This is a genomic window from Thalassospira sp. ER-Se-21-Dark (assembly GCF_017922435.1).
Taxonomy (GTDB): domain Bacteria; phylum Pseudomonadota; class Alphaproteobacteria; order Rhodospirillales; family Thalassospiraceae; genus Thalassospira.
Genome location: NZ_VDEZ01000002.1, coordinates 342,591 through 399,035, shown reverse-complemented (window position 1 = coordinate 399,035; position 56,445 = coordinate 342,591). Strand labels below are relative to the sequence as shown.

The following is a 56,445-nucleotide window of genomic DNA, read 5'->3' as shown; positions in this document are numbered from 1 at the left end:
CGCCGAGACATGGCGATCCCTAGCCGACCGGGTTTTCCCCGCACCATTTCAAAACGTTCTCGGCATCTGCGGCCGGATCATCGACGGGATAGAACACCTTGGTGATCTTGCCATCATCAATGACCATGGTCAGACGCTTGAACAGGCGCATGCCATCGGCTTCAAAATCCGGCATCGCCATGGCTTCCTTGAAGCGATGGTCAGCATCCGACAGCAAAGCAAATGGCAGATGAAGGCGGTCGGCTGCTTCTTTTTGATAATCGGTTGTCTGGCTTGAAAGCCCGAACAGGTTTTCTACCCCGACCGCACGCAATTCCGAGGCGTGATCACGAAACGAACAGGATTGCGGCGTACAGCCCTTGGCGCCGGGAATTTCATCCCACCCTTCCGGGGATGGCACACCGGGTTCAGCCGTCCGCGGATAGGCGTAAACAACTATCCGTCCAGCCAGAACTGATAAATCAACCGTGCCGTCATTGGTCGCTGATAACGGCAATGCCGGTAAAATTTGTCCTGTCAGCCGCGCAATCACATGTGCTTCGCTTTCTGAACTCATCATGATCCTCCCAGGATATGGATAGCGGGCTTTTGTCACGAACAAAGTTCGGCCCTTTAGCTATAAAGATAAGTCTGAATTCAGCGCTTCAAAACAAGCATCGATTTCGTATTGTGAAAAACAGTCTGGTACGCACAGGCATTTGCCTACGCGATAAAGTTGTGCACACTAAGGCGATAATAAAAACGGATACGAGCAATGCCCCACAAAAAAGGTCTCCGGATCGGATTAACCATCCTTTCCGTTCTTGCTGCTGTAATGTCGATGCCGATAGTGATGTTTTCACCAATGATGTTTGACGCACCGGGATCAGATGAAAACGCGCTTACCCATTTCCTGTTTTTCAGCGTGCTGGCATTTCCTGTGCTGTGCCTGATGGGTGGCATTCTGCCCTGGATTTTCAAACGCCGCCCGAAATCGATCTGGCTTTACGGGCTCAGCGGCCTTGCCGTCGGGCTTCTTGTTGTCGCAATCGTGTTGCTTTCGGTTAAGTGCGGCGGTGACTTCGCCTGCTGATCAGACGATGCCTTCGTCCGCCGCAATCAGGGCCAACCCGTGTGCCACCGACAGGAACGGCTGGCCGATTTCGATGCGGCCCTTGCCAAAGCGGTCTTCGAACAGCTTGCGCACGGCGGGGACATAGGATGTGCCACCGGTCATGAAGACCTTTGAGACGTCACGTGCATCGACACCGGCCTGATCAAGGCAGTTCTTGGCGGCCAGTTCGATCTCGGCCATGTCGGGTGCAATCGAGGCTTCGAAATCGGCACGGGTCAGTTTTTCTTCGATCTCCACCCCGCCATGGGCGAATTGCAGGATGGTGCTGTCTTTTTCAGAAAGCTCTGCCTTGGCCTTCGACACCGACTGATAGAGGTGGAAGCCCATTTCATCTTCGATGATCGCAACCAGATCCTCGATATCATCGGGCTTGGTCGCGGACCTGATCAGACCTTTGATTTCGTTGATGGTTTTGGGCTGGTTCATCATGGCCAGTTCGTGCCAGCGCGAAAACGCCGTGTAATATTGCCGCGGAACCGGCAGGGTCGCGCCCATGGATTTATATTCGGAGCCAAAACCAAGACGTGGCCAGACGGCCTTCTGGATGATGCGATAATCAAACCGGTCGCCTGCAACACCAAGACCGGTGTGCGAAAGCGGCTGCACCCCCCGAATGCCCAGACCCGGCGTAAAGCGGATCAGCGAAAAGTCACTGGTACCACCGCCAAAGTCGGCGACCAGAACAGTTTCCGGTTTATCAAGCTCACGCCCGTAATAATAGGATGCGGCCAGCGGCTCAAACACCATGGCCTCGACATCAAAACCGGCCTGCTCATAGGCCGCACGCAAACGCATTTCAGCGAAGTCATTGTCCGGATTATTTCCGGCAAAAGCGACCGGGCGCCCGGAAATCACCCGCTGCCCCAGCCAGCCAAGGCTGTGCTGCGCGAAGTGATGGATCTGTGTCAGGAACGTACCAATCAGATCTTCGATGGAATAGTTGGTCCCGAAGATATCCGTGCCCTCAAAATCCTTGGCCGCCAGATAGGATTTCATCGACTGGATCAGGCGGCAATCGTGGCTTTCCTTAAGGTATTCCTCAATCGCGAACGGGCCGGAGCAGCTTTTGGTGTGGGTTGGCGCATTCGGCGCCTTCAGATCCTGATCTTCCCAGAAATACAGAATGGTCCGATAGGTATCGAAGCTTTTGGTGCCGACCTCGAACGTGGCGGATTGCACGTTTCCTGCACTGTCTGCCACGGCAAGAACAGAGTTCGTCGTTCCGAAATCAAGGGCAATAATTTCCGACATCAGGCAGGCTCCGGGATTTGGTGTTGGTCACAGGGGGCGGAGGATGTAGCGCAGTCCACCTGCCCCTGCAAGCCATTAAACGAAAAAAGGGAGTGCCGAGAATTACATCAAGGCACTCCCTTTTCGAATTTTGAGAACTGGTCGCTTATTTGTACCAGATTTTCCGGCTGAAATCGTGCACGGCGCGGACATAACGTACAGTACCGGACTGGGAACGCATCACGATGCTTTCAGTTTCGGCCCCATTGGCGAAGCGGCGCACGCCGCGCAGCATCGCGCCATCGGTCACACCGGTCGCCGCAAACATGACATTGCCCTTGGCAAGTTCGTTCAGCTTGTATTTACGGGTCAGGTCTTCGATGCCCCATTTTTTCGCGCGCGCGATTTCATCATCGTTGCGGAAAACAAGACGGCCCTGGAACTGACCACCGATGCAACGAAGGGCTGCTGCGGCCAGGACACCTTCCGGCGCGCCGCCAGTACCCATGTAAAGATCAATGCCCGAGGTTTTCTGAGAAGTCGCGATCACACCGGCAACATCACCATCCCCGATCAGCATGATGCGTGCTCCGGCTTCGCGGGTTTTGGCAATGATTTCCTGATGGCGCGGACGATCAAGAATACACACAACCAGATCTGCAACATCGCAACCCTTTGCCTTGGCAAGGCTTTTAAGGTTTTCGGCCGGGCTGGCGTCAAGGTCGACAACATCATCCGGAAGACCACCGCCAACGGCAATCTTTTCCATATAGGTGTCCGGTGCATTGAGGAACCCGCCCTTTTCGGCCATGGCAACGACAGCCAAAGAGTTCGGACCACCAGTCGCGCAAATGGTCGTGCCTTCAAGCGGATCAAGCGCGATATCGATTTCCGGGCCTTCGCCGGAGCCAACTTCTTCGCCGATAAACAGCATCGGGGCTTCGTCGCGTTCGCCTTCGCCAATCACGACCGTGCCTTTGATATCCATGCTGTTAAGCGCATTGCGCATGGCGTCCACGGCGGCCTGATCGGCTGCCTTTTCGTCGCCGCGTCCCATCAGGCCAGAGCACGCAAGTGCCGCCGCCTCAGTTACGCGAACCGTTTCAAGCGCAAGATTTCGATCCATATCTTCTTCCTCGTATTGCTGATGTGGGGTCTGGGGGCCCCATCTCATTGTTGTCTTTTTATTTTTATGCTCGGCCTTCTGTCCGACCTATACAACATCGCCCCGCATCATGGCAGATACGGGGCGAATATGTGTTGTTCATTTTGTTAAGATGCGAAGCTTTCAATCCGCATCAGAACCGGCGGCTGTGAATTGCTTTCGAACGCTGCAATATCATTCACCGCACCCGACATGGCGGACTCAGTCGTTTCGTGTGCCACGATAACCACCGGTACAACGCCGCCTTCGGTTTCGGCGCGGCCATGCTGGATCATGGACGCCATCGATACCCCATGCTTGGCAAGGGTTGCGGTCACCTCCGCCATGACACCCGGGCGGTCCCACACCATCAGGCGCAGGTAATAGGCGCCAACATGCTTTTCGAGCGACGCACGCACGTTTTTCTTAAGGCGATCTGCCGGCAGACCAAACACCGGTGCCGCACGACCAGCCGCGATATCGACGATATCAGCAACCACCGCCGATGCAGTCGGACGTTCGCCCGCCCCACGGCCCTGCAGGACCACTGGCCCGACATAGTCGCCTTCAAGGGCGACTGCGTTAAATACGCCCTCGACCTTGGAAATCTGGGTCGCACGATCCACCATCACCGGGGATACGCGCTGCTCAATGCCCTCGGCCGTCTGTTTGGCAATGCCAAGCAGCTTGATGCGATAACCAAGTTCTTCGGCAAGCTGAATATCAAGGGCCGAAACGCTGCGGATGCCTTCGACTGCAACCGCGTCAAAGTCGACTTCGACCCCAAAGGCGAGGCTCGCCAGGATTGCAAGCTTGTGCGCGGCATCAATGCCATCGACATCAAAGGTCGGATCGGCTTCGGCATAGCCAAGTTTCTGTGCCTCTGCCAGAACGTCGGCAAAGTCACGGCCCTGTTCACGCATGGTGGTCAAGATATAGTTGCACGTGCCATTCAAAATGCCGGTCACGCGCGAAATCTCGTTACCAGCCAGACCTTCACGCAGCGCCTTGATCACCGGGATACCGCCAGCAACCGCCGCCTCATAGGCGATGGTGACATTGTTCGCATCAGCAATCCGTGCAAGTTCCGCACCCTTAAGCGCAATCAGCGCCTTGTTGGCGGTCACAACGTGCTTGCCATTTTCAAGGGCAGCCTTGCAGGTGTCATAGGCAATGCCATCTGATCCGCCGATCAGTTCGACAAGGATGTCGATATCCTTGTCCGCGGCAAGATCACGGGCATCATCATACCAGGTCAGGCCTTCGGTGGAAAAACCACGATCGCGAGTTCGATCACGCGCCGATACCGCTGTGACGACAATCTGGCGACCCGAACGGTCTGTCAGAAGGTCGCGATGTTCACTCAGCAGTTTAACGGTTCCGGCACCGACCGTACCAAGGCCTGCCACACCGATTTTGACGACGTCTTTCACGATAACTCCTTGTCGCGTGGTTACATCTTTGGCTCCGCCCGTGATCAAAAAAGATCACTGCGCCCTGATAACAGAACGCCCGGGACATGTCCCGGGCGAAACACAGAATGCTTTATGAGATATCAGACGGATTTCTTCAACAGTTCACGTGCAGATTCTGCATCGGGGCACTTGGCAAAGAACTGTTTGATGTTGCGATTGGCCTGACGAATGCGGTGCTTGTTTTCCACAAGCGCGATACGCACATGGCGATCGCCATACTCGCCAAAGCCAAGACCCGGTGCCACGGCAACGCCTGCTTCCTGCAAAAGCAGCTTGGAAAAATCAAGCGATCCCAGTTCGGCAAAGGCATCGGGGATCGGTGCCCAGGCAAACATGGTTGCCGCCGGGCTTGGAATTTCCCAACCGGCACTTTGCGCCCCTTCGATGAAGATATCCCGGCGTTCGCGGTACAGGTTCCGGAATTCCTCGACACAATCCTGCGGGCCGTTGAGGGCCGCGGTTGCGGCGACCTGAACCGGGGTAAAGGCACCGTAATCAAGATACGACTTGATCCGCGTCAGTGCGTTGATCAGCTTTTTATTGCCGGTGGCAAACCCGATACGCCAGCCCGCCATCGAATAGGTTTTCGACAGCGAATAGAATTCAACGGCGATATCCTTTGCACCCTGGCACTGCAGGATCGACGGAGGCGGATTGCCATCAAAATAAATCTCGGAATAGGCAATATCCGACAGCACATAGATTTCATGCTTGCGGCAGAAATCGACAACTTCCTGATAGAACGCCAGATCCACAACAAGGGCGGTCGGGTTGGCCGGGAAGTTAAGAACAACTGCACTTGGTTTCGGGACCGAGTGCTTCACCGCGCGATGAAGCTGATCCATAAAGCTTTCGGTATTGAACGTCCCCTGATCATCGTGACCAATCGGGATATGGCGCAATGCCGCGCCTGCAATGATGAAGCCGAATGCATGGATCGGATAGGACGGGTTTGGCACCAAAAAGATGTCACCCGGGCTTGTGATCGCAGCAGCGAGGTTTGCCAAACCTTCCTTGGAACCAAGGGTCACAACGGTTTCGGTTTCGGGATCAATATCCACACCAAAACGACGGCCGTAATAGGCCGCCAATGCCTTGCGCAGGCCGGGAATGCCGCGCGACATCGAATAGCCATGGGTGCGCGGGTTCTGGACCGTTTCAACCAGCTTGTCGACGATATGCTGTGGGGTCGCCGGGTCAGGGTTGCCCATGCCGAAATCAATAATGTCCTCCCCCGCTCGCCGCGCCGCCGCCTTCATCGCATTTACTTCTGCGAATACATAAGGCGGTAGACGTTTTATGCGGTGGAAGTCCTGCGACATTATCCTGTTTCCTCGTCAAATCACTGAAATTCGAATTTTATGCGAAAAGCATATCCTCGATTTCTCGAAAGTTGCGTTTAGGCCCGATATTCAGGCCATTAATAGCGTACAATTCGAAGGATGTACCTTTTCTTGAAATCATACTCAACGAATTAATGCGCGGAAAATACGCATAAATGCGATTTACGGCGGGGAAAGGACCGGGTGACGTCAGGCCGACGGCAAAAACCCGACCTTTTCGGCACGCCCGAAGCTCCAAACACAGAAAAAACGCGGAAGGATTTCTCCCTCCGCGTTTTGCTGTTTGGTTCTGAACTATTCTGGTCGACGTGATCAGTAATCCAGATAAATCTCGACACGGCGGTTGCCGGCTTCGCCCGCCGGAACGCCTTCGTAGTAGCGCGGATCGGCCGAGCCATCCGCCCCCACAAAGATCGCATTCGGATTGACGCCAAGCTCAATCAGGCGCGACACGACGGCTGCCGCACGGCCTTCGGACACACGGCGGTTTACCGCCAGGTGCTGTTCAAGCGACATATTGCCGGTACGCATTGATGCATGACCAATCACCCGGATAAAGCCGCTGGTCTGCTGCCAGGTTGCGGCAACCTGTTCCAGCACGTTGTAATCAGCACCACCAAGGTTGGTCGAACCGTGCGCAAACTGGATCTGTGCGATCTGCACTTCACTGACAGCCGGGCCAGCCTGATCAATCGACTGCACGCCAAGACGCGATGCCAGGGCATCGTTGGTGACCGTCATGTCATAAGATGCGGAGTCGCCATACATCGGCTCCGCCCCGCCCAACTGGCTTTCATCGACGATCACCGACCCATTGTCGGAATACATGGAATAATCAAATTCCTGCGTCTGCACTGGCGCCGGTTCGTTGGCAAAGACGCCCTGACCTTCGGCCAGACGGCGCTGATACTGATCCATGACCGGATCACCAGACGATGCCGGAGTACCCGCGCTCGTCTGCTGTGCAGACTGTCCACTCTGCGCTGCCTGTGCTGCCTCATAGGCTGCAAGCTGCTGGGCACGGGCATCAGCCCCCTGTGCCGCAGTCGGTGCTGCAGGCGGGGCTTCCGGTGTCGGGACCGGGCCACTGGACGGGGATTTTGCATTCCATTCGTCGGCAATCTTGGAGCCGCTTGGCGCAGAGGTGACCGCGCTAGTGGTGGCAGTTGCCGCGGCAGTACTGCCGGTATCGGCCATTGAACTGCTGGAAACCGGTGTTGTCGGTGCCGGATTGATCGCGGGTTGCGATGCGGGCGCTGCAGGTGCGGCTTGCAGCGCGTTCACAGGCGGGTTGCTTTGACGGCGGCCACCCTGTTCATACTGGGCATTCTGGCGGTCTGCGGCCAGGCCGGCAACCAGTGCATCACGTTCTGCATCGCCGGTGACAACCGGTTTGGCGGGCGTGTCGGAAAGGTTCGGGTATTCGCCATCTTCACCCGGAATGGCTTCGTCGGATTTGACGGCGCGCTCTTCATCTTCGCCATCAAACATGTCTCCGACGGATTTGCCCCACTCGACCGGATTTATCGCATCGGGAACCGAAGAACAGGCGCCAAGTGTCAGCACCACAGCCAGGGCCGAGCCCGTCTGCAGCAATACCCGCAGCTTCCCCCTTGCAGTCTCCTGCCAAGCCCCCTGGCCGGTGGTCGATTTCAGAACGCCCATTTCTTTTCGCTGCTCCAAATTCAGTTGGACGACGTCTGCATTAAATCAATCCGCAAAAACGTCACCTTATAATTCTTGTACTACCCCTAAACGACGCGCTAGGCTAAGGCCATGATAAGCTTGGGATCAAGCAAAGTTTCAACCCGGAACGTCAATCGGATACCCGGAACATAGAACGTCAAAAGTCTTGCGATATTGCAAAGACGCAAAAATGTTCTGAAGTTACCTTGTATCCGCGGCGGTATCATAAGGGAATGCCCCATGAGCGATCAACAGGCCATCGAAACTGAAAACAAACATCCGGATCCCGAAAAGCTCTCTGCCGCTATGGCAGAGATTGCTGAGAAAAGTCAACGACTTGTGTCTGAATTCCTGGCAAAGCAGGCAGAAGATCCGGAAATATCCGACCCGGACCCGCTGAATATCGGCTCTGCCTTTGCCGAATTGACCACGCATATGATGCAAAACCCGGTCAAGCTGGTCGAAGCCCAGATGGAGCTTTGGCAGCAATATTATACCCTGTGGCACAACACTACCCTGCGTATGATGGGCGAAGAAGCCGAACCGGTTGTCTCCCCGCAAAAGGGGGATCGTCGATTCCGTGACGAGGCATGGGAAAACAATGAACTGTTTGATTTCATCAAGCAGTCATATCTCCTGTCATCCCAATGGATGCAAAACGTTGTCCACGATGTGGACGGGCTTGATGACAAAACCGCCCAGAAAGTCGAATTTTACACCCGCCAATTCGTCGATGCGATTTCACCGACCAACTTCCTGATGACCAATCCGGAAGTCATACGGACCACAATCGAATCTGGTGGCGAAAACCTGCTCAAGGGGTTGCAAAACCTTCTGGAAGATCTTGAACGCGGCAAGGGTAAACTGCAAATCCGCATGACCGATCTTGATGCCTTCAAGGTTGGCGAAAATGTCGCCACCACCGAAGGATCAGTGGTCGGCAAAACGCCGTTGATGGAACTTCTGCAATACAAGCCAAGCACCGACAAGGTTGCAAAACGCCCGCTTGTGATCGTTCCACCTTGGATCAACAAATATTACATTCTTGATCTGCGCCCGGAAAACTCCTTCATCAAATGGGCGGTTGATCAGGGCCACACGGTGTTTGTCCTGTCCTGGGTTAACCCGGACAGCGAACTTGCCGAAAAGTCATTTGAAGACTACGCCAAGGAAGGCGTTCTTGCCGCCCTTGACATGATCGAACAGGCCACCGGCGAGAAAGAAGTCAATGCCATCGGCTATTGCCTTGGCGGCACACTTCTGGCCTCGACATTGGCCTATATGGCGAAAACAGGGGATGACCGGGTTAAATCCGCGACCTTCCTGACCACGCTGACCGATTTTGAAAAGTCGGGCGAACTTTCGGTCTTTGTTGATGACGAACAGATCAAAAGCCTTGAACACAAGATGTCCAAAGAGGGCTACCTTGACGGGCGCGATATGTCGATGTCGTTTAACATGCTGCGCGCCAATGATCTGATCTGGTCGTTTGTTGTATCCAACTACATGCTGGGCAAGGATCCGTTCCCGTTTGATCTTCTGTACTGGAACTCCGATTCCACCCGCATGCCCAAGGCGATGCACAGCTTCTATTTGCGCAATATGTATAACAAGAACCTGTTGCGTGAACCGGGCGGCATCAAGATCTTTGGCGAACCGATTGATCTGCGTGACATCAAAATCCCGGTCTATTTCCTGTCAACCCGCGAAGACCATATCGCACCTTGGCAGGCAACCTATGCCGGTACGCAATTGATGTCGGGCCAGGTGAAATTCGTGCTGTCGGCATCGGGCCATATTGCCGGTGTGGTCAACCCGCCTGCGGCCAAGAAATATTGCTATTGGACGTACAATCGCAATCCGGCCAACCCGGATGACTGGATGGCCAAGGCCGCCCAGCATGAGGGATCCTGGTGGACCGATTGGCAAAACTGGGTCGGCCGTCGTGCCGGTGGCAAGGTCGATGCCCGCAAACCCGGCGATGGCAAGCTCAAGGTCATTGGTCCGGCACCGGGCAAATATGTCAAAGTGAGTTTGTCCTGATCTGATCGCAGACCACCCTGACACGTTTTCACGGTCTGCCATCACGGCAGACCGTTTTCTTTTATCCAAATAGATCCAAGGGAATAATGATGGCCCACACAATCGGCTTTCTTGGCGCTGGCCGCATGGCATCGGCGATGATCAAACGCCTGCTTTCAAAGGGGTATGACGTCAAGGTCTGGAACAGAAACAAAGCCAAACTTGAACCGCTTGTTATCCTTGGCGCGGTCGCCTGCGACACACCGGCAATGGCCGCCAAAGATGTCGATACCGTGATTTCATTTATGTCTGATGACGCAGCAGCACGATCTGTTTGGCTGGGCGATGATGGTGCGCTTGCCGCCATGCGAAAAGACAGCATTGCAATTGAATGCTCCACCCTGTCACACGCCTTTGTGCTTGAGCTTTCAAAAACAATCGAGGCTGCTGGTGTTCGATATGTTGATAGCCCGGTAACGGGCATTCCCGCCGATGTTGAAGCCGGCAACACCATCTTTTTGATCGGGGCCGCGCCTGAAACCCTTGATCGCATCACCCCGATCCTCAATGACACCGGCAAAAAGACCATTCATTTCGGCCCGATCGGGTCTGGGACGGTTTATAAGCTGATGCACAACTTGCTCGGCGCTGTTCATATTGCTGCCGCTGCCGAACTGGTCGCGGTCGCGCAGAAGGCTGGGCTTGATGGCCAAACCGTTACTGATACCTTTGCCATCGGTGCAAATGCCAGTGGTTCCGGCCTTATGACGGTTCCTGGCATGGTCAGCGGCAATCATCACGAAAACATCCACTTCACCAATGCCTTGCGCGCCAAGGATGCATCCTATGCCCTTGCGCTTGTCAAGGACCTTGGCATGTCGACACCCGTTGGCCAAAGTGCCTATGAAGTCTTTGAAAAGGCGACAAAATCCGGCCTTGGCGATCTGGCACAAAGTGCGGTGATTGAAACGCTGAAAGTCTAGTTTTCTTTGGCCGCCTGCTGCTGTTCCAAAAGCGGTTCATAGCGCGCGTCGGTCAATGTCTTGAGAAAGGCGACAATGGCATCGATGCGCTTTTCATCAAGGGCATCGCCCTGCTCAAGCTCTTTAAGTGAAATGGTTTCGGCCACTTCCGGTTCGCTCCACGGCTTACCGGTTTCCGGGTTGGTCTGATTGATCTCGGCCTTGCTGTTATATTTGTTGTAGAAGCGAACCACCGTCTCAAGATCGGCAAATACCCCGTTATGCATATAGGGCCCTGTCACCGCCACATTGCGCAGTGACGGGGTTTTGTATTTGCCGCGATAGGCCGGATCGTTGATGGCTGCGTTATCGAGCAACCCGTTATCGGTAAAACCGACATCCTTGTGAACCACATTGCGCGTTGCGACATTGCGCGGCACGCCGATATTGTGGAATTCGTAATTGGTGAAAGTTTCGCCCTCTGCCGTCGGGCTGGTTTTCAGCATGTGGCAGGTATTGCAATTGGTAAATTGCTGCGAAAAGAACAGGACGCGCCCCAATTCTTCCTCTGGCGTCATTTTGTATTCGCCGCGCAGGAACCGGTCATATTTGCTGTCAAACGGTGCGAACTCATCACCCTCTTCAAACGCGGCAATCGCCTTGGTCATCGCGCTATATGCTTCATCGGCGTCCGACCAGACATCATTGCCAAACAACGCCTTGAAGCCTGCAACATAATCGTCGTCTTCGCGCAATCGCGCAACCACACTGGCCTTGTCCGGCATACCCATTTCAATCGGGTTAAGTGGTGGCCCACCGGCCTGCTCAGCCAGATCCATCGCCCGTCCATCCCAGAACTGGCCACCGACCGCGACACCATCTTCGCGCACATGAAATGGCGGGGAGAATTTGGCATAGGTTGCGGTCGGCGCATTACGATCGCCAAGGCTTTCACCATCATCGCCCAATGAAAACGCCCCGCTTGCAACATCAACACGGGGATCACGGAACCCCGTTGACGGATCATGGCAGGTGGCGCAGGACATGGTGCGATTGGCTGAAAGGTTGGTATCGAAATAAAGTGCCTCGCCCAGGTCCGCTAGGCCTTCAAAGGGTGACTGCGCCTCTGTGGCCGTCGCAACTTCCGGCACACTCGCCGTGTTGCGATGCCCCGCATCGGCAAGCCGATGCAGCATCGCCGACGCATCTTCTGCCAAGGCAGGACTACCCGCAAAGCAGCCCATAAGGGCGAAAACAGAGGTTAGATGCAGTGACGAACGAAGATTGTGGGGCATCGAAAACACTTTGATTTGGTCGATTATCAGGTGAAGGTCACGCAATTTCTCAATCGCGAACGCTTTTCATTTACACCCACACAATTGCCCCTTGCCTTGATCAAAGTCAATGGCTGGCTGCCTTTGGCTTCCTTCACATTCGTTTATTCAAGCGCGCGCCGACCATAACCGGCATCACAGGACATCAGTCCAGCAACGCGCTTTACTGGTAGACCTTATGCCAGGTCCTCGGGGATCGATTTGACATATTCTTGCGCCAGATCGGCATAGCGATCGGCCGACACCTTGAAGAACTCAATTTCTTCCTGCGTCAGATCCCGTACCTTGCGTGCTGGTACGCCGGCCCAAAGCTCTCCTGCCGGAATGCGTTTTCCCGGTGCCAAAAGCGCATTGGCACCCAGCATCCCGCCCTTCTCAATCACACAACCATCCATCACGGTCGCACCCATGCCGACAAAGCTTCGATCTTCAAGCGTGCAGGCATGAATGATCGCCGAATGGCCGATGGTGACGTCATCGCCGATATAGGTGCCGAACTTGCCCTTGGCGACATGCACCATGGTCAGGTCCTGAATATTGGTGCGCGAACCAATACGGATTTCATGCACATCTCCACGAACAACACAGCCAAACCAGATGCCGGTCTCAGCCCCGATTTCAACATCACCAATGATCGTCGCATTGGGCGCAATGAAGGCGGTTTCATCAATGGTTGGCTTCACCCCGCGATAGGACAAACGCATGCTGTGGGACCTTTCACAAACTGGCATTCAATTAATTGCCGTCAGTTTAAAGTTGATACGCCCGACATGAAAGCCCGCTTTGGCAAAATTCGACCATTGCCCGAAAAGCTTCGCCGATAACCAAAAAGGCGGAACCAGATGGCTCCGCCTTTAACTTGTTGTTCGCCGGTTCGCTTACGGGAACAGCGGCTCGATCTCAAGGCCCATGGTTTCGGGCAAGCCCAGCATAACGTTCATGTTCTGAACCGCCTGACCGGATGCGCCTTTGACCAGATTGTCTTCCACCGCAACGATGATCACACGTCCCGGCACACGATCCTTAACCACCCCCATCAGGACATAGTTTGACCCACGCACATGGCGGGTCTGCGGCGTGACACCGAATGGCAGAACACGCACAAACGGCTCATCGGCGAAACGCTTTTCAAGGGCGGCCTGAATGTCCTCGGCCGTAGTGCCGTTGGTCATTTTGACGTAGATGCTTTCAAGGATACCGCGGCTCATCGGCATCAGATGCGGTGAAAAGTTCACCACAACGTCACTGCCGCACGCCCAGGCAAGGCCCTGTTCGATCTCTGGCGCATGGCGGTGCCCACCGGTGCCATAGGCATGAATGCCTTCGGTCACTTCGGCATAAAGCGTCATTTCCTTGGGCGAACGGCCGGCACCCGTCACACCGGATTTGGCATCAATGATGATGTCCTCAGCATGGACAAGCTTGCCTTCCAGAAGCGGCGTCAGTGCAAGCTGCACCGGGGTCGGATAACAGCCCGGATTGGCGACGACACGTGCCTTTTTGATCTTTTCACGGTGCAGTTCGGTCAGGCCATAAACGACTTCTTTCTGAAGGTCCTGTGCGGCATGTTCCGCGCCATACCATTCTTTGTAGGTCGCCGGATCAAACAGGCGGAAGTCGGCCGAAAGATCAACGACCTTCACGTGGTCCGGCAAACCGGCAATGACTTCCTGTGTGGTGCCATGCGGCAGCGCGCAGAAAATCAGATCGACGGTCGACCAGTCCGCCTCGGCTATCGAGATCATGGTTGGCAGTTTGATATGGGCAAGATGTGGGAAAACTTCCCCGAACGGACGTCCGGCGCGTCGGTCTGCGGTCAACAGGGTAATTTCCGAAGCTTCGTGATGCGCAAGAATGCGAACCAGTTCCGCCCCGGTATAGCCACTGGCACCGAGAATTCCGACTTTGACCTTAACGTCGCTCATTTCAATTCCTACTCCATATTTAGCACCCGTTCGAAAACAGGCATTGATAACGCCCGGATGTTGGCAAACAAGCCCCGCAGATGCAAGCAATTAGGCGGGAAATCCCCCTTATGATTTGCAATATGCCCATGCGCTTTGGTCATGGTTGCAAATCATTGCGCCCTATTTCTTGCGCGCACGACGCACGGTATCGGGACAGGCACGCGCATCCTCGGGCAAAACGGTATAGAATTTCTCGATCTTCTCGTATCCGGTGGGGCTTGCGACGGGATAGCTTGCAACGTAGCGCGCATCCGACAGCCCAAAGTCACTGGCCTTTAGCCCGGATCGTTGCAACCACATGCGCCGATGAGCATCCGACACAACGACATCCGGGTCATCCACCAGAAAAATCGCATCACGTGCCAGCCGGTCATTGTATTTATGGTGGGTCGGCAACCAAGCGGCCAGCTGTTCACGCAGTTCACCCGGGCTTGGCACATTTCGCGTGCGGGTGACGAACTTTGTCATGCGGTCGACAAGGTCGCTGATATCGCCGGGCGGGACGGAGCCATGGGTTGCACGGTCGATGAAAAAGGCCAGATCAATCTCGGTCGGATCTCGATTTATTACTGGTTTCAGGGCGTTATATAATTTGAAAAATCGCGCTATCTTGCCGCCGTCGGCATTGGCGGCGTCATATACCCGATGATACGCCGCCTGCACCTCATACCGCGCGCCGTAAGCGGCAAAGCGTTTTTCGAAGGCAGTACGCTTACGCTCATCAACCCAGATCGCGCAAAGTATATCAAAAGCCGCGTCGTTGTTGCCAAGTGCCAGGCGATGCATATCCTCCGTAAACGGGCCAAAGACGTTTTGCAGCAATCCGGGATTGGCGCGCTCAGCCGCAAACAGAATCTGCTGAATTTCCGCCCCTGCCCCGGCCGTTGCCCCGCGCGGGCCCCATGTCAGATAGGCGCGCGGATCATTGGTATGGCAATAAGGATCACCTTCAAGGAAGGTCTTGCCGCTGCGGGGATTTTTCGACTGACAGAAATTAAACTGAATGACGTCGTAGTCCGTCCCCTCCAGCGCAAAGGTCAGGTGGTTGGCCCGCGTGATCGCATCAGGTGGTGGCAGCTGGGCTGGCATTAATAACCGCCAGAGCCCGATCGTGATCGCGCCGTAACTCTCAGCCCCAACGGCAGCCCGAACAGCCGCATTCAAACACGGCTGCAGATCAATGATCGCCTGCCGCGTTTTCGCCCCGACAACCCCATCCGGCGCGCCATAGCTACTGTCCGATTTGCCCGCACAATTGGCCGCCTGCGTAAAAAGCCGTTCCTGAAATACCGCCACCGCGCCATATCGCCCCAAAGTCAGCGCCCGGTTTTCAAAGCGATAAAGGACCTGTGACAGGTTCTCAGCTACTGCCGGAAGTACAACCCCAAAGGCAATGACGCAGACAAGCGCAAACATGGCACCGGCACGGCACGCAGCAACCTTGATACGCGTGTCTGCTCGCAGCATGTCGGTAAGCCTTAGTGAGTGAATTCCAGAAGAGGTTTGGTGAACTCAACCTGCGGATATTTTATGAGGCTGTTTAACGCGCGGCGCTGCAATGCCTTACGTTTGGTCGTGTCGGCAACCAAGTCACACACCGCATCCACCAAACCGGCATATGGCACATCGATGACCCCTTTGCGGAATCGATCCTCGATCACGGTTTCCGGGTTTACTTCCGCGACGACCGCCTTGGCATTGGTCAAAAGGTAGGAGACACGCACGATTTCAAAAATCTGGCTCTCATAGAAGTGGTGGTTCAGGATGACTTTTGAACGCGCGATCCACTGATCACGTTCCTTGCCATAAACCCCCATCAGGACCTTCAGGTTGAGCCCCTTGGCTTCAATCTGGTTTAGGATGTCCCGCCGGCGCTCATTAATCGACCCATAGAACAGAACGTCAATGTCCTGTTCGACGGTAATATCGATCCGCTGGAGCTCTTTCTGGAAGCCAATCGGCAAGTAGCGGACCTTTTCAGCCCCCAGCGCCTTGATGACCTCGATATTGGCCGGGCTGTAATCCCAGATTTCAAGGCCGGACTCGAACCAGCCTGTCAGCTGCTCCCGCCATTTCTCGCCAACACCCGTGAGCTGCTCGGTATTAAGGATAATCGTTCCCTCTGGCACAGCACGCAGAGCCGAAACATCAAGCAAATGCGCCCCGACAATTATATTGACCGCTCCTTGCACAAACTGATTGGTCTGAATTTGGGCGGGATACCCGGCATCGCGGACCGAATACATCAAAAGCTCGGCCAACTCCGCAAACGCCAGCGAATGGATATAGCCTGTAGGCTGAACGATGCAGATGTTGTAGGGGGTATTGTTGGTCATAGTCGAGTTACCCTTATCGGGGAGAGTTTATTTATGGGATGCGACGACATAAATCTCGCCCGCGATATCAGGATAGCGTTCTCCAAGCTTCATAAAGGCTTCCAACATCTCGGCTGTCCAGTTGGCTTCGATCTGGCTGTTTGCGACAGGCTTCAACCAATAACCACCGAAATAATCAATGTTATATCCGGACTGATAGAATGCCTGACGGAAGCTTTCGGGGTTAAACACCCTGCGATGCCCATGATGTTTATCAAGATCATTTAATTCATCTTCAGCCCGCAAAAGCCCCATGATGACACCAGCTTGTCGATGCAAGGATCGTGCGTTCGGCACGGCCGCGAACAAAACACCGTTCGGGGCGAGAAACTTCTTTGCGACTTCGAGAATTTGCACAGGATCATCAACATGTTCCAGAACGTGCCCCAGAACAATGTTGTCGAACTTGCGATCTGTCTGAAAATCTTCAAACAGGCAGGTAATAACTTCTATCGATGGATACTTTTCTTTCAATCGCTGACTGAAGAACTCAGATCCATCGACACAGACGACTTCTTGCCCAAGGTCGACAAGGTGTGATGTCATCAAACCTTCTGCTGGACCCATTTCAAGAATGCTGCCCGGCACAACAAATCTGCGAAACACCTCAAACTCGTAGTGTATGGTCGCGGCATTCGCACCTTTGTCGTACAGCGAATTATTCGCGATGTGTTCAAGCCTGCTTTTTTCCTCGGCATCCATATTAGATCTCCTTCAATGCGCTCAACTTTGCTTCAACTATCCAAGACGGCATCAAAGATGGCGTCTCTGACTTCAAGCAGCGAACTGTGCACACAACCAACCCCCAGACCGCTAAGAAAGGTCGGTGACCGCTGCCCAGTGGAAACGGCATAAAACGGTGTCCCGGTCCTTTTGGCCGCATCAAAATCGGTTTCACTATCGCCAACAAAGCCTGAGAAAGTGCGTTGGGACAAGACCCTTGCTTTCTCATCGACGGCAAAAAATGGGGACACGTATTCAACAGCCTCGAAATACTCTTGTATCCCAAGACGCGTGAGTTGCTGTAAAAGTAGGCTCTTATTTTGCCGCGCTGTCAGCAAAATCAGTGATTTTCCAATCTTCCGAAAGCTTTCAAGTACCGTCAACGTATCGTCAAAAAGTGTATCGAGACTTAACCAATAGGGTGTCTCGATATCCTGAAGCCAAGCGCGGGCGATCTCCATTGCCTTTGCTTCATTCACGCCTATCTCCAGCAACGCAGCCTGCGTCGAGATACCTTCACGTTTCTTCTGCCAAATCACGTTCTCGCTAATCGGCACATCAATACGCCTTGCAACGGCTTGCAAGAGCGTCATTTGGCGTTGGCGCGCTGTTATGAGGGTACCATCAAGATCAAAAGCATAATTCATTGGCGATGAGCCATTACGAATTCAGCATACTGCCTCGTAACTATAAACTCTTCATCGACAGCAAGCTGACGAACAAACTTGCTGTAATTCTGCCCTGTACGACAGGCAAATGCTGCAGCTAAAACATCGAACCCTGCACTGCATGTGATCGCAGTCCCTGCTCCAGAGCGAACGTTCAGGTCAGTAATCACCCAATCGCTTCGGGCCTTCATTGCCTGAAAGCAAATTGTGCCGCGTTGTTGCAAGCCGTTACCGATCTTTTGCGCAATATTTGCCAGCTCAGCGTCGAAAAAAATACGCGCCTTGGTACAAACGCCTGACTTCGTCTCAATCCTTTCGCGGCAATAAGCAAACGATGCATCTGTGTGTGCATCGTAAAAACTGTCAACCGTGACCTCGGGTCCTTCACACACTTCCTGAACAATCAGGCTTTCGAGTTCCAACTTCGAGAGACCGGTTAATCCAGCAAAAGATAATTTGCGAGCCCCTTTGCTGCCGACCCCTCTCCTAGGTTTGACAAAACACGTTCCAGAAGGGCGAAGCGAAATTGGATCAATGACCTTAGGGGTCGGCACACCGATACGTTTCAGAAACTTGTCAGCAAAATCTTTGTCTGTGCATCGCGCGTACAGTTCGGAACTCCAGACATCAAGACCGCTAAAATCTGGATCTTCGATAATAGATTGGGCCACAACATGCTCTTCGTTCAAGATTGGCACATAAACATCAATACCTTCTGAAAGCAGAATATTCCGTATCCTGTTCTCATAAGCTGGGTCATCTGCCAAGGGAACCTGGATGAATGCATCAGAAAGCAGTGACGTGGTCACCAGCTCTGAGGGATTTATATCCACAGAGACAATGCGCACTGCATCTCCCCAAACCGCTCGAAGTCTGCTTGCGATGGCAAAAGATGTGCCCGTCCCGGCCGCACCGAGAAGAATTGCCGTCATGACCTGATCTCCGTCAACCTTCTCCAATAATGTCGATATCTCTTGCTATACGGAACCTTAAAATTATTCGTTAAGTTTTTGTCCCTGCTATGAAAAGATGTACAAACATCAAAGATCTGTCTGAAGTTAACAGGAAAGCAAACTTCAGGTGCTTATCTTTAGAAGATCGAGACATGGGATTTTGATCATATGACCATTCATCAGTGCAAAATTGTCGAGCTGCCCAAAATCTCTAGTAGTCAGGGGAACCTGACATTCATTGAGGCAAACAATCATATTCCGTTCGACATACAGCGGGTCTATTACCTCTATGACGTTCCCGGCGGCGCTGTACGAGGTGGTCATGCACACAAAAAGCTGCACCAACTGATAGTAGCCATGTCGGGAAGCTTCGATATCGTGCTTGATGATGGAGCTGAAAAAAAGCGTTTTCACCTCAATCGCTCTTACAATGGGCTCTATATATGTCCCATGATTTGGCGAGAGCTCGATAACTTTTCATCCGGATCGGTCTGCATGGTACTGGCATCCAGCTTCTATGAGGAAGGAGACTATCACCGCGACTACCAAGCCTTTCTCCGGGCAGTTTCGAGCAGCTAATTCAAGTCCATAGAAATACGTTCAACCCGAGGAGGAACCAGGCAGATATGTCTCAAAACCCATTGGTTTCGATTGTTATTCCAAGCTACAAAACTGAATTTTTTGAACAAACTCTTAGGTCAGCAATAGGACAAACCTATAATAACACGGAGATAATTGTCTCCGACAATTGTCCTACCGAAACCATTGCGGAAACCTGCCAGCGCTTTAATGGAATTAATTATTACAGAAATGAACTCAAAGGCGGACAGAACATTCTAGATGCCATTTTTTCAGCAAAAGGTGACTATATTAAACCGCTTTTTGATGACGACTTGCTCCATCCTTTTTGCGTCGAACGAATGGTAGAAGCACTTCAATCGAACCCAAACACCAGCTTGGTGTTTTCTGCATCGACGACTATCAACAGCGAAAACAAACGAAAAAAACAAAGACGCCCGGCGAATCAACCGTTCCTGATAGACGGCAAAGAATTGCAACGGAGGATGATTCTGAGCTTCCAGAATTTTGTCGGGGAGTTTTCAACTATCATGCTTAGGAGAGAGTTCCTTAAACAGTATGACAGGACCAACGCTCTGACATATGACAACGCCATTTACACGAAAGGCTTAAGTGACGTTGTTTTTTACTGGAATGCCACTCGAGGCCATCAGGCACATTATCTTGACGAAGAACTGAGCTATTTCCGTTTCGATCCTCAACACAACTCAAACTCCAATCCAGAAAGCAATCCGGATTTCTTATTTGCGATCACTGACTGGATCGAGCTTCTGATCGCTTCCCACGAAGCTGGCGTAATTACGGATACCGAACTTGTAGCGCAAGGCGCTAAGCAGGCTCGTGCTCTGAGCCGCTATTGGTCAACGAAATTCCCTGCTGTTGCTGAATTTGCGCAGAAATTTGAGGATTATCTGAAAGAGACAACCCAGAAATAATCAGCCCTTTCGTTTTGCGGTAACCTGCATTGCCAATAAATGCAGCAATGATAGACGATCACCAGGAAAGTGCACCGATGAAAGTCCAATTTCTGGATCCGGGCCATACATATCAAACAATAAAATCAGAGATCGACTCTGCGTATCAAAAGGTTATGGAATCTGGCTCCTATATTCTCGGTGAGGCTGTCGAAAGTTTTGAAGCGGCATACGCCAGCTATTGCGGTGTGAAACACTGCGTCGGCGTGGCAAGCGGCCTTGACGCACTGGTTCTTTCCCTGCGCACTCTCGACGTAGGCCCCGGCGACGAAGTTATTGTTCCGTCTCATACCTTTATTGCGACCTGGCTGGCCGTTTCACAGGTTGGTGCCATCCCAGTTCCGGTTGAACCGGGTGCAAACAGCTTCAATATCGATCCGGAGCAGGTGGAAGCCGCAATCACCCAGCAAACACGAGCAATCATTCCGGTACATCTTTATGGTCAACCAGCTGACCTTGATCCGATTCTGAAGATATCTGAGCAGTACAACATTCCGGTCATTGAAGACGCCGCACAGGCGCACGGGGCATCTTATAAGGGCCGCAAAATCGGTGGCCACGGGACCATCGCAACATGGAGCTTTTACCCGGCAAAGAATCTGGGCGCGTTTGGGGATGGCGGCGCAATCACCACAAACGACGCAGAACTCGCAGAAAAGCTAAGAACTCTGCGAAATTATGGCTCCCGGAAGAAGTACTTTAACGAGGTGAAAGGCTTTAATAGCCGCCTAGACCCGCTGCAGGCGGCAATGCTTGAAGTCAAGCTTCGACACCTTAATCAATGGAACAATTTGCGCAAAGAGCAAGCCACCGTTTACTTAGAGGAACTGCAAGACAGCAACGTCATTCTGCCTGCAATCCCGGAATGGGCGGATGCGGTATGGCACCTTTTTGTCATACGTCAGCCTGAACGTGACAAGCTGCAAAGCTATCTTGCCCAGCATAACATTGGTACCGGCATTCACTATCCGGTACCCTCCCACAGGCAGCAAGCATACGCTGACAGTCTCCCGGCAAACGGCAACTATCCACTTGCAGACCAATATGCCAAAGACGTGCTTAGCCTGCCAATCGGGCCGCATCTCAGTACTGACCAGTGTCGCTACGTAGCAAAGACAATTAGAGACTTTTCTGCGAGTTAGCCCCGGATCCGCCCATTCACATTTCTATTTTCGGATCGTCGAGATGGAAAAACTCTGTCAATTTCGGCCAATCTGAAACAATCGGATGTCGTACTTGCATCCATTCCTTGAGCAAAAGGCTGTTATTTAGCGACACTCGCTTGAGGTGGTATAACTTGTCCACAATTTCGGCCTTGTCCCCGAATTTGTTGCCCAACCAATTCTCCGTGGGATGCAAATAATGAACGTTATACATTCGCGTATTCAGGAATAGCTGAACCAATCGCTCAATCATAAATGGTCGATGATCAAATTTGCGGTTCCGATGGTAACCAGCACTTGCAAAATAGACCTTCTTGAACTCTTCGTCGGTCTTCGCCAGACGGTCAGCGATATCCAAATACAAGTCAAGAAAGCGCACCAAATCACGCCAAAATGCGCGATTAGCGATGATGTACGAAGACATACAGAAGGTGTCTACAGGCAACAGCGATTTGGTTATTTGCCCAAGCTCAAGCTTCGGAAAAACAACCTTGAAACCACCATGCCCACAGGCAATACCCTGCTCTAGGCCGTTGGCAAACAAAGCGTTATTGGCAATCGCAGGATTAAGGATGATGGCGTCGACTTCCTTACGTCGGGCTTTCGCGATCTCTGCCATAAGATGATCATAAGGAACTCCTGACTTCCGTAGAAACTTCCAAGAAAACACGCCCATAAGATCGTCTTCGGTTTCAAACGGATTTTCTTCAAGAAGCTTGCGGAAAAGATCCAACTCCAACAGATCGCTCTTGGCGTTGAAGCTGACATCCCAAGGCTCGAAAACCTTATCGTCCAACTCGTCCAAGAAGGGTTTCTGACTCTCATCGTACCAGGATACGCGGATTTTCAGGTTACCGTTGGAGCTCATCTTTACCTCAAACCTCTTGAAATTTAGCCCACCATAATCACAAAAGGCTTAACTTACACTTACAGCAAGAAGCCATCTCACAGTGTACAATCCTCCATATGAACGACAGACGGTTTACTTAATAACGCCAACCGATACCGCCCGCTCTTCTTAAAGCCAAGCGCCTCATAGGCTTTCGACGCCGCTTCACTATCAGTTGACAGAATAGCACGTTTAACACCCCGCGCCCGCACTGCCAGAAGCGTTTTGGCCACCAGAATGCGGGCGTAGCCGTTTGAGCGTTCTTCGGGCGGGGTCCAGACGGGGCCGACTTGCACCATATCGGGCAAGGTTGCGTTAAAGCCCGAAAGCGACACCGCCTTGCCGTCGACGATCAGGCCCCACATGGTCCGGGCATCCAGTGCATGGACGAGGCGTGAGGCGATTTTACTATCAAGGCTTGGTGTGTCTTCCGCGCCGAGTGCCTCGATTTCGTAGGCGCGCAACCAGCGCAGCAATGTATTGCGGTCAATCTTTTCCGCATCAACCATCTGAAAATCATCGGCACGGGCGTTTTGCGGCACGATCAGGTTGGCAAGATCAAGCTCGTAAAGCACATCCGATGCATTGATCGCATAGGCCGCATCCTCAAGCCCCAGTTGGCAGAGCATATCCTGCGCCGCATCAGCATCACCAAACACACCTGCAACCGGCTTCAGCGCATCTGCAACAAACGCCGCCGTCAGGGCCTTTGGGATAGCCTTCTGGTCGCCGGCCTCGACAAAGACATTGCCATTGCCAAATTGCGCGACAATCGCGCTGATGCTGCCATCCGGGGCCACTTCCCCGAACCAGTTGCCAGAAAGCGGGTGACGACGTCGTTCGATACCGGCAGTTCGCAGGTTCCCGCGCAGCACCATGCAGGTCGCTGCATGATTGGCAAGGAATGCGTTTGCGGCATCGAAATCGGCGTCGTGCAGCTTTCTGTACTGCATATCGGGGGTCCCTTTCTTTGGGCTTCAGGTAAGTGCCAAACTTTCAAATTGGCATAAAAAAAGACCGCTCCATTAGCGGCCCTTCACATATCGCAAGGTTATCCAACAGAGGTTCAAACCGTTATGTTTTGAAAACTCGTCGCATTGTTCCAACCATTGGATCACACCTTAAATTCAAAAAATTATTGCATCAGAGATTTGTTAATATCACAACCTTCCGAATTTTCGATCCCTCTTTTTAAAATTCTTTGCCGACAACAACATCACCCGAATTCCGACATACAAAAACAGCAAGTCAAAAGCTGATTTTCAATTCGGTTTGCACTAACCTTGGAAACTGGTATTACCAATACGGCGTACATTTTATTCGGAGTTGAGCTCATGCCAGTGATTACCTGCGTCGAAGACCTGAAACGTATCTATAAACGGCGTACTCCGCGCATGTTTTATGATTACGCAGAATCCGGAAGCTGGACCGAGCAGACATTCCGTGAAAACACCACCGACTTTCAGGAAATCCACCTGCGTCAGCGGGTCGCAATCGACATGGCCGGGCGCACCACCAAAAGCCAGATGATTGGTCAGGATGTGTCCATGCCCGTCGCCCTTGCCCCGGTCGGACTAACTGGCATGCAAAGTGCTGATGGCGAGATCAAGGCTGCGCGTGCGGCAGAAAAATTCGGCGTCCCCTACACGCTGTCAACCATGTCGATCTGCTCGATCGAGGATGTCGCCGAAAACACCTCCAAGCCATTCTGGCTGCAGGTTTACACACTGAAAGACGACGACTTCATGAAGCGCCTGTTTGACCGCGCCAAAGCCGCCAAATGTTCGGCAGCGGTCATCACGGTCGATCTTCAGATGCTCGGACAGCGCCACAAGGATCTGAAAAACGGCCTGTCCGCCCCGCCCAAGCTGACTTTCAAATCGGTTACCAACATGATGACCAAGGTCCAATGGGGCCTTGGCATGCTCGGCACCAAGCGGCGCTTCTTTGGCAACATTGTCGGTCACGCCAAGGGTGTTGCCGACGCGTCATCGCTGAGCACCTGGACCGCCGAAGCGTTCGATGTATCCCTTGATTGGGATCGTATTCGCGAATTCCGCAAGATGTGGGACGGGCCGCTGATCATCAAGGGGATCATTGATCCGCGCGATGCGCTGGAGGCGCTCAATGTCGGCGCAGACGCCATCATCGTTTCCAACCACGGCGGACGCCAGCTTGATGGCGCCCTGTCCTCTATTCGGGCACTGCCGGCGATCATGGATGCCGTTGGTGACAAGATCGAAGTCCATCTTGATAGCGGCATCCGTTCTGGTCAGGACGTGCTGAAGGCCTTGGCAATGGGCGCCAAGGGCACCTATATCGGCCGCGCTTATGTCTATGGCCTTGGCGCGATGGGCGAAGCCGGTGTAACCAAGGCGCTTGAGCTCATTCACAAGGAGCTTGAAGTCTCGATGGCGCTGTGTGGGCGCACGGACGTCACCAAAGTTGATCGTGACATCCTGATGATCCCGCGCGATTTCTCGGACCGCTGGCAATAAGCAATCGGAACGTCTTGATACGAAACAAAAAGCGGCGCTCTCCTATGTGAGAACGCCGTTTTTTTATTGGCTTTCGCAAAAAGAAAAAGCGCCACCCGAGGGTGACGCTTTTCCAAACAGTATCGCGAGCCTAGTGCCCGAAAACGACTTAACGTTTCGAGAACTGGAAGCTACGACGAGCTTTGGCGCGACCGTATTTTTTACGTTCAACAGCACGCGAGTCACGGGTGAGGAACCCACCAGCTTTGAGTGACGGACGCAGTGCCGGCTCGAACATGGTCAGTGCACGGGAGATACCGTGACGAACGGCACCGGCCTGACCGGAAAGACCGCCACCGGAAACGGTGCAGACAACGTCGAACTGATCTTTGCGATTGGTTACGCCGAACGGCTGGTTGATCACCATGCGCAGAACCGGACGTGCGAAGTAGTCTTCGAACTCACGGCCATTGACGGTGACTTTGCCCGAGCCCGGTTTGATCCAGACGCGTGCAATTGCGTTCTTACGACGGCCAGTTGCATAGGAACGGCCCTGTGCGTCGATCTTCGGCTCCGGCAGGGTGCCTTCTGCAGCAGCAGCAACTTCGCCGCCCTGTGCCAGATCCTTGAGATCTTCAAGAGTTTTGGTGTCGGCCATTATTTGCCACTCCGCTTATTCTTTTCGTTCATAGCCGCTACGTCGAGGACTTCCGGCTTCTGAGCTTCATGCGGATGCTCGGTACCAGCATAGACGTGCAGTTTGGAAAGAACCTGGCTGCGCAGCGGGCCACGGCTCATCATACGCTCAACAGCTTTGATGATGACGCGTTCCGGATGCTCACCGTTCAGGAGCTTGTCCATGGTGCGTTCTTTGATGCCGCCCGGGTAACCGGTGTGCCAGTAGAACTTCTTGTTCTGAAGTTTACGGCCAGTCAGTTTGACTTTTTCGGCATTGACGATGACGATGTGATCGCCACAATCCATGTGCGGGGTAAACATCGCTTTGTGTTTACCACGAAGACGGTTGGCAACAACGGCTGCAAGGCGGCCAAGGACGACGTCTTCTGCGTCGACCACGAACCATTTGCGCTCGATGTCGCTCGGTGTCGCAGTGAAGGTTTTCATTATTTCTATACTCGAAAACTGGGTTCCACGGAGGGAATGTTCCCTCGTTGAAAGTCGGCGCATTATGCCAGCATCCAACAGGAAAACAACAGGAATATTTCACATTAAATCAATGACTTAACGATTGCGGTATTATTTTACCACAACAATTTAGCCTATTTTTCGGTCGGCGGCATGGCATAAGTCCCGATCACATGCGCACAAAGGCTGTCATCAACGGCAGATCGAATATTGCATTCGGCAATCAAAAGCCGCCTCCCCGCCTTCAGGATTTTGGCCTCTGCAATCAGATCGCCGGGCTTTGCCCCGGACAGGAAATGTACTGTCGCCTCGGTCGTTACCGCCAGATCCGCCTTGGGCACCACAAGCCACGCCACGGCATACAGCGCAATATCGGCCAGCGCAAAGATCGCAGGCCCGGTCACCACATTGCCGGGACGCAGGTAGCGTTCCTTGAATGGCAGGCGCAGGATTGCGGTATCGTCTGAAAGGCTTTCGGTCCTGACATCCATATCGCCGACAAACGGGACTTTCTCGCGCATGATGGCATCAAAGTCGGCTGGCGTTACGCCGGTCCGGGTCACGGAACTGTTCATGGCTTGGATGGCCTCCCTCTGGAGCTGCTTTGACGCAGCATTTTTGTTTCAGGGAGATAGCCTGACATAACGTTTACGTTAACGTCAACAATTTACGCATACACAGACCGCTTTTAGGGGACATCAGATCCCCAACCACTAGCGGGTCAAGATCCCGGCCACGTCGGTATAGATCGCCACCACGACACACAGGATCACGATTGCCGCAATCGCCGTCGCGCCGAGCCCGGGCAAATTTTCACGCATCCACTCACCGGGCGACATACCCGGCCCCGGATCAGATTTTTGCCTGAACCGGGCGTGAACTGGCCCACGCGAAAGATCACGCAGCGGTTTGTCGACTTCGTCATTGGATGCCCAGTGAAAGCGGTTCTCAGGCAAGTAAACAGGTTGACGGTCTTCCTGACCGGTTTCGTCATACATCATGGCGACTTCACAGCATCGATTGCTGCCTCCTGCAACAGGGTGAACTGTCATTTCGCCCTGATCACGGCATCATTTCCATCATGCCATGATCACGGCGGCCCCCGCCTCGGATGATTTCGCTCTGTCTTCCCCTTACCTTTTTCTTATCGTTGCTCAACGCGCAAGGCCCAAGCGGCCCTGACGTCACACCACCGAATTCCTTCTTGATACATGGGGATTAAGGCAATCGTTCGGCAATAGTTTGTTATCTGCGTTATCTGCCGAGAATTGCCGAAAATTCGTTGACTGTCAGAACCAGCACATAGCCCACTGCCACCGCTGCAATCATGTAGGCCGCCAACCGCGCGATCATCTTGTTAAAGCCCAAGGGTTCACCCGGCTGTTTACGCCCCTTCGATGATTGCCCTTTTGCAGATCCCGCCGACTTTCCCTGCTTTTGCAAAATCGCCTGACGCTTGGCATCAAGGTCTTCGTGCAGGGCCCAGTTGTCTTCGCTATCTGGCAGATTAATGCGGGACTTTCGGACCTCGGCTTCTTTCAGGTCGTCTACCCGGCCTGCAATGTCATTGCCAACATCCCCGCCCTGGCTGTCCTTTTCCCGGGTCCGATCAAGCAATGTCTTACCGCCATTCAGACTGTCGACATAGTCGTCATAGGCGCTACGTTCCTTGTCGATGGCAGCCCTTTGGGCAGCTTCATGGGCTGTACGATCCTGCGGTCGCACCAATTGTCCGCCCCCTGCACCGCCCGCGTCTGATGCACCAGATTTCAGCTGGCTATCGTCTGGCAGGAACATCGAAACAAGCCCGCTTGCCTTGTCCGGGACATAGACATGGCGATTAGGTTTGACCTTTGCCGCGGCAACCGCAACCGAACTTTTGACATCAGAGAGCTTTTCACTCTTAACCGGCATGGTGGGCTTTGGCCCGATCATGGCTGGTGGACGCAGATCTTCCTCGATGACAGGATCGGGTGCATCACCGGCGTCCTCGTCTTCAGGATTGATCTTGGGTTTGGGCATCAGAAAGGCTGGAATATCAAAGCCGTTCTGTAAAAGGCGTGCACGGGCCTCTGCGCGATATCTTTCAAGATCGCGTTCCATCATGTCCTTGCTGTCAAACCGCTTGATGGGCGTTTCACGCACAGGTTTCGTCAGCCGCACAGACTCACGGACTGTCCGGGTCGGAACAAAACGCCCCGGTGCCCGCCCCCGCCGATTTGGGAAATCTTTACTCATGCACAACCACTTGCCGAATTAATTTTTATCGATCAGGCAAAGACAGAATAACATTCGGCACATCCCCAGGGTTTTATTATTGGCACAGGCCGCTAACCCTTTGCGTGTAATTCTACTACGGTATACCGTGTTTTAAAAATCAAAAAACGTCAAACACATACAGCCATCCGGGAGGCCCGCCATGACCGTTTCCACAACCGAGCCAGAGCTTGTCACACGCACAGACAATGACGGCTCTGTCACCCTGACGATGAACAACCCCAAACGCCGCAATGCCCTGTCGGGGGCGATGATGACGGCCCTTAAGGACGCATTTGACAAGATCGCCAAGGAGACCACCGTCAGATGCGTCATTCTGGCAGCAGAGGGTCCTGTCTTTTGTGCCGGCCACGACCTTAAGGAAATGAATGGCATTACAGAATGTGATCAGCATGCCAGCCTGTTTACGCAATGCAGCGACCTGATGATGACGATTGTCAGTCTGCCGCAACCCATCATCGCGCGTGTGCGCGGCATGGCAACAGCAGCCGGTTGCCAGCTTGTCGCCAGTTGCGATCTGGCTGTTGCCGCCAACAGCGCCAAATTCGCCACCCCTGGGGTCAATATCGGCTTGTTCTGCTCTACCCCGATGGTCGCACTTAGCCGCAACATTGCCCGCAAACATGCCATGCGGATGCTTCTGACCGGCGATCCGATCAATGCCGAAACCGCCTTTTCCATGGGACTGGTGTCAGACGTGGTCGAGGATGATGAACTTGAAGAACACACCAATGCCCTGGCCGCCGGGATTGCCGCCCGATCGGGCATAACGGTTCGGCTTGGCAAACAGGCATTTTACAAACAGCTCGAAATGCCGCTGTCGCAGGCCTATTCCTATGCATCCGATGTGATGACCGCGAATATGCAAAAACATGACGCCCGCGAAGGGATCGGCGCCTTTATCGAAAAGCGCCACCCCAGCTGGCGCCACGAATAGACTGCCCTATATCGGGTAGATTACCTTATGATGGTATTTGCAAACCCTTCGGAATGACGCATTCTGTGAACAGATACCTTTTTCGGAGTACGCCCCATGTCGTTTGAAATCTGGCTTGCCTTTGCTTTTGCCTGTGCTGTGGTTCTGGCCATTCCCGGCCCGACCATCATGCTTGTCGTCAGCTATGCCTTGGGCAAGGGTAAACAAACTGCGTGGGCAACGGTTCCGGGGGTTGCACTGGGCGATCTCACCGCAATGACGATCTCGCTGGCCGGGGCTGGTGCGTTACTCGCGGCCTCGGCAGAGGCTTTTACCGTGCTCAAACTCGTTGGGGTGGTCTATCTGATCTATCTTGGCATCAAGATGTGGCGTGAAAAGCCCGAAGCCCTGCACGACAACCCGGATGCCAAACGCAACCGTCCGTCGCGCATGTTCCTGCAGGCCTATATCGTCACCGCCCTGAACCCCAAGGGCATCGTTTTCTTCATCGCCTTTGTGCCGCAGTTCGTGACAGCCGGCGATCCGCTTTTGCCTCAGTTCACGATCATGACCGCAACGTTCGTCATATTGGCTGCGATCAACGTTGCGATCTGGGCAGTAATGGCAAGTGCGCTGCGTGAACGGTTCCGCCACCCATCCGCCCTGCGTCGCCTGACACGCATCGGTGGCGGGGTCATGATTGGTGCTGGATTGCTGACTGCCCTCACCCGCCGCGCAGCGGGCTGAGGGCCCCACCCCGTCCAAAAGACCGTCACCTCCTCCAATCGTCAAAAATTTGCTTCAGGCGATTGTCTGGAGGTTTTCCTATATTTACCGCAACATTATAACCTTTAGATATATAAATACCCGTATTATTTGGTATTCACATAAACTCAAAGTTGAGTTTAGATGATCTCCGCAAGTCTTCAGAAGAATGAATATTTATAATTCTTCTAAGAAAAACAATAGATAGGCGGGGAAGTGTGGACATGCTGAAATCTTTGAAAATAGGTCCGCGACTAAGTATCGCGATGATCTTTATAACCTTTGCGACTGCATTGGTGATCGGGCTTATCAATCTTTCCATTGAACGTGACATTGTCGCTGGTGCTGAACAACGCGAACTGCGCGTCAATTTCGAAAAATTGCGAAGCGCGCTGGATATGGAAGCCGCTCGTGCGCTTGCGATGGCGGATTTTGCTGCAACCATCCCCGCCGCTCAAAAAGCCATGGCGGAAGATGACCGCGATACGCTGGCCGATATTTTCGGCCCCGGCTTCGCCGAACTCAAAGAAAACCATGGCGTTCGTCAGTTCCAGTTCCATAAGGCCCCGGCGATCTCGTTCTTGCGGGTTCATAAGCTTGAGAAATTCGGCGATGATCTGTCTTCGTTCCGCAAGACAGTGGTCGAAACCAATACAAAACAACAACCCATCAGCGGCCTGGAAGTCGGTGTTGCCGGTCTTGGCATGCGCGGTGTCACGCCTGTTTTCAACGATGGGACGCATGTCGGCTCGGTTGAATTTGGATTATCCTTTGGTCCGGCCTTCTTTGAAAACTTCAAGGCACATTCCAACACCGACGCAGCCCTTCTGATTGACCGTGACGGTACCTTTGAAGTCTTTGCCTCCACTTTCCCCGAAGGCTTCCTTGATATCGCATCGCCCACACTTGCCGCGGCGCGTGACGGCGAACAGATCCTTGCCCCGCAGGATGCCGAGGGCACCGAACTGGCCCTGATGGCGCGCCCGATCACGGATTTCAGCGGCCAGAACCTTGGCATTGTCGTTATGGGGATTGATCGCAGTTTCTTTGCAAGCGCCATCAACGATGCCACCACCCTGTCATTGGGTGTAAGTATTGTGACCCTTCTGGTCGCACTTCTGATCGCCTTTAGCGTCAACCGGTCGATCTCTCATCCGATCCGGGCCATGACCGCGGCCATGAACAAGATCGCTGGCGGCGAACTCGACACCGAAGTCCCGGCAAAGGACCAAAAGGACGAAATCGGCGAAATGGCCAGCGCGGTCACCATTTTCCAGACCAACGCACAGCGCATGAAAAGCCTTGAGGCCGAGCAACAAGAACTGCGTCGAAGAAACGAGGAAGAGAAAAAGACTCTCGGTCGCAAGCTTGCCGATGAATTCGAAAATACCGTCGGGGCCATCATCGACGGCCTTGAAAACGCGGCACGCGACATGGATGACGCATCCCGCGTCATGTCCGGCACGGCTGATGAAACGACCCAACAAGCAAAGATCGGCATGGATGCTGCGCAAAATGCCTCGAACAACGTTGCGACCGTTGCGGCCTCGTCCGAGGAACTATCTGCCTCCATCACGGAAATCAGCCGTCAGGCCAACCATTCAAGCGAGGTAGCCGCCAATGTCTCAAACAAGGCAACCAGCACGCGCGAAACGGTGGATGGCCTTGTCGAGGCCTCCGCACGTATTGGCGATGTCATAGCCCTGATCAATGACATCGCGGCCCAGACCAACCTTCTGGCCCTGAATGCCACGATCGAGGCCGCCCGTGCTGGCGAAGCTGGCAAGGGCTTTGCGGTTGTCGCCAACGAGGTCAAAAACCTCGCATCTCAAACCAGTCGCGCGACGCAGGAAATCTCCGAGCAGATCGAAAGCATCCAGAACGCGACGAAGCTGTCCTCGACCGCAATCAACGAGATCACCGATATTGTCGGCGAACTTAACGAAAGCGCATCCGCCATCGCGGCAGCAGTCGAAGAACAGGGTGCTGCGACTCAGGAGATTTCCGGCAGTGTGGAAAATGCTTCTGTCGGAACCAGCGGTGTGACCGAAAGCATCAGCTTGGTCAGTGCGGCGGCTGTCCGGTCGACCGAAAGTGCCGATACAGTTCTGAAATCAGCCCATGAACTGATGGAGTACTCGGTCAATCTGCGTCGCGAAACCAACAACTTCCTGAGCAAGATTCGTTCGGAATAAAGCCAATCGCACCGGTCCACTGTCACTCAGCCGACGGTGGACCGGAATTTCACGAAACCGCAGACATAGCGGGTTATGCCTCTTAACGCGATGATGCCTCGGCGGTGACGCTGTTATTCCCAACGAGCCGTGCGATCCAGCTCCGTGCCGGTTTATCTCGCCCGAACAAAGAAATCACACTGATCGCGACACCGGCCAGCAACACATTCCATGCCGGACGCAACGGCCACATCCATTCAAGATTGGCCGCAACCACGCGATCGGCAGGAATACCGGTCGCCAAGGCATACCAGGCATATTCTATCCCGGCTGTTGCCAACCCGGCAATCACCGCAATGACAGACAAAGTCACAACGGATCTAAGCGACCATCCCCGCCAATGGGCAAAGCGATACAGCATCAGGCCGACAAACATCCCGGCCATCAGGGTTGCTTCACTGACATCGACCTTGGACTGCAAAAAGAAATGCACCACGCCAAGCACGGCAATCGGATAGACCAGTTTATGCAGGCGCCCCCACTTGGCCCCCAGCCTGCGCATCGCTGATTTGGTGGATGTTGCGGTCAAAACCGCCAACGCAATCAGGGCAACAAACCCGATTGTCAGATAAATCCGCAAAACGATCTCGCTCGCAATGCGGCCAAGATCAAGATTCTGGCTGATCGCATACAGGCCGAAATGGATCATCACATAGCAAAAGGCAGCCACACCAATTTGGCGGCGCACCTGTCCCAGTTTTGAAAATCGGGTTATGCGGCGAAGCGGTGTGACCAGTAGCGTGATCAGTAATATCCGGATGGTCCATTCACCGCTTTCCAGAATAGCTTCCTTGACCGGGATGGTTGCCCCGCCCTCGGCAATGACCGGCCACAACAACACGATGCCGGGCACAAGAAGTGCAACAAAGACTGCCAGTTTGAAAAAGGAAAACCGCCCGGAAGGATCAAGCCATGGATACATACAAAACAACCCTGTCAGGTTTCGCCGATCCCCCAGTCAAAAAGCATTTGGTGGCCGCCGTCACTTAAATTGCCATCAACTTTCCGCGAGGGCAGACATTTGCACGCCCGTGACATGCTTGGTGACGCATATCAACGTTGCAGGAAGCCACCACTCATATAACATTCATACACAGTGATCACCCGAAGTGGATGAACCCAAATGGCCGAATTTCAAAATCCCACCGATCCGGAAATCAAAACGCTTCTGGAAACGACAAAGACCATTGCGCTTGTTGGCGCCAGCCCCAAGCCGGAACGCCCGTCAAACCGGGTGATGAAGTTCCTGCTTGATCAGGGATACAGAGTTATTCCGGTCAATCCCGGTCAGGCCGGCGGCACCATTCACGGTCAGACTGTTGTGGCACAACTTTCCGATATCGCCGATCCGGTCGATATGGTCGATATCTTCCGTAACAGCGAAGATGCCGCTGGCGTCGTCGATGATGCCATTGCAATCGGTGCAAAGTCGGTCTGGATGCAGCTTGGCGTGATCAATCCAGAGGCTTGTGCGAAGGCCAAGGCAAACGGTATGACCGCGGTGATGGATCGCTGCCCGGCAATTGAACTGCCGCGCCTGACCTAAAGTACCGGTCCGACAGGACGCCATTGCATTACGACAACAAAAAAGGCACCGGATCATCCGGTGCCTTTGTCGTTTCAAAACATCTTTGAAAAGCTTAGCTGAGCCCGCACTGCGCAATCAGATCCGGGACAAGGCCCTGGTTGCCGATAAATACCGGCTGCACGGCACTGGTTACGGTATATGCCGTTGTTTGCTCATCAACAATCGTGTCGAAGTGACCGGCTGTTTCAAGCACCAGCGACATCACGCCATCCGGCTTGATGCGAAGGGCAGCAAATCCATTGGCATATTCGGTGCGCGCGCATTCGCGACCCAAAATAACATCGAAACGATTGATCAGGGCATAACGCGGATTTTCAACCAGATCGTCGCGACCGGAAACCTCACTCGGCTTCACACCGTATTTCGGCACATATTTCGCAAAGTTCGTTTGCGACTGGACAATGTAACCATCCGGGAAATAAACCGCGACATCCTCTGCCAGCAGGATACGATCCCCGATGACCTGGCCAGAACGCAGAAGTTCCTTGATTCGCGTGCCCGGAATTTCACCGGAGAACGCGTTGAAACGCAGGGTCTTTCCGTCACCGCGCAAGTCAGCGAAATAACGTTCGAACGGAACGACCGGTGTTTTGTCTGCCGCGCGCGCAGTCGGCAAGACCGACATGGTTGCAACTGCCAGTGTGGCAACTGCAAGAGCAACGCCCCCCGAGCGCCGCGAAAAGACCGTCTTGATGGCCTTCAGCATTTGTCCCCGCCTCTCACTTAAATCAGGAATACAATCCAGAGATTATTCACATTAATCCCAAATTCAACACCTGTTTCCGCGAAAAATCGCCAGATCGTCAAAACCACACAGAAAAACAACGAGGTGGCATTATGCCACCTCGTTGCCAAAGATTTGGTAAATGTCGGTGATTAGTCGACAGAAATCGTCACACGACGGTTACGCGGCTCGCGAACACCATCCGGAGTCGGGATCAGAAGATCGCCTTCACCAACAGCATCCTGCGAAACCATGTCGCCTTTCACACCGCGACCGGTCAGCTCGCTAAGGGCTGCTGCGGCACGACGCTCGGACAGACGCAGGTTGTAGGCTGCCGGACCGGCAGCATCAGCGTGACCAACGACGGTGATGTCACCCATCGAGGATGCCCACTGCTCAGCAGCTGCATCAAGAACACGCTCGGAAACCGGGGTGATCGCAACGCTGTCAAAATCGAAGAAGATGGTGAACAGACGCGGCTCAGCAGCGGCAACCGGGGCTACAACAACGGCCGGCTGTTCTGCACGCAGCTCAGACATTGCAGCTTCGAAATCTTTCCAGCACTGGCTGATCAGCTCGGTCTGCCAGCCTTCTTCGCTTTCCTCGACCCAGCAGTCATAACGCGACTGTGCGATCGCTGCGGTTGCCGGCATTGCTTCGCGCTTGCCGTCGTCAAGAAGGGCCAGAAGTTCGTCACGAACGGCGCGTTTCTGTGCAATTTCCTCATCAGAGAAGCGCCAGTTTGCCGGATCTTCCGGGAGAACGATGGTGTCACCGCTCACGCGACCGGCTTTCTTCGCAAAGAAGTCGGCATCGAAGAAGTCATACCATTCGTCAGCTTCGCGCTGTGCGTATGCAAGATATTCGGCCTTAAGCGCTTTACCGAAGTCAGTGGTCGGCTCTTCGGACGAGAGCGCAGACGAGACCGAGCTGCTGTAGGTGAACGGGTTACCGCCGTAAGGTACCGCGGTGCCGCTATTGTCCACACTGCTACATGCACTCAGAAGCGCAACGCCACCAAGAGCACAAAGAATTTTCGGATTGATCTGCATGTCTTACCCCTGTCATTAAGGTTGTTCTTCAGCTAATAACTTAACACCAATGATGGTGGAATTATGGTCTTAAACGAACAGAATTCTGGTTTGTTCCAGCCATCTGTAAAAAATGGTGTTGGCGTCCTACTTTTCAAGCGCACTCAAACCTGTAATGCTAATCCTCTCATACAGAAGTATGGTTGGCAATCAACACAATTATGACACGGAGCGGACGAGGTTCAAATGATTGAAACCGATGTAGCGACCATCACAGAAATGCTTAAAGGATTTGCACTGGGCTTTGGCCTCGATTTGCTTGGCGCTATCCTGATACTAATCGTCGGCTGGTGGGCCGCCGGCCGGGCGGCAGCATTGGTCCGCCATTCCCTAAAGAATACAAAGTTTGTTGATGCGACTTTAAAGCCGCTTGCATCAAGCATTGTACGTTACGTGATCTTGATTTTCGTCATCGTCGCCGTTCTGTCGAACTTCGGCGTCGAAACAACCAGCATCATCGCCGTTCTCGGTGCCGCTGGTCTGGCAATTGGTCTTGCCCTGCAGGGTACACTATCAAATATTGCCGCCGGTGTCATGATCCTGATCTTGCGTCCGCTCAAGATTGACGAATTTGTCGAAGCTGGTTCGATTTCAGGCACCGTTGTTGAAATAACATTGTTTACCACCTTGCTCAAAACGCCGGATGGTGTGTTTATTTCTGCCCCGAACTCGCAAATCTGGAATAGCGCGATCAAAAACTATTCGCGCAATCCAACCCGCCGCCTCGATATCAAGGTTGGCATTGCCTATGATGACGATGTTGATGCGGCCCTCGAATTCCTTAAAAACCTTGTCGCATCCGATGAACGCGTACTGAAGGATCCGGAACCGATGAGCTTTGTCGCCACCCTTGGCGAAAGCTCGGTCGATCTGACCGCACGCGGCTGGGTTGCAACCAGTGAATTCTGGCCGACCTTCTTCGATCTGACCCGTAAATCGAAAACGGAGCTCGAAGCGGCCGGTTTCTCTATTCCCTTCCCGCAGCGCGACCTGCACGTGATCGAAAGTGCAGAAACCGCAAGCACCGCAAAATCCATTGCAAAGCCGGCAGCCAAACCTGCGGCAAAGAAACCGGCAACCCGTTCACGGTCAACCGCATCGAAAACGGCGGCCAAAACCACGGCTGAGAAAAAGCCGACAGCATCCAAAAGCTGATCTCTTTTTCACAAAACCCCATTTCGAAAGAGGCCCAGACGGGCCTCTTTTTTTGTTCGGGTGACGGACGCCACAACGTACACCACGTCAACTTCCTCGCACGTAGTACCCCGCTGTTACCCGCCCAGCTTGCATCAGGCGTATAGTTCCCTGCCCTTGCCCAAAAGCGGCAAATGAAAACAAGCGGGAGGATAAAACATGTCTGCGAAAAAAATTCTGATGATTACCGGCGACTATGCCGAAGATTACGAAACCATGGTGCCGTTTCAGACATTGCTTGCGGTTGGCCATCATGTCGACGCCGTTTGCCCGGACAAGAATGCCGGCGATACGGTTGCAACGGCCATCCATGATTTCGAAGGTGATCAGACCTATAGCGAAAAGCGCGGCCACAACTTTGCCCTGAATGCCGATTTTGCGACGGCCCGTGCCGAAAACTATGACGCGCTTGTCATCCCCGGCGGTCGTGCACCGGAATATCTGCGTCTGAACGAAGATGTCATTCGTCTGGTGCGTGATTTCCATGCCGCCAACAAACCGATCGCTGCTGTCTGCCATGGCGCGCAACTTCTTGCAGCAGCCGATATCATCAAGGGTCGCAAGGTTTCCGCCTATCCGGCCTGCGCACCGGAAGTCAAACTTGGCGGCGGCACCTATGCCGACATTGCTATTGATGATGCCTGCATCGACGGCAATCTGGTAACCGCACCGGCTTGGCCGGCACATCCGAAATGGATGGCCGCCTTCCTCAAGGTTCTTGGCACTGAAATCAATTTGTAACTCATCGGCGCCCAAACGGTGATTGCGTTTGGGCGCCATTTGATCGACCATTGCGCCAAACAAAAAGAAAACCGCTGCACATCTCGTAACAGCGGCACAAACAGGAAAGGGCGTTCAAATGTGTCAGATATATTCTGGAACTGACCCGGAACTTTATCAGTCTGTCAGCCGGTCTGTAAGGATTAACGGCGTTGTCACCAGCCTGCGCCTGGAGCTGCGTTTCTGGCAGATTCTTGATGAAATCGCCGCGGGTGAAGGTTTCAGCACCCCGCAGTTTCTCGGTAAAATCCACGACGAGGTCGTCGCCCAACGCGGTGACATCCCGAATTTCGCATCGCTTGTGCGCGTGATTTGTACCGTATATCTGGAAAAACAGGCTGGCCTGCATGTTCATGTCCCGGCAAACACCGCGACATCACAAATGGTGAGCTAACCACGCGCCGCCAGGCACATAAGCAGAAAGCCCAGGGTCTGAACCCTAGTTAAGCCAGGAAGAAAGTTCGCGCGTGCTGAAGCCGCCGCTGGTCATGATGCTGGGCGTCGCATTGCGCTTCAAAGTCGGCTCGGCCGGTTTGATGATGCTGTTGCGGCGATGCATGCCCGCAGCCGCGCCAAAATCGATCTGTGACCGCCCGACAAGATCGGCCGCCGTAATACGCGGCCCGGATGCATCCGCATTGCCCGATGCATTAATCGGCGTTTGCTTGGCATGTGGCAGCTGCTGTTTCTGCTTTGCCTCGTAGATCCAGCGCAATTCCTGCTTCAGGGTCTGGTATTCCGGCGTATCGGGTGCGGAATTGACTTCATTGACGATCTGAAGCTTTACCATCTGTGGAAAACGATCAAGGCGTTCCAGCAGCATGAATTTCACACTTGGCCGCACTGCGTCTGAGCGCATCAGCTTCATCACCAGACGGCGATAGATATCAATCCTAAGGTTGCCATTTGATGCCAGTTCGATGAATTCCTCGACAAACTCGCGCGCGGCCATGTTGCCATCCAGCAATGCGCGCAGGTTATCCCCCATCGCCCGGCGATAGGCTTCGCGGATCTCCACAACGTGATTGGAGGCGCGTGTGCGCACAAGATGGAATGCTTCGGGGCTGAATGCGTTCTTGGTCAGAAGTTTGGCGCAATCGGCCACCAATTCATGCTTGGTTGCCTCGGAAACGACTTCAAAGACCCCGGTGATCAGTTCCTTACATTTGGCATGCGGCCCCATACGGATCGCAGCGGCCAAGGCCATCGGGCTTTCAGGATCCCTGGTTGCGATCACGGCCAGGGCCAGTGGATCGTCATATTGCATCAGGGCAAGATCATTGCTCAGCAAATGTTCCGGCATCAACAGGCGCTGCTGTTTGGCCGCCCCGGTCACGGTAAGCGGCTCGCCAGACAGATAGCTTTCCTTGATGGTAAGGGCATGTTTCAGCCCGTCATAAGAGATGCCGTGATTGCTGCTCATGACACTCAGTCCTCTTTGAGACCTTTGGACCGCCTGTCAGAGACGAGCCCCTCGAGCCCGCCACTGTTGCGCCCGCTGCGCGGTCGAAGTCCCTGGCCGCGCGACATGGTCCTGCCGGTTGGCTTTGCAGTCTGTGCAGATGCCGGCGCAGGTTCGCTTTCTTTTTCGACCTTCGTGCGCGAAGCCACCGGCTTCATGTCGCTAAAGAAATCGATGTACCAATCCATATCGGCAGCTGCCATCGCAAAGCGACCACCGGCCGCCGGGCTTTCGATTGCCGATTCCGGGATACCGTTGCTGATCTGCAAAACAACTGCCGCAGGTGCGGTCATCCCTGCCCGCCATGCAAGGGCTGTGATCGCCCGGGCACTGCCGGAATCAAGAATTTTGGAAACGGCGTTGGCGCGGATTTGCGCGTAATGGGCAAGTGCCTGCACCACCAGCGCATCATCATTGCGCGACAGGGCATCAAGCACATACTGGTCAATCGTCATCTTGGCATCTGTTGCCTCGACGACATCGTTGTCGACCATTTCGTTGTCTGCGATCTCGACATCCATGTCTCTATCACGCGACGGCATCAGCATCCGATTTTCAAAACGGGCCTTTTCAATCCGCTGACGGACCGACTGGCGCAACGCGCGGGCAACTTCGGTTCGCATCCGGCCTTGCTCGACCAGCGTGTCAAACAGGGACGCCATGATGAAATGGGCGATGCGGCGCTGGGCCTGACGTGAAATGCGATTCTGACCACCGAGGATATCGTTCTCCGGCGCCTTTGGCTTTGTGGTCTTTTCAACGAAATGCGGCGTCATCGGCACAACGTTTCGCGGCGCGTCATCAGATGACAGCAACCGGTTCAACAAACCACCCTTTTCCTTTTCCGCCTGCTGCTCGATCAGGCGGGCCTTGGCGGCGGCCTCAAGCTCGGCGCGTTCACGTTCGGCTGCGGTTTGAATGAATTCACCGCGCCCACGCATGATATCAAGAAAATCGGAATCGCTCAGAAGCTCGATATAGTCGGCAATCGATACCCGGCCAATCGCCTGAATATCCTGACGCAAACGGTTGGCAGCCTGACGGGTCATATAAGGCGTATGGCCCAGTTCCTGTTCGATCAGCGCAATCACCTGCGGGCGATAACAGTCACCCATATTGGCAATCGCCGAAACGAACTCGTCAACCATTTCCAGTCGTTCAGACGGGCTCAAATCTGTCAGATGCCGACGCAGACGGCGCGCCACATCCATGCGCACGTCGCTGTCAAAATCAGGCACATCCTCGGTATCGTCCAGCGCGTCCAATTCAGACGAAAGACGGGCTGCGTGTTCAAGGGACGATGCATCGGCCTTATTTTCGGAAACATGTCTGCGGGGAATCGCGCGACCCTGAACGCGACCTGTATCAGATCCAAACGTTTCAGGTGCGATGGTGCGAACAGTGTCGGCCAGATCACGCAGCTTGGCCGAGGCTTTATCATCAAGCCCCCCATTGCCCGCATTTTTCTGCCGATTGAACATCCAACTCAGCATTATCGCAGTAATTCCCCTGGTCCCGTGCCTGGCGGCCTATCGGCATCGACGTTGCGATACCTTATTTTTGTGTTTTGTCAGAACAGCTTAACCCAAACTGACAGTGTTACACAACCAGACAAGGTGTCTAATTTTCATAACCCAATCTCAAGGGCACATATCAATAGACAGAGCCTTGATTACAGAATGACTATCGGCGCAAAGACTCAAAAAAACATTAACGATACAGGGGTCTATGCCCCCTCCTGCCCGTTGCCATCGAAAAACCTGCGCGCCGACGGATTTCTGGCAGTCCGCGCAAATGAAAACGGGCGCCCCAAAAGGACGCCCGTCATCGAAAATCGGTTCACGCAATCAGTTGCGTTAATTATTGCCGACCCATGCAATGCGCAGAATATTGGTCGCCCCCGGCGTTCCGAACGGCACACCGGCGGTGATAACAAGCGAATCACCCGGTCCTGCAAATTCTTCACGTTTTGCCACTTCGGTCGCAATTCCGACCATTTCGGCAAAGTTGGTGGCATCACGGGTAAAGACCGGATGCACGCCCCAGCACAGGGCCAGACGACGTGCGGTCTGAATCCGCGGGGTCAGGCCAAGAATTGGCACTTCCGGACGTTCACGTGCAGCACGGAATGCCGTCGACCCGGAAGATGTATAGTTAACAACCGCTTTGGCACCGATGGTGGTGGCCACCTGACGGGCCGCTGCACTGATCGCATCCGGTGCGTTATGCTCCGGATCAGGGCGATTGGCGTCGCGCATACGGTAATAAAGATCGTCCTGCTCCACACGGCGCAGGATACGATCCATGATCGAAACGGTTTCAAGCGGATATTTACCAACCGCACTTTCGGCTGACAGCATCACCGCATCGGCACCGTCATAGATCGCAGTCGCAACGTCGGATGCTTCGGCACGGGTCGGGGCCGGGTTGGACACCATCGAGTCAAGCATCTGCGTCGCAACGATCACCGGCTTGCCGGCTTCGCGGCATGCTTTGATGATACGTTTCTGCAAGATCGGAACGTCTTCCGGCGGGCATTCGACACCAAGGTCACCACGGGCGACCATGATCATGTCCGACAGATCGACAATCTCATCAAGGTGATCAATCGCCTGCGGCTTTTCCAGTTTGGAAACGATGGCCGCACGGCCCTGAATGATCTTGCGGGCCTCGGCAACGTCTTCGGGACGCTGCACAAACGAAAGCGCCACGAAATCAACGCCCATCTCAAGACCGTAATCCAGATCGGCACGGTCCTTTTCGGTCAGCGGTGAAAGCGGCAACATCACATCCGGAAGGTTGACACCCTTGCGGTTGGAAAGCGGCCCACCGGTAATGACGGTACATTCGGCCGACTTGTCGTCGCATTTCTCTACACGCATACGCAGCTTGCCATCATCAAGCAGCAGGTTCGCACCCGGCTTGATAGCAGCATAAACTTCCGGATGCGGAAGCGACACGCGCTTGTTGTCACCCGGCTTCTTGTCCATATCGAATTTGAACGTATCACCGGCGGAGAGTTCAACTTCACCGTCGGCAAAGGTACCAACACGAATTTTCGGACCTTGAAGATCCATCAAAATACCGATCGGGCGGCCGAGTTTTTCTTCGACGACACGGATCGCTTCAAAACGGGCCAGATGTTCTGAGTGTTCCCCATGCGAGAAGTTCAGGCGGAACACATCCACACCTGTCTGCACAATTTTCTCGAGGATTTCTGGCTTTGAACTTGCCGGCCCCAGGGTCGCGATGATCTTCGCCTTACGTTGACGGCGCATCGGCTACTACCTCTTGTTATTCGGTTTACACGTGAGCCTTCCCGCTTCGGCCTGCATCTGCGGCGAGACGAAAAGGCGTCCTGATCTTTTCTGGGGGTACCCCCTTAATAATCAATCAGCCCCTATTTGAACAGGGACTTTTCATTAAATGCCTTTACAAAAATGTGATTTTTCGCTGGACAATTACAAGAAGCACCTTCTTTAAAGAACGCGTACCGGTGAAACGTGCCGGTCAAAAACGAATGCCTAACAGACCAATTTTACGGCGCAGACAGGACCCTTTTCATGAGCAAATGGCACCACCGCTTTCTTGGACTTGCAGCCCATATTGCAGACTGGTCAAAAGACCGCAGCACCCAGGTCGGTGCGGTTGTCATCGGCCCGAAAAAAGAAATTCGTGCTGTTGGCTATAACGGGTTTCCGCGCGGGGTCGATGACGAAGTCGAAAGCCGCCATCAGCGTCCGGAAAAATACGCCTATACCGAACATGCTGAACGCAATGCGATTTATAATGCCAGTTACACCGGCACATCCCTTGATGGCTGCGCGCTTTATGTCACGCACTTTCCGTGCTGTGATTGCGCGCGCGCCATCATCCAGGCGGGCATCGCTGAGGTCTATGTCGACAAGTCGAAACTAACCGCGGACTTTCTTGAACGCTGGGAACAGGATATGAAGATATCCACCGAAATGTTCGAGGAGTCCGGTGTTGCTGTTAAGGTGATTGATGACGACGGCGTCACCAAGCCCATGAAATAAAAAAGATCTTCCTCTTTACTATTAAAAAAAAGGCCCAATATTGGGTGTGTTCAAACCGGACGCGAGCATCAAAAACAAAAAGACGTAAACGTCGTTTGTTCTAACTTTTCAACTGGCTTGGGGTCAGTATTTGTCAGATTTTCGGGCTGAACACAGAGTGGTTTGGCCTTGCTGGAAACCAGACAAAGGTATAAGGGTTTATACATCAGCAACTGGTTAGATTTGCTGCTGTATCCCCCTGAACAGCGACGCATTTCGTGATGATGCTCAGGAACCGAGGCCGGATGAACGCGAAAATAGACTTTAGTAAGATTAGTTTTCTGATCGTTGACGGGGACAAGATTTCAGCTCAGGTGGTCTATGACACGCTCGCCTATCTCGGAGCCAGTCATATACAGCGTGTAAAATCGCCGAATAATGCCTTTGACGTACTACGCACCGAAAAAATTGATATCGTGATTTGTGAATGGCGCTTGCGCGGCATGGATGGCCTCGAATTCCTCGATGTCATGCGCAATTCGACCAATTCGCCAAACCGGTTCATTCCGGTGATTATGCTGACCGCACATTCCGAGATGCGTTATGTGACGACGGCACGTGACCTTGGGATTACTGAATTTCTTGCCAAACCCTTTAACGCCAAGGCACTTTACAGCCGTCTGGTTTCGGTCATCGCCCGACCAAGACGTTTCATTAACACTGGAACGTATTTTGGCCCGGACCGACGTCGCAGACAGGTCCAGTTTGATGGTCCTGATCGTAGGAGCCTTGACGAATGACCCATTATGACTGGGGAAGCGGAGCCATCGTGAAGCCGGAAGAACCTAAGAAAAAGAAGAATGTGCAGATCATCCCTGCGCAGACCGATCTGAAACGCAAAGCTGTCAACTTCATCAAGGGATTTGACATCAACCTGTCAGCTGAAAAGCTTGAAGAGCTCGAACAGGTTGTACAGCGCAGCTCCGAGACCTTTGTCCGTGACATCGGCAAGGATCTGATGGAATGCCGCAAACTGGTAATCAACGCCCTGCGCGACAAGCCCAAGCGGCCAGAAGCCATCATCGCGGCAAATGACCTCGCCTATTCGGTCAAGGCCCTGGGCGGCACCTTCCAGTATCCCCTGATGACCCAAATCGCAAAATCGATGGAAATCTTCGTTGCCGACCGCACCACGGCCAACGAAAAACAGCTGCTGGTTATCCAGCTCCACATCGACTCGCTTTATGTCATTCTGGCCGGCCGCGTGACCGGTTTTGGCTCAACCGTCGAACAGGCAACTGTCGCGGCCCTGACCAAACTGACCGAACGCTACGCAGAACCGCGCGAATAGCCCACACCTCTTGACCGCAGACGATCTCGCTCACTGGGCAGCATTTCACAATGCAGTCTAAGGTGGTGCTTATGCGCACCCAGCAATCCCAAACATCCCCCTCACCTGTCCGCCTTCCCAAAGCCCGACAGGTGAACTTTAACGTGCCCGATACAGGGTCGGTTTCTACCGCCGGAAGAACGCGGTTAAAAAATTGGAAAATCATGGCAAAAAAGCGCTTGCACCACCTGTGACCGGCTGCTAAAAACCGCGCCACGCACCATGCGGGTGTAGCTCAGTTGGTTAGAGCGCCGGCCTGTCACGCCGGAGGCCGCGAGTTCAAGTCTCGTCACTCGCGCCATTCCCTTCCTGATTGGGAATGACGTACAAATTAAGCGCCGCGATTTTTCGCTGGCGCTTTTTTGTTTTCCACTCGCTTTTTTTCACATTTACCCCACCTTGGATCGAGCGCTTTTCCCTGCGAAACAGGCGTCGCATCGAGGCTGCCAAGGGCGATCAGACTGGTAAAATTCCGGTCCGTCTTTTTTTTACAAAAAAGCCCTTGCCAGACCGAACCACCCCTTATATAAACCGCGCCACGCCATGCGGGTGTAGCTCAGTTGGTTAGAGCGCCGGCCTGTCACGCCGGAGGCCGCGAGTTCAAGTCTCGTCACTCGCGCCATTCCCTCCCTGATTGGGAATGATGCACAAAATAAGCGCCGCGATTTTTCGCTGGCGCTTTTTTGTTTTTGCGCCGCTTTCTTGCCAATCAAACCGGTAAATCAGGCCCGCGCATTTTTCTTTGAAAATCGGTCAAAAAACACTTGCCTCAACTGGGTGGTCTTTATATAAACCGCGCCACGCACCATGCGGGTGTAGCTCAGTTGGTTAGAGCGCCGGCCTGTCACGCCGGAGGCCGCGAGTTCAAGTCTCGTCACTCGCGCCATTCCCTCCCTGATTGGGAATGACGTACAAAATAAGCGCCACGATTTTTCGCTGGCGCTTTTTTGTTTCTAACGCCAAATCCCGGCGTAAAACCACCGTTCTACCCGCGTGGGTAATTTCACCAATACGTCACACAACCTTAAGAAATCCATTTTCGGGAAAGTTGTGCAATTTGCTGATTTAGACAGCATTGCTGACCGACTGGTCATTGATTAATCGTATAAATTATGCTCAGCTCCACATGCACTACGCGAACCTGCAGGCCGCCCCGCAATTAGTCGGGCCTGAAGGCGTCGATAGAACTCCGGATGGTTATAAAGCTGAGCCCGTCTCGTTTTGGCCCTCCCTTTCGATAGCCGATCAGTCCACGCATTGGCCTGCAGTCCCAAAACAACAATCGGGAGGCGCATCATGCGCAAATTTATTGCAGGGCTGGTCATGGGGACCGCGCTCGCGACCGCACCTATGATGGCACAGGCCGAAACGCCGAAGAATGCTTTGGTCATGGCTTTTGCCATTGATGACATCATCACGCTCGACCCGGCTCAGATTTTCGAATTCTCGGGCGCTGAATATGCCGGTAACACCTATGACCGCCTGATCGGTTTCGACAATGACGATGTGTCGAAGATCTATGGCGTCGTTGCGGAAAGCTGGGATGTTTCCGAAGACGGCAAGACCTTTACCTTCAAAATCCGTGACGGAATTACCTTTGCCTCTGGCAACGAGCTGACCGCCGAAGACGCGGCCTTCTCGCTCCAGCGCGTGATCTTGCTGGATCAGTCGCCGGCCTTCATTCTGGGCCAGTTCGGTTTCACCGCCGATAACGTCAAGGAAAAGATCTACGCCACCGACGATTCCACGCTGGTCATGGAAGTCGACAAGCCTTACGCACCAAGCTTCGTGCTGTACTGCCTGACCGCTGGCGTTGGCTCGGTTGTCGACAAGGAAGAAGTCCTTGCCCATGAAGTGGACGGCGACCTTGGCCACGAATGGCTTAAAACCAACTATGCTGGTTCCGGCCCGTTCAAACTGAACAAGTGGACCGCGGGTGAAAGCCTTAGCCTGACCGGCAACGAAGATTACTGGGATGGTGCGCCAGAAATGAAGCGCGTAATCATCCAGAGCGTCAAGGAAGCCGCAGCTCAGCAGCTCCTCCTTGAAAAAGGCGATATCGATATTGCCCGTAACCTCGAAGCCGATCAGTTGGCTGCCATCTCTGACAATGACGACATCAAGATGATGTCCAAAGGCAAAGGTGCTCTGTGGTATCTCGGTCTGTCGCAGAAAAACGAATATCTGTCGAACCCGAAAGTCCGCGAAGCTCTGAAATACCTTGTCGACTACAAAGGCATTTCCGAAACCATCCTGGCTGGTCGTTCGCAGATCCATCAGGCCTTCCTGCCTGAAGGCTTCCTCGGCGCATACAACGAGAACCCCTATTCCCTGGATGTCGAAAAAGCCAAGGCCCTTCTGGCCGAGGCCGGCTATCCGGACGGGTTCAGCGTAACCATGGATACCCGTAACACCACCGCGATCATGGCGATGGCTCAGTCGATCCAGGCAACCTGGTCACAGGCTGGTATCAATCTGGAAATCATTCCGGGTGATGGCAAACAGACCCTGACCAAATACCGCGCCCGTCAGCACGATATCTATATCGGTCGCTGGGGTCCGGACTATCAGGATCCGCACACCAACGCATCGACCTTTGCGTGGAACCCGGACAACTCCGACGATGCCGCTGCCAAGCCGCTCGCTTGGCGTAACTCGTGGGACGCCGGTGACTTGACGGCAAAAACCGATGCCGCCACGCTGGAACGCGACGATGCGAAACGTGCTGCGATGTATGTCGATCTTCAGAAAGCAGTTCTGGAAAATGGTCCGTTCGTGATCATGTTCCAGGAAACCGAGATCGCATCCATGCGCGGTAACGTGAACAACTTCGTCCTCGGTCCGTCATTCGATAACAACTATTATCGTTATGTCACCAAAGACTAATCTCGACGAAGGAGACAACGGTCGTAATGTCCGCTGTTAAACGCAAAAAACGGGACGGGCGCAACCGCGCCCGTTTCGCTTCCGGCCCGACGGGAACTTTCCTGCGGCTGGTTTTCTCGCTTGCCATTACATTTTTTGGCCTGCTGCTTGTCACATTCCTGATCGGTCGCGTCTTGCCGATTGATCCGGTGCTGGCCGCCGTTGGTGATCATGCATCGCAAAGCACGTACAACCGCGTGCGGGAAGAAATGGGGCTTAACCTGCCGCTCTGGCAGCAGTTCTTTATTTATATTTCCAACGTACTGCAGGGTAACTTCGGCCAGTCAGTGCTGACATCCAATACCGTGCTCGATGACATCAAACGTGTCTTCCCGGCCACCCTTGAACTGGCAACCATTGCAACCATTATCGGTGTTGTTCTGGGAATTCCCGCTGGCGTCTTTGCCGCCATCAACAAGGGCAAATGGCCTGACCACATGGTTCGCGTGATCGGACTTGCTGGCTATTCCATGCCGATCTTCTGGCTGGGTCTGATGGGGCTTCTGGTATTTTACATGAAGCTCGACTGGGTCGCGGGTCCAGGACGCCTTGATTCGTTCTATCTCGACTATATCGAACCCACCACCGGTCTGATGCTGGTTGATACTCTGATCGAAGGCGACATGGACCTGTTCTGGAACGCTGTCTCGCACATTGTTCTACCTGCATCGATCCTGGCTTATTTCTCGTTGGCCTATATCGCACGGATGACCCGCTCCTTCATGCTCGAACAGCTGAGCCAGGAATACATCCTGACCGCCCGGGTTAAAGGCATTTCCGAACATCGCATCATCTGGCGCCACGCCCTTGGCAATGTCATGGTTCCGCTGGTGACCGTGATTGCGCTGTCATACGCCAACCTGCTCGAAGGTTCGGTTCTCACCGAAATCATCTTTGCATGGCCGGGACTTGGTCTTTACATCACCAACTCGTTGCTCAATGCCGATATGAACGCGGTTCTCGGTGGCACGATTGTGGTCGGTGCGGTCTTTATCGGCGTGAACATGCTTTCTGACGTGCTTTACCGCCTGCTCGACCCCAGAGCGCGGAGATAATCATGACAACACAAACAAACACTTCGCAATCCGGCCTGAAACAATGGCTGACATCCGATACGCCAAAATCGCGCTGGCAGGCAAAATGCGGACGTGCATGGCTTGGCTGGGTCAAGTTCACCGAAAACAAACTTGCCATGATCGGCCTTTCGATCGTGATCGGCCTTATTCTGGTAACGATCTTTGCCCCGCTTCTCGCCCCTTATGATCCGCTGGCAGCTGACCTTGCCAATCGTATCCAACCACCCGGTGCAGAACACTGGTTTGGTACGGATCAACTCGGCCGCGATATTCTGTCGCGTCTGATCTATGGTGCGCAATACACCCTTTTGATCGTCGCCCTTGTTGTCATCACTGCAGCCCCGGTCGGCCTGCTGGTTGGCACAGCTGCCGGGTTCTTTGGCGGCTGGATCGATGCCACCCTGATGCGCATCACCGATATCTTTCTGGCTTTCCCGAAACTGATCCTGGCGCTGGCTTTTGTGTCCGCCCTTGGACCGGGCTTGGAAAACGCCATTCTTGCCATTGCGATTACCGCATGGCCGCCTTATGCCCGTATCGCACGGGCTGAAACCATCACGGTGCGCAAATCCGATTTCATCGAAGCCGCCCGTCTTCAGGGCACATCGAACCTGGGCCTGATTACCGGTCACATCATGCCAATGTGCATGAGCTCGCTTGTTGTGCGTGTCACGCTTGATATGGCGGGCATGATCCTGATTGCAGCCGGTCTTGGCTTCCTTGGTCTTGGTGCACAGCCACCGATGCCGGAATGGGGAGCAATGGTTTCTGAGGGTCGTCAGTTCCTGCTTGAACAATGGTGGGTTGCCACAGTCCCGGGTATCGCCATTTTCATCGTCAGTCTGGGCTTCAACCTACTGGGTGATGGCCTGCGTGATGTTCTTGACCCGCGTGGAGGCGATTGATCATGTCCAATGAAACCCTTCTGTCGGTCAAAAACCTCGAAGTCACCTTCAACACGCCCAAGGGTGATGTCCATGCTGTGCGTGGCGTCTCGTTTGATCTTGGTCGTGAACGGCTTGGTATTGTTGGCGAATCCGGGTCTGGTAAATCCCAGACCGGGCGCGCCATACTTGGTCTGACAGCGGCCAACGGCAAAATTACCGCCGATCAAATGACCTTCCATGACGTCGATCTGGCAAACCTGACGCCCAAACAATGGCGCAAGGTACGCGGTGCGCGCATTTCCATGATCATGCAGGACCCGAAATATTCACTGAACCCTGTCATGACCATTGGCGATCAAATCATCGAGGCCTACCGCGAACACCATAAGGTCAACGCCAAGGAAGCCCGCCACCGCGCGATTGATATGCTTGATGCGGTTAAAATCCGCGATCCGGAGCGCGTGTTCAATTCCTACCCGCATGAGGTATCCGGCGGCATGGGGCAACGCGTCATGATCGCCATGATGCTGATCCCTGATCCTGAACTGATCATTGCCGATGAACCGACATCGGCCCTTGATGTCACCGTACAGCTTCAGGTGATGGCGATCCTTGATGATCTGGTGCGCGATCGTGGCATGGCGCTAATTTTCATCAGTCACGACCTGCAACTGGTTTCAAGCTTCTGCGATCGTGTACTGGTCATGTATCAGGGCCACGTGGTCGAGGAAATCAAGGCGTCAGCTCTGCACGAAGCCAAACACCCCTACACCAAGGGACTTTTGAACTGCTTGCCGAAAATGGATGGCGATCATTCTGATCTGCCGATCCTTGAACGCGAAGCAAGCTGGGCTGAAGGTTAAGGGGCAGACACATGATTGAAATCAACAAACTCAATGCCTGGTTTGACGACAACCACGTTCTCAAGGATGTCGATATCAAGGTTCCGAAAAACGGCTCCTTCGGCCTTGTTGGTGAATCGGGATCGGGCAAATCAACGGTGCTGCGCACCATCACCGGCCTTGTCGATGACTGGGAAGGTGAAATACTGGTCAACAACAAGGAACTCGGCCCCACACGCGACAAGACATTCTATCGCCTTGTGCAGATGGTGTTTCAGGACCCGTTCGGATCACTGCATCCGCGCCATACCATTGACCGCATCCTGACCGAACCGGTCAATATCCACGGGCTTGGCAATTCCGATGCCCGTGTGGTGCAGGCCCTTGAACAGGTCGGGCTCGATAACTCGTTCCGCTTCCGCTATCCCCATCAGCTTTCCGGTGGGCAGCGCCAGCGTGTTGCGATTGCCCGCGCCCTGATCCTTGAACCCAAGATTTTGCTGCTTGATGAGCCGACCTCGGCCCTTGATGTGTCCATTCAGGCCGAAGTGCTTAATCTTCTGTCGCGCTTGCGCCGGGAACTCGGTCTGACCTACATCATGGTCAGTCACGACCTCGCCGTGGTGGCCCATATGTGCGACGATATTGCCATCATGAACCATGGTCGTATTGTTGAACGCGCCACCGCAAGCCAGTTGGCTGATGGCAGACTTGAACATCCCTATTCGCAACAGCTTTACAAGGCTGCCGGCGGCTATGACCGCGCCGTTGTCGACAGCTTTGTCGACTGGGACTGAACGGAGACACCATGACTTCCGCCACCACACTGAGCTTCGCAACACCCTTCGCCCCGGCCGACAGCAAACTTGCCAACTACCAACGTCGGCATATCCCGTCTTTCACATGGGATGCGCATGCTTGCCTTCCGCTTGATGAAAAAACGCCGATTGACCTGCTTGATACCTATGTTGCCGGTCATATCGACTATGTCTGTGTCAATGTCGGCATGGATATGAACAGCATTGCCCATATCCTGCGCGTGATCGCTGCCTTCCGCGCCAAGATCGCCGCCCATCCCGACAAATACATGCAGATCGAGAAATTCGAGGATCTGGCGATTGCCAAATCCAAGGGCCTGTTGGGTGTAGGGTTCGATCTTGAAGGCTCGGTCATGCTCCAGGACATGCCCGAAATGGTGCCGGTCTTTGCCAAGCTTGGCGTCAAGCAGATCCACTTTGCCTATAACCGCAACAACTCGGTCTCCGGTGGCTGTCATGATGTCGACATCCCGCTGACCGATCTCGGTGTTGAAATGGTCAAGGCCGTGAACGGTAGCGGCATGATCATGGATTGCTCCCATACCGGACGGCAAAGCTCGCTCGATATCATGCGGGTCTCATCCAAGCCGGTCGTGTTCAGCCATGCCAACCCCAAGGAATTGGGTGGTCATGAGCGCTGCATTGATGATGAACAGATCAAGGCCTGTGCCGATACCGGTGGCGTAATCGGCATCTGCGGTTTTCAGCGTTTCATCAAATCCAAAAACGCGCCGGAAGTCCCCGACATGATCCGCCACATCAAATATGCGGTTGATCTGGTCGGTATTGATCATGTCGGCATCGGGCTTGATACCATGCCATCGGTCGCCGGCACCAACGACTTCCCGGATGGCGTTGACAAGGACTTCTATTGGCCCGCCGCCAGTGGCTATGGCCCCGGCGCAGGTGGGGCTGCGGTGTTCGACCCGCGCAAGCTCCCTGCCCTTGCAGATGCCCTGATTTCGGTTGGTTACTCGACCGATGACGTCGATAAAATCATGGGCGAAAACTTCATGCGTGTTGCCAAGGCAAGCTGGTAACAACGTGCTACACCCCGCCCCGGGCTTCGGCCCGGGGACTTGGGCAGACGTTTCGATCTAATTTGAAACCGTCACAGATTGCCCAGCCTCAACAGGCAGTTCGATCCTTAACTCTGCACCGCCAAATGCGTGCACCAGGTCACCTGCCCGCACCGTGACACCTGTGATATCTGCCGGAATCGTCACACCGGAAAGAGACCGGGTAAAGGGCTGCTCATTGACATGCGGATGGGCCAGAACCCTTTCCCAAATGATCGCGCCATTCGGCCCGATCACCTGCCAGACATTGGCGTAATGATCCCAACCCGTGTCGTCATGCGCCACGGTCACATCAAACCGATAGGTATCTGCGCCGGTCTTGATCACCTTGGCCGCAACCACATCGGCCTCGCCCGCGTTGGCCAGCACGGGAAACAACAAAGCCCCGCAGACAAGAACCAGACGGGTCAACAGCGTGGACACAGTGCGGCTCTGCATGGCGGGGCTCCTGAATTTGATCTCGCGGGGGTTTAGGCGTCTGCCTCATCCTTGCGTACCGGGCGCGGTCGACCTTCGGCGTCAATCGCGACAAAGGTAAATGTCGCCTCGGTCACCTTGATGCGCGGCGGTTGATTGCGGCGGAGCACCCAGGATTCGAGATGCAGCACAATCGATGTATTGCCGATCTTTTCGATGTCGCCATAAACGCAAACTGTATCGCCGACATAAACCGGGCGATGGAACGTCATGCCGTCCACTGCGATGGTCGCAACACGCCCTTCGGCGACCTGGCTCGCCATCACACCACCGGCGATATCCATCTGCGACATCAGCCAACCACCGAAAATATCACCACTCGGGTTGGTATCGGCGGGCATGGCAAGGGTTCGGGTGCAAAGTTCACCGCGCGGCATCGTACTTTCCGCAAGAAGGGATTGATCTTTCTCAGTCGCCATCAGGCTCACTCCAGTTGGCGGCACGCCTGTTACGACACGCCATTTTTTTATTGGACCTCCCGGTCACGGTTTTCTGCGTCCAAGCCCTGCAAAATTATGGTCGGATCTGGCGACCATCACTTGCATTGGATTCAAAAACACATTTTTATGGTCGGTGCGCACCGATCATCTGGTACGAACCGATAAAGATATGGTACTCGTTTAGCGCCGAGGCTTCCAAGACCATAATATCGAAGAACAGATATACGGTATTGGACCTTGTTTTAACACAATAAAAGAAGTTGCGTTCCGGGGCATGACCGACCTTTTTGAAGATTCAAACCAGTCCACCGATAAAGCCTATTCCGCCAAGGATATTGAAGTTCTCGAGGGCCTTGAGCCCGTCCGTCGACGCCCCGGTATGTATATCGGCGGCACCGATGATGCCGCTTTGCACCATCTGGTCGCGGAAATTCTCGATAACTCGATGGACGAAGCGGTTGCTGGCCACGCTGACTGGATCGAACTGGAATTGCAGCCAGACAACACTGTGCTGGTACGCGATAACGGGCGTGGTATTCCGACCGACCCGCACCCGAAATTTCCCGACAAATCCGCCCTTGAGGTGATCCTGACCACCTTGCACTCGGGCGGCAAGTTCTCTGGCAAGGCCTATGAGACATCGGGCGGTTTGCACGGTGTCGGTATGTCGGTGGTGAACGCACTGACCGACAAATTCCGCGTTGAAGTCTGCCGTGATCGCAAGATGGTGTTTCAGGAATATTCCAAGGGCACCCCCCTGGGGCCGCTTCAGGATGGCGGTGCGATCAACAATCGTCGTGGCACCACGGTTATTTTCAGACCCGACCCCGAGATTTTCGGCACCCGCGCCAAGCTCAAGGCAGCGACCATCTTCCGTATGGCGCGCTCCAAGGCGTATCTCTACAAGGGTGTTGAAATCCGCTGGTCGGTTGATCCAAGCCTTCTGACCAGTGACGACCCGACCCCGCAGCAGGAAGTCCTGAAGTTCCCGAACGGCATTCTCGATTACCTCGAAATGACGCTTGATGGCCGCGAGATGGTCACAGACCGTCCGTTCGCTGGCGAAGCCAAGTTTTCTGAAAGTGCCGGGCGTGTTGAATGGGCGATTGGCTGGCCTGAAAGCGGCGAAGGCTATTTCCATTCTTATTGTAACACCGTCCCGACCCCGCTTGGCGGCACACACGAAGCCGGTTTCCGCTATGCCATCACCAAGGCGATCAAGGCCTATGGCGATATGCTGGGGCAGAAAAAGGCCGCAGCCATCACCGCCGAGGACGTCTTTGGCGGCGGCTGCATCATGCTGTCAGTATTTATTCCCGATCCGCAATTCCAGGGCCAAACCAAGGAAAAGCTGGGTACCCAGGGTGCAACCAAACTGGTTGAAACCGCGGTGCGTGACCACTTTGACCACTGGCTGACCGGGGATACCGAAAACGCCAAGCGTCTGCTTGAACGCATCATCCTGCGCGCCGAGGAACGTCAGCGCCGTAAGGAGAAAAAGGAAACCAAGCGTCAGTCTGCAACCCGTCGTTTGCGCCTGCCGGGCAAGCTTGCTGACTGTTCGCGTTCAATCGCGGCTGGCACTGAAATCTTCCTGGTGGAGGGTGACTCTGCAGGTGGTTCTGCCAAACAGGCCCGTGACCGCGAAACGCAGGCCGTGCTGCCGCTGCGCGGCAAGATCCTGAACGTCGCATCGGCGACCTATGAAAAGATGATGGCCAATCAGGAAATCAAGGACATGATCGAAGCCTTTGGCTGCGGTTCGGGGTCTGATTTCCGGCTGGGTGATCTACGCTATGAACGCATCATCATCATGACCGATGCTGACGTCGATGGTGCACATATCGCATCCCTTCTGATGACCTTCTTCTATCAGGAAATGCCTGGCCTGATCGAAAACGGCCATCTGTATCTGGCGATGCCGCCGCTTTACCGCCTGACCCAAGGTGGCAAGTCAATCTACGCCATGGATGATGCCGAAAAGGAAGTCATCCTTGAAACCGAGTTCAAGAACCCGAACAAGGTCGAGATTTCCCGATTCAAGGGTCTGGGTGAAATGCCGCCGCAACAGCTGCGCGAAACCACCATGGCCCACAAGAAACGCACCCTTCTGCGTGTTACCCTGCCCGATGCAGCCGAACCGGATGCCCGCGGACAGACCAAGGATCTTGTGACCCGCCTGATGGGCAAAAAGCCGGAGCTGCGTTTCCAGTTCATTCAGGAACATGCCCGCTTCGTCGAGGATATCGACGTCTGATTGGCCTCTCGAAACGCCAACAAAACCCGGCATTTGTGCCGGGTTTTTTGTTTTCTGCCCTTAAAAATCGGCGCAACCGCGTGACTTTGGCAATTTTCCGACAATATCTAGGGATAGGTTCTTTGGTCTCAGCAAGCCTGAAAGGATGAAAGCCATGTCTGCGCCCGCACCGCGACTGTCGAAATTGACACGCCCGTTTTCAATCGCTGTTGCTGCAAGTGGTCTGCTTGCGCTTGCCGGTTGCAACATCGCCATGATCGAACGTGCCCATTATGAGGTCACCGAAGTCGACAGCTTCCGGACAGCCGGTGCGCCAAGTCGTGTGATGATGCTTGAAATCACTGATGCCAATAACACCTTCACCGATGACTTCTGGAGTGCGGCCATGTCAAACCATGGCTACCCGCCGCGCCTGCGCTTTGTTACCGATCCGGCCGACATTGCAGATGGGGAAACCATCAAGCCGGAAAACCGTATGGTTGCCGTCGTCAATCCGGAACAATCCACCATGCGGGGCAAGCTCTGCACGGACCCAAAATCTCTGCCCATAGATGAGACAAGTGATCGCGTCACCGTCCGTTTCGGCTTCTGTGTCGGGGATAAAATCATTTCGGAAACCCGCGCACACTTCAATGCGGCCCAGTTTGCCGAACAGGTCGAAAACAACGCTGACACGGTCAATTATCAGCTCTTCCCGCGTCACCTGCGCAATAATGATGACCGGTATTGCAGCCCGTTCTTGCCAAGCTGCTAACGCACCAAAAGTCCTGCCAGTGACCAGGCAAACTCAACGGGCTGTTCAAGTGGTACATAATGGCCGGCACCGGAAACTTCCTGATAAGTCGCAGCGGGAATGGCATCGGCCATCTCCCGGTGACTTTCAGGACTTATTATCCGGTCATGCGTACCGACAACAACGCTGCATGGCACGGCAATATTGCAAAGATCCGTCATGCTGTCCGGGCGGGTCGCAACCGCATGAT

Annotated in this window: 55 protein-coding genes and 3 tRNA genes (1 of these 58 cut by a window edge); 28 read left to right on the top strand and 30 right to left on the bottom strand. The window is 53.9% G+C overall.

Features of this window, described 5'->3' with window-relative positions:
• Positions 1-19: 19 nt before the first annotated feature.
• Positions 20-556: a peroxiredoxin gene (locus tag FHI25_RS09480; RefSeq protein WP_210517121.1), complete on the bottom strand. Its 537-nt coding sequence runs from the start codon at positions 554-556 to the stop codon at positions 20-22.
• Between the two features lie 198 nt (positions 557-754).
• On the opposite strand from FHI25_RS09480, the gene FHI25_RS09475 reads away from it, so the two are divergent.
• Positions 755-1,072, top strand: coding sequence for a hypothetical protein (locus FHI25_RS09475; RefSeq protein ID WP_246879020.1), 318 nt, complete (start codon positions 755-757; stop codon positions 1,070-1,072).
• On the opposite strand, the gene FHI25_RS09470 is transcribed toward FHI25_RS09475, so the two are convergent.
• The 5 genes from FHI25_RS09470 to FHI25_RS09445 form a co-directional block, all read right to left on the bottom strand.
• Positions 1,073-2,365, bottom strand: a complete 1,293-nt coding sequence (locus FHI25_RS09470; RefSeq protein WP_210517119.1) for an Hsp70 family protein — start codon at positions 2,363-2,365, stop codon at positions 1,073-1,075.
• A gap of 145 nt (positions 2,366-2,510) precedes the next feature.
• Positions 2,511-3,470: a class II fructose-bisphosphatase gene (glpX, locus tag FHI25_RS09460; RefSeq protein WP_210517115.1), complete on the bottom strand. Its 960-nt coding sequence runs from the start codon at positions 3,468-3,470 to the stop codon at positions 2,511-2,513.
• A gap of 146 nt (positions 3,471-3,616) precedes the next feature.
• Positions 3,617-4,921 (bottom strand): homoserine dehydrogenase, encoded by a 1,305-nt coding sequence (locus FHI25_RS09455; protein ID WP_008890927.1) that lies wholly within the window; start codon positions 4,919-4,921, stop codon positions 3,617-3,619.
• 122 nt (positions 4,922-5,043) lie between these two features.
• Positions 5,044-6,285 carry an LL-diaminopimelate aminotransferase gene (locus FHI25_RS09450; RefSeq protein WP_063090045.1) on the bottom strand — a complete coding sequence of 414 codons (1,242 nt, stop codon included), beginning with the start codon at positions 6,283-6,285 and terminating at the stop codon, positions 5,044-5,046.
• A 333-nt stretch (positions 6,286-6,618) separates the two neighbouring features.
• On the bottom strand, positions 6,619-7,971 hold the full coding sequence (locus tag FHI25_RS09445; RefSeq protein WP_210517112.1) for an OmpA family protein: 1,353 nt from the start codon (positions 7,969-7,971) through the stop codon (positions 6,619-6,621).
• A 261-nt stretch (positions 7,972-8,232) separates the two neighbouring features.
• On the opposite strand from FHI25_RS09445, the gene phaC reads away from it, so the two are divergent.
• Both phaC and FHI25_RS09435 read left to right on the top strand, forming a co-directional pair.
• Complete coding sequence (phaC, locus tag FHI25_RS09440) at positions 8,233-10,035, top strand: class I poly(R)-hydroxyalkanoic acid synthase (protein ID WP_210517110.1); 1,803 nt, start codon at positions 8,233-8,235, stop codon at positions 10,033-10,035.
• Positions 10,036-10,124: 89 nt separating this feature from the next.
• Positions 10,125-10,997, top strand: a complete 873-nt coding sequence (locus FHI25_RS09435; protein WP_210517108.1) for an NAD(P)-dependent oxidoreductase — start codon at positions 10,125-10,127, stop codon at positions 10,995-10,997.
• Here the strand turns inward: FHI25_RS09435 and FHI25_RS09430 are convergent.
• The 8 genes from FHI25_RS09430 to FHI25_RS09395 form a co-directional block, all read right to left on the bottom strand.
• Complete coding sequence (locus FHI25_RS09430) at positions 10,994-12,271, bottom strand: cytochrome c peroxidase (protein ID WP_210517106.1); 1,278 nt, start codon at positions 12,269-12,271, stop codon at positions 10,994-10,996. The genes FHI25_RS09435 and FHI25_RS09430 overlap by 4 nt on opposite strands.
• Before the next feature lie 215 nt (positions 12,272-12,486).
• Positions 12,487-13,014: a gamma carbonic anhydrase family protein gene (locus tag FHI25_RS09425; RefSeq protein ID WP_210517104.1), complete on the bottom strand. Its 528-nt coding sequence runs from the start codon at positions 13,012-13,014 to the stop codon at positions 12,487-12,489.
• A 174-nt stretch (positions 13,015-13,188) separates the two neighbouring features.
• The gene (gene argC, locus FHI25_RS09420; RefSeq protein WP_210517102.1) at positions 13,189-14,235 is read right to left on the bottom strand and encodes an N-acetyl-gamma-glutamyl-phosphate reductase; all 1,047 of its coding nucleotides are present in this window, start codon (positions 14,233-14,235) and stop codon (positions 13,189-13,191) included.
• 162 nt (positions 14,236-14,397) lie between these two features.
• Positions 14,398-15,744 carry a hypothetical protein gene (locus FHI25_RS09415; protein ID WP_210517094.1) on the bottom strand — a complete coding sequence of 449 codons (1,347 nt, stop codon included), beginning with the start codon at positions 15,742-15,744 and terminating at the stop codon, positions 14,398-14,400.
• Between the two features lie 11 nt (positions 15,745-15,755).
• Positions 15,756-16,613, bottom strand: coding sequence for a hypothetical protein (locus FHI25_RS09410; RefSeq protein WP_210517091.1), 858 nt, complete (start codon positions 16,611-16,613; stop codon positions 15,756-15,758).
• Positions 16,614-16,640: 27 nt separating this feature from the next.
• Complete coding sequence (locus tag FHI25_RS09405) at positions 16,641-17,354, bottom strand: class I SAM-dependent methyltransferase (RefSeq protein WP_210517089.1); 714 nt, start codon at positions 17,352-17,354, stop codon at positions 16,641-16,643.
• Positions 17,355-17,386: 32 nt separating this feature from the next.
• Positions 17,387-18,022 carry an HAD hydrolase-like protein gene (locus FHI25_RS09400; RefSeq protein WP_210517087.1) on the bottom strand — a complete coding sequence of 212 codons (636 nt, stop codon included), beginning with the start codon at positions 18,020-18,022 and terminating at the stop codon, positions 17,387-17,389.
• Positions 18,019-18,975: an ATP-grasp domain-containing protein gene (locus tag FHI25_RS09395; protein WP_210517085.1), complete on the bottom strand. Its 957-nt coding sequence runs from the start codon at positions 18,973-18,975 to the stop codon at positions 18,019-18,021. The genes FHI25_RS09400 and FHI25_RS09395 overlap by 4 nt, the downstream gene beginning before the upstream one ends.
• A gap of 189 nt (positions 18,976-19,164) precedes the next feature.
• On the opposite strand from FHI25_RS09395, the gene FHI25_RS09390 reads away from it, so the two are divergent.
• From FHI25_RS09390 to FHI25_RS09380, 3 genes are all read left to right on the top strand, one after another.
• Positions 19,165-19,575, top strand: coding sequence for an FdtA/QdtA family cupin domain-containing protein (locus FHI25_RS09390; RefSeq protein WP_210517082.1), 411 nt, complete (start codon positions 19,165-19,167; stop codon positions 19,573-19,575).
• A 47-nt stretch (positions 19,576-19,622) separates the two neighbouring features.
• Positions 19,623-20,510: a glycosyltransferase gene (locus FHI25_RS09385; RefSeq protein ID WP_210517079.1), complete on the top strand. Its 888-nt coding sequence runs from the start codon at positions 19,623-19,625 to the stop codon at positions 20,508-20,510.
• A 77-nt stretch (positions 20,511-20,587) separates the two neighbouring features.
• Positions 20,588-21,691, top strand: coding sequence for a DegT/DnrJ/EryC1/StrS family aminotransferase (locus FHI25_RS09380; protein WP_210517077.1), 1,104 nt, complete (start codon positions 20,588-20,590; stop codon positions 21,689-21,691).
• A gap of 16 nt (positions 21,692-21,707) precedes the next feature.
• On the opposite strand, the gene FHI25_RS09375 is transcribed toward FHI25_RS09380, so the two are convergent.
• Positions 21,708-22,580, bottom strand: a complete 873-nt coding sequence (locus FHI25_RS09375) for a hypothetical protein (protein WP_210517074.1) — start codon at positions 22,578-22,580, stop codon at positions 21,708-21,710.
• 77 nt (positions 22,581-22,657) lie between these two features.
• Complete coding sequence (locus FHI25_RS09370; protein WP_210517072.1) at positions 22,658-23,554, bottom strand: GNAT family N-acetyltransferase; 897 nt, start codon at positions 23,552-23,554, stop codon at positions 22,658-22,660.
• A gap of 381 nt (positions 23,555-23,935) precedes the next feature.
• Between FHI25_RS09370 and FHI25_RS09365 the strand changes: the two genes are divergently transcribed.
• Positions 23,936-25,099: an alpha-hydroxy acid oxidase gene (locus tag FHI25_RS09365; RefSeq protein WP_210517069.1), complete on the top strand. Its 1,164-nt coding sequence runs from the start codon at positions 23,936-23,938 to the stop codon at positions 25,097-25,099.
• Between the two features lie 148 nt (positions 25,100-25,247).
• On the opposite strand, the gene rpsI is transcribed toward FHI25_RS09365, so the two are convergent.
• The 5 genes from rpsI to FHI25_RS09340 all read right to left on the bottom strand — a co-directional run bounded on the left by rpsI (position 25,248) and on the right by FHI25_RS09340 (position 28,462).
• Entirely contained in the window at positions 25,248-25,739 is a 492-nt protein-coding gene (gene rpsI, locus FHI25_RS09360; RefSeq protein WP_086013195.1) for a 30S ribosomal protein S9, read from the bottom strand.
• Positions 25,736-26,203 (bottom strand): 50S ribosomal protein L13, encoded by a 468-nt coding sequence (rplM, locus tag FHI25_RS09355; RefSeq protein ID WP_008890948.1) that lies wholly within the window; start codon positions 26,201-26,203, stop codon positions 25,736-25,738. The genes rpsI and rplM overlap by 4 nt, the downstream gene beginning before the upstream one ends.
• A 155-nt stretch (positions 26,204-26,358) precedes the next feature.
• Positions 26,359-26,799: a PaaI family thioesterase gene (locus FHI25_RS09350; protein WP_210517066.1), complete on the bottom strand. Its 441-nt coding sequence runs from the start codon at positions 26,797-26,799 to the stop codon at positions 26,359-26,361.
• A 138-nt stretch (positions 26,800-26,937) separates the two neighbouring features.
• On the bottom strand, positions 26,938-27,225 hold the full coding sequence (locus tag FHI25_RS09345) for a hypothetical protein (protein WP_064789491.1): 288 nt from the start codon (positions 27,223-27,225) through the stop codon (positions 26,938-26,940).
• A gap of 253 nt (positions 27,226-27,478) precedes the next feature.
• Entirely contained in the window at positions 27,479-28,462 is a 984-nt protein-coding gene (locus FHI25_RS09340; protein ID WP_129542719.1) for a hypothetical protein, read from the bottom strand.
• Positions 28,463-28,643: 181 nt separating this feature from the next.
• Between FHI25_RS09340 and FHI25_RS09335 the strand changes: the two genes are divergently transcribed.
• From FHI25_RS09335 to FHI25_RS09325, 3 genes are all read left to right on the top strand, one after another.
• On the top strand, positions 28,644-29,438 hold the full coding sequence (locus FHI25_RS09335; RefSeq protein ID WP_210517064.1) for an enoyl-CoA hydratase: 795 nt from the start codon (positions 28,644-28,646) through the stop codon (positions 29,436-29,438).
• Positions 29,439-29,534: 96 nt separating this feature from the next.
• Positions 29,535-30,164, top strand: coding sequence for a LysE family translocator (locus FHI25_RS09330; RefSeq protein ID WP_210517061.1), 630 nt, complete (start codon positions 29,535-29,537; stop codon positions 30,162-30,164).
• A 242-nt stretch (positions 30,165-30,406) separates the two neighbouring features.
• Entirely contained in the window at positions 30,407-32,377 is a 1,971-nt protein-coding gene (locus FHI25_RS09325) for a methyl-accepting chemotaxis protein (RefSeq protein ID WP_210517059.1), read from the top strand.
• A gap of 82 nt (positions 32,378-32,459) precedes the next feature.
• Here the strand turns inward: FHI25_RS09325 and FHI25_RS09320 are convergent, their stop codons facing one another.
• On the bottom strand, positions 32,460-33,338 hold the full coding sequence (locus FHI25_RS09320) for a protein-methionine-sulfoxide reductase heme-binding subunit MsrQ (protein WP_210517056.1): 879 nt from the start codon (positions 33,336-33,338) through the stop codon (positions 32,460-32,462).
• Between the two features lie 201 nt (positions 33,339-33,539).
• On the opposite strand from FHI25_RS09320, the gene FHI25_RS09315 reads away from it, so the two are divergent.
• On the top strand, positions 33,540-33,962 hold the full coding sequence (locus FHI25_RS09315) for a CoA-binding protein (RefSeq protein ID WP_064789486.1): 423 nt from the start codon (positions 33,540-33,542) through the stop codon (positions 33,960-33,962).
• Positions 33,963-34,056: 94 nt separating this feature from the next.
• On the opposite strand, the gene FHI25_RS09310 is transcribed toward FHI25_RS09315, so the two are convergent.
• Positions 34,057-34,710 (bottom strand): hypothetical protein, encoded by a 654-nt coding sequence (locus FHI25_RS09310; RefSeq protein WP_008890957.1) that lies wholly within the window; start codon positions 34,708-34,710, stop codon positions 34,057-34,059.
• 170 nt (positions 34,711-34,880) lie between these two features.
• Complete coding sequence (locus FHI25_RS09305; RefSeq protein ID WP_063090081.1) at positions 34,881-35,780, bottom strand: OmpA family protein; 900 nt, start codon at positions 35,778-35,780, stop codon at positions 34,881-34,883.
• Positions 35,781-36,005: 225 nt separating this feature from the next.
• On the opposite strand from FHI25_RS09305, the gene FHI25_RS09300 reads away from it, so the two are divergent.
• The 3 genes from FHI25_RS09300 to FHI25_RS09290 all read left to right on the top strand — a co-directional run bounded on the left by FHI25_RS09300 (position 36,006) and on the right by FHI25_RS09290 (position 38,187).
• Positions 36,006-36,974: a mechanosensitive ion channel domain-containing protein gene (locus tag FHI25_RS09300; protein WP_210517053.1), complete on the top strand. Its 969-nt coding sequence runs from the start codon at positions 36,006-36,008 to the stop codon at positions 36,972-36,974.
• 198 nt (positions 36,975-37,172) lie between these two features.
• Entirely contained in the window at positions 37,173-37,754 is a 582-nt protein-coding gene (locus FHI25_RS09295; RefSeq protein WP_063090085.1) for a DJ-1/PfpI family protein, read from the top strand.
• 118 nt (positions 37,755-37,872) lie between these two features.
• Complete coding sequence (locus FHI25_RS09290) at positions 37,873-38,187, top strand: ribbon-helix-helix domain-containing protein (protein WP_210517051.1); 315 nt, start codon at positions 37,873-37,875, stop codon at positions 38,185-38,187.
• Between the two features lie 45 nt (positions 38,188-38,232).
• On the opposite strand, the gene FHI25_RS09285 is transcribed toward FHI25_RS09290, so the two are convergent.
• From FHI25_RS09285 to pyk, 3 genes are all read right to left on the bottom strand, one after another.
• Positions 38,233-39,216 (bottom strand): hypothetical protein, encoded by a 984-nt coding sequence (locus FHI25_RS09285; protein ID WP_210517049.1) that lies wholly within the window; start codon positions 39,214-39,216, stop codon positions 38,233-38,235.
• A 5-nt stretch (positions 39,217-39,221) separates the two neighbouring features.
• The gene (locus FHI25_RS09280; protein ID WP_210517047.1) at positions 39,222-40,748 is read right to left on the bottom strand and encodes a DUF2336 domain-containing protein; all 1,527 of its coding nucleotides are present in this window, start codon (positions 40,746-40,748) and stop codon (positions 39,222-39,224) included.
• Positions 40,749-41,111: 363 nt separating this feature from the next.
• The gene (gene pyk, locus FHI25_RS09275) at positions 41,112-42,533 is read right to left on the bottom strand and encodes a pyruvate kinase (protein ID WP_210517045.1); all 1,422 of its coding nucleotides are present in this window, start codon (positions 42,531-42,533) and stop codon (positions 41,112-41,114) included.
• Between the two features lie 285 nt (positions 42,534-42,818).
• Here pyk and FHI25_RS09270 point away from each other — a divergent pair, with 285 nt between their 5' ends.
• The 12 genes from FHI25_RS09270 to FHI25_RS09215 all read left to right on the top strand — a co-directional run bounded on the left by FHI25_RS09270 (position 42,819) and on the right by FHI25_RS09215 (position 52,249).
• Positions 42,819-43,292: a dCMP deaminase family protein gene (locus FHI25_RS09270; RefSeq protein WP_210517043.1), complete on the top strand. Its 474-nt coding sequence runs from the start codon at positions 42,819-42,821 to the stop codon at positions 43,290-43,292.
• A gap of 284 nt (positions 43,293-43,576) precedes the next feature.
• Positions 43,577-44,071: a response regulator gene (locus tag FHI25_RS09265; protein ID WP_008890966.1), complete on the top strand. Its 495-nt coding sequence runs from the start codon at positions 43,577-43,579 to the stop codon at positions 44,069-44,071.
• Entirely contained in the window at positions 44,068-44,622 is a 555-nt protein-coding gene (locus FHI25_RS09260) for a transcriptional regulator (RefSeq protein ID WP_210517041.1), read from the top strand. The genes FHI25_RS09265 and FHI25_RS09260 overlap by 4 nt, the downstream gene beginning before the upstream one ends.
• A gap of 263 nt (positions 44,623-44,885) precedes the next feature.
• Positions 44,886-44,962 (top strand) — tRNA-Asp (locus FHI25_RS09255).
• 244 nt (positions 44,963-45,206) lie between these two features.
• Positions 45,207-45,283, top strand: a tRNA-Asp gene (locus tag FHI25_RS09250).
• A 187-nt stretch (positions 45,284-45,470) separates the two neighbouring features.
• Positions 45,471-45,547, top strand: a tRNA-Asp gene (locus tag FHI25_RS09245).
• A gap of 410 nt (positions 45,548-45,957) precedes the next feature.
• The gene (locus tag FHI25_RS09240; RefSeq protein WP_008891486.1) at positions 45,958-47,547 is read left to right on the top strand and encodes an ABC transporter substrate-binding protein; all 1,590 of its coding nucleotides are present in this window, start codon (positions 45,958-45,960) and stop codon (positions 47,545-47,547) included.
• 26 nt (positions 47,548-47,573) lie between these two features.
• A complete protein-coding gene (locus FHI25_RS09235) occupies positions 47,574-48,641 on the top strand; it encodes an ABC transporter permease (protein WP_083952752.1) in 1,068 nt (355 codons plus the stop codon).
• 2 nt (positions 48,642-48,643) lie between these two features.
• Positions 48,644-49,567 carry a nickel transporter permease gene (nikC, locus tag FHI25_RS09230; protein WP_210517039.1) on the top strand — a complete coding sequence of 308 codons (924 nt, stop codon included), beginning with the start codon at positions 48,644-48,646 and terminating at the stop codon, positions 49,565-49,567.
• Positions 49,568-49,569: 2 nt separating this feature from the next.
• Positions 49,570-50,412, top strand: coding sequence for an ABC transporter ATP-binding protein (locus FHI25_RS09225; RefSeq protein ID WP_064780729.1), 843 nt, complete (start codon positions 49,570-49,572; stop codon positions 50,410-50,412).
• Positions 50,413-50,423: 11 nt separating this feature from the next.
• On the top strand, positions 50,424-51,188 hold the full coding sequence (locus FHI25_RS09220) for an ABC transporter ATP-binding protein (RefSeq protein WP_008891482.1): 765 nt from the start codon (positions 50,424-50,426) through the stop codon (positions 51,186-51,188).
• A gap of 11 nt (positions 51,189-51,199) precedes the next feature.
• Complete coding sequence (locus FHI25_RS09215) at positions 51,200-52,249, top strand: membrane dipeptidase (protein ID WP_210517037.1); 1,050 nt, start codon at positions 51,200-51,202, stop codon at positions 52,247-52,249.
• A 57-nt stretch (positions 52,250-52,306) separates the two neighbouring features.
• On the opposite strand, the gene FHI25_RS09210 is transcribed toward FHI25_RS09215, so the two are convergent.
• Complete coding sequence (locus tag FHI25_RS09210) at positions 52,307-52,726, bottom strand: hypothetical protein (protein ID WP_210517035.1); 420 nt, start codon at positions 52,724-52,726, stop codon at positions 52,307-52,309.
• Positions 52,727-52,758: 32 nt separating this feature from the next.
• Positions 52,759-53,184, bottom strand: a complete 426-nt coding sequence (locus FHI25_RS09205) for an acyl-CoA thioesterase (RefSeq protein ID WP_008891479.1) — start codon at positions 53,182-53,184, stop codon at positions 52,759-52,761.
• 295 nt (positions 53,185-53,479) lie between these two features.
• Between FHI25_RS09205 and parE the strand changes: the two genes are divergently transcribed.
• Together parE and FHI25_RS09195 are read left to right on the top strand one after the other, a co-directional pair.
• Positions 53,480-55,462, top strand: a complete 1,983-nt coding sequence (parE, locus tag FHI25_RS09200) for a DNA topoisomerase IV subunit B (protein ID WP_210517033.1) — start codon at positions 53,480-53,482, stop codon at positions 55,460-55,462.
• Positions 55,463-55,616: 154 nt separating this feature from the next.
• Positions 55,617-56,216, top strand: coding sequence for a hypothetical protein (locus FHI25_RS09195; protein ID WP_210517031.1), 600 nt, complete (start codon positions 55,617-55,619; stop codon positions 56,214-56,216).
• On the opposite strand, the gene FHI25_RS09190 is transcribed toward FHI25_RS09195, so the two are convergent.
• Positions 56,213-56,445 carry the end of an alpha/beta hydrolase gene (locus FHI25_RS09190; protein ID WP_210517029.1) on the bottom strand. Its footprint extends 529 nt past the window's final position, so 233 of the gene's 762 nt are visible here — the last part of the coding sequence; its start codon lies off the right edge, out of view — the gene reads right to left on this strand; the stop codon is at positions 56,213-56,215. The genes FHI25_RS09195 and FHI25_RS09190 overlap by 4 nt on opposite strands.

What these genes read in the sequence shown, in the direction of transcription:
- FHI25_RS09390 (WP_210517082.1), top strand. Translation starts at nt 19,165, where the DNA reads ATGACCATTCATCAGTGCAAAATTGTCGAGCTGCCCAAAATCTCTAGT.
- FHI25_RS09215 (WP_210517037.1), top strand. Translation starts at nt 51,200, where the DNA reads ATGACTTCCGCCACCACACTGAGCTTCGCAACACCCTTCGCCCCGGCC.
- FHI25_RS09305 (WP_063090081.1), bottom strand. Translation starts at nt 35,780, where the DNA reads ATGCAGATCAATCCGAAAATTCTTTGTGCTCTTGGTGGCGTTGCGCTT.
- FHI25_RS09385 (WP_210517079.1), top strand. Translation starts at nt 19,623, where the DNA reads ATGTCTCAAAACCCATTGGTTTCGATTGTTATTCCAAGCTACAAAACT.
- FHI25_RS09480 (WP_210517121.1), bottom strand. Translation starts at nt 556, where the DNA reads ATGAGTTCAGAAAGCGAAGCACATGTGATTGCGCGGCTGACAGGACAA.
- rplM (WP_008890948.1), bottom strand. Translation starts at nt 26,203, where the DNA reads ATGAAAACCTTCACTGCGACACCGAGCGACATCGAGCGCAAATGGTTC.
- FHI25_RS09330 (WP_210517061.1), top strand. Translation starts at nt 29,535, where the DNA reads ATGTCGTTTGAAATCTGGCTTGCCTTTGCTTTTGCCTGTGCTGTGGTT.
- FHI25_RS09335 (WP_210517064.1), top strand. Translation starts at nt 28,644, where the DNA reads ATGACCGTTTCCACAACCGAGCCAGAGCTTGTCACACGCACAGACAAT.
- FHI25_RS09470 (WP_210517119.1), bottom strand. Translation starts at nt 2,365, where the DNA reads ATGTCGGAAATTATTGCCCTTGATTTCGGAACGACGAACTCTGTTCTT.
- FHI25_RS09450 (WP_063090045.1), bottom strand. Translation starts at nt 6,285, where the DNA reads ATGTCGCAGGACTTCCACCGCATAAAACGTCTACCGCCTTATGTATTC.
- FHI25_RS09265 (WP_008890966.1), top strand. Translation starts at nt 43,577, where the DNA reads ATGAACGCGAAAATAGACTTTAGTAAGATTAGTTTTCTGATCGTTGAC.
- FHI25_RS09340 (WP_129542719.1), bottom strand. Translation starts at nt 28,462, where the DNA reads ATGAGTAAAGATTTCCCAAATCGGCGGGGGCGGGCACCGGGGCGTTTT.
- FHI25_RS09430 (WP_210517106.1), bottom strand. Translation starts at nt 12,271, where the DNA reads ATGCCCCACAATCTTCGTTCGTCACTGCATCTAACCTCTGTTTTCGCC.
- FHI25_RS09315 (WP_064789486.1), top strand. Translation starts at nt 33,540, where the DNA reads ATGGCCGAATTTCAAAATCCCACCGATCCGGAAATCAAAACGCTTCTG.
- glpX (WP_210517115.1), bottom strand. Translation starts at nt 3,470, where the DNA reads ATGGATCGAAATCTTGCGCTTGAAACGGTTCGCGTAACTGAGGCGGCG.
- FHI25_RS09365 (WP_210517069.1), top strand. Translation starts at nt 23,936, where the DNA reads ATGCCAGTGATTACCTGCGTCGAAGACCTGAAACGTATCTATAAACGG.
- FHI25_RS09320 (WP_210517056.1), bottom strand. Translation starts at nt 33,338, where the DNA reads ATGTATCCATGGCTTGATCCTTCCGGGCGGTTTTCCTTTTTCAAACTG.
- FHI25_RS09220 (WP_008891482.1), top strand. Translation starts at nt 50,424, where the DNA reads ATGATTGAAATCAACAAACTCAATGCCTGGTTTGACGACAACCACGTT.
- FHI25_RS09205 (WP_008891479.1), bottom strand. Translation starts at nt 53,184, where the DNA reads ATGGCGACTGAGAAAGATCAATCCCTTCTTGCGGAAAGTACGATGCCG.
- FHI25_RS09400 (WP_210517087.1), bottom strand. Translation starts at nt 18,022, where the DNA reads ATGAATTATGCTTTTGATCTTGATGGTACCCTCATAACAGCGCGCCAA.
- FHI25_RS09285 (WP_210517049.1), bottom strand. Translation starts at nt 39,216, where the DNA reads ATGAGCAGCAATCACGGCATCTCTTATGACGGGCTGAAACATGCCCTT.
- FHI25_RS09195 (WP_210517031.1), top strand. Translation starts at nt 55,617, where the DNA reads ATGTCTGCGCCCGCACCGCGACTGTCGAAATTGACACGCCCGTTTTCA.
- FHI25_RS09475 (WP_246879020.1), top strand. Translation starts at nt 755, where the DNA reads ATGCCCCACAAAAAAGGTCTCCGGATCGGATTAACCATCCTTTCCGTT.
- FHI25_RS09370 (WP_210517072.1), bottom strand. Translation starts at nt 23,554, where the DNA reads ATGCAGTACAGAAAGCTGCACGACGCCGATTTCGATGCCGCAAACGCA.
- FHI25_RS09210 (WP_210517035.1), bottom strand. Translation starts at nt 52,726, where the DNA reads ATGCAGAGCCGCACTGTGTCCACGCTGTTGACCCGTCTGGTTCTTGTC.
- FHI25_RS09350 (WP_210517066.1), bottom strand. Translation starts at nt 26,799, where the DNA reads ATGAACAGTTCCGTGACCCGGACCGGCGTAACGCCAGCCGACTTTGAT.
- FHI25_RS09325 (WP_210517059.1), top strand. Translation starts at nt 30,407, where the DNA reads ATGCTGAAATCTTTGAAAATAGGTCCGCGACTAAGTATCGCGATGATC.
- FHI25_RS09295 (WP_063090085.1), top strand. Translation starts at nt 37,173, where the DNA reads ATGTCTGCGAAAAAAATTCTGATGATTACCGGCGACTATGCCGAAGAT.
- parE (WP_210517033.1), top strand. Translation starts at nt 53,480, where the DNA reads ATGACCGACCTTTTTGAAGATTCAAACCAGTCCACCGATAAAGCCTAT.
- pyk (WP_210517045.1), bottom strand. Translation starts at nt 42,533, where the DNA reads ATGCGCCGTCAACGTAAGGCGAAGATCATCGCGACCCTGGGGCCGGCA.
- FHI25_RS09405 (WP_210517089.1), bottom strand. Translation starts at nt 17,354, where the DNA reads ATGGATGCCGAGGAAAAAAGCAGGCTTGAACACATCGCGAATAATTCG.
- nikC (WP_210517039.1), top strand. Translation starts at nt 48,644, where the DNA reads ATGACAACACAAACAAACACTTCGCAATCCGGCCTGAAACAATGGCTG.
- FHI25_RS09225 (WP_064780729.1), top strand. Translation starts at nt 49,570, where the DNA reads ATGTCCAATGAAACCCTTCTGTCGGTCAAAAACCTCGAAGTCACCTTC.
- FHI25_RS09425 (WP_210517104.1), bottom strand. Translation starts at nt 13,014, where the DNA reads ATGCGTTTGTCCTATCGCGGGGTGAAGCCAACCATTGATGAAACCGCC.
- FHI25_RS09395 (WP_210517085.1), bottom strand. Translation starts at nt 18,975, where the DNA reads ATGACGGCAATTCTTCTCGGTGCGGCCGGGACGGGCACATCTTTTGCC.
- FHI25_RS09380 (WP_210517077.1), top strand. Translation starts at nt 20,588, where the DNA reads ATGAAAGTCCAATTTCTGGATCCGGGCCATACATATCAAACAATAAAA.
- FHI25_RS09410 (WP_210517091.1), bottom strand. Translation starts at nt 16,613, where the DNA reads ATGACCAACAATACCCCCTACAACATCTGCATCGTTCAGCCTACAGGC.
- FHI25_RS09260 (WP_210517041.1), top strand. Translation starts at nt 44,068, where the DNA reads ATGACCCATTATGACTGGGGAAGCGGAGCCATCGTGAAGCCGGAAGAA.
- FHI25_RS09290 (WP_210517051.1), top strand. Translation starts at nt 37,873, where the DNA reads ATGTGTCAGATATATTCTGGAACTGACCCGGAACTTTATCAGTCTGTC.
- FHI25_RS09445 (WP_210517112.1), bottom strand. Translation starts at nt 7,971, where the DNA reads ATGGGCGTTCTGAAATCGACCACCGGCCAGGGGGCTTGGCAGGAGACT.
- FHI25_RS09280 (WP_210517047.1), bottom strand. Translation starts at nt 40,748, where the DNA reads ATGCTGAGTTGGATGTTCAATCGGCAGAAAAATGCGGGCAATGGGGGG.
- FHI25_RS09345 (WP_064789491.1), bottom strand. Translation starts at nt 27,225, where the DNA reads ATGATGTATGACGAAACCGGTCAGGAAGACCGTCAACCTGTTTACTTG.
- FHI25_RS09240 (WP_008891486.1), top strand. Translation starts at nt 45,958, where the DNA reads ATGCGCAAATTTATTGCAGGGCTGGTCATGGGGACCGCGCTCGCGACC.
- argC (WP_210517102.1), bottom strand. Translation starts at nt 14,235, where the DNA reads ATGAGCGACGTTAAGGTCAAAGTCGGAATTCTCGGTGCCAGTGGCTAT.
- FHI25_RS09435 (WP_210517108.1), top strand. Translation starts at nt 10,125, where the DNA reads ATGGCCCACACAATCGGCTTTCTTGGCGCTGGCCGCATGGCATCGGCG.
- FHI25_RS09300 (WP_210517053.1), top strand. Translation starts at nt 36,006, where the DNA reads ATGATTGAAACCGATGTAGCGACCATCACAGAAATGCTTAAAGGATTT.
- phaC (WP_210517110.1), top strand. Translation starts at nt 8,233, where the DNA reads ATGAGCGATCAACAGGCCATCGAAACTGAAAACAAACATCCGGATCCC.
- FHI25_RS09375 (WP_210517074.1), bottom strand. Translation starts at nt 22,580, where the DNA reads ATGAGCTCCAACGGTAACCTGAAAATCCGCGTATCCTGGTACGATGAG.
- FHI25_RS09235 (WP_083952752.1), top strand. Translation starts at nt 47,574, where the DNA reads ATGTCCGCTGTTAAACGCAAAAAACGGGACGGGCGCAACCGCGCCCGT.
- FHI25_RS09310 (WP_008890957.1), bottom strand. Translation starts at nt 34,710, where the DNA reads ATGCTGAAGGCCATCAAGACGGTCTTTTCGCGGCGCTCGGGGGGCGTT.
- FHI25_RS09270 (WP_210517043.1), top strand. Translation starts at nt 42,819, where the DNA reads ATGAGCAAATGGCACCACCGCTTTCTTGGACTTGCAGCCCATATTGCA.
- FHI25_RS09415 (WP_210517094.1), bottom strand. Translation starts at nt 15,744, where the DNA reads ATGCTGCGAGCAGACACGCGTATCAAGGTTGCTGCGTGCCGTGCCGGT.